Raw genomic sequence first — 56907 nt, forward strand, 5'->3', positions numbered from 1 at the left:
TGTTCTGGCGCAAGGACGGCGAGCCGGTCTGGCAGGACCCGGCGCTGTTCGCCGACGAGCGCGAGCCGTCCTCCTACACCACCGAGGACGCGCAGCGCTTCCTGCGCGCGCTGGCCGGGCGGCTCGGCCTGAGCGACGAGCATATGCGTCCCGGTTTCGAGGACGTCTGGTACTACCTGTGGCGCGAACGCCGGCTGCCGGTCAACGTCGACCCGTTCGACTCGCGCCTGGACGACGAACTGGAGCGCGCGCGGCTGCGCAAGGTGTTCGACCAGAAGCTCGACACGGTGATCGGCTACGTGCTGCCTCTGAAGCCGCTGCCGCAATCGCCCGGGCTGGCCGGCCCGCGCTGGGAAACCGGCCCGTGGTTCTTCCGCGACGAGCGCATGTACCTGATCCCCGGCGATTCGCCGATGGGTTATCGCCTGCCGCTCGATTCGCTGCCCTGGGTCAGCGCCACCGACTTCCCCTACCTGATCGACCAGGATCCGTTCGCGCCGGCCGTGCCGCTGCCGACCGCCGAGGCGCTGCGCGCGCGTTACCTCGGCGCCGCCGACGCGCCGCGCTACCTGGCCGGGCAGGGCGGCTACGGCGCCCAGCGCATGGCCGCCGCGCCGCGCACGGCGCTGCAGTCGCCGCTGGATGCACGGGATCAGGCCGGCCGAGGCGAGTTCGGCGAACCGGCCGGCTCGGCGGCCGGCGAGGGCGCCGCCCGCGCCCCGCACGAGGCCGCCGCGAACCGCTACCCCGATCGCTTCGAATCGGCCGCCTGGATCACGCGCACCGCGCTGTGCGCCGAGGTCCGCCACGGCGTGCTCTACCTGTTCATGCCGCCGCTGGCCGCGCTGGAGGATTATCTCGACCTGCTTTCCGCGGTCGAGCTGACCGCCCGCTCGCTCGGCGTGAAGCTGGTGCTGGAAGGTTATGCCCCGCCGCGCGACGCGCGTCTGGCGGTGCTGCAGGTCACGCCCGACCCGGGCGTGATCGAGGTGAACATCCACCCGGCGCACGATTTCCGGCAACTGGTGCAGCAGACCGAATTCCTCTACGACGCGGCCTGGCGCACGCGCCTGTCGTCGGAGAAGTTCATGATCGACGGCCGCCATGTCGGCACCGGCGGCGGCAACCACTTCGTGCTGGGCGGCGCGACGCCGGCCGACAGCCCGTTCCTGCGCCGGCCCGACCTGCTGGCCAGCCTGATCGCCTACTGGCACAACCATCCCTCGCTGTCCTACCTGTTCTCTGGCCTGTTCATCGGGCCGACCAGCCAGGCGCCGCGGGTGGACGAGGCACGCAACGACCAGGTCTACGAGCTCGACATCGCCTTCAAGGAGATCGAACGCAACAAGCTGCTTTACGGGCAGGACATGCCGCCCTGGCTGGTCGACCGGGTGCTGCGCAACCTCTTGATCGACGTGAGCGGCAACACCCATCGCTCCGAGTTCTGCATCGACAAGCTCTACTCGCCCGATTCCTCCACCGGCCGGCTCGGCCTGCTGGAATTGCGCGCCTTCGAGATGCCGCCGCACGCGCGCATGAGCCTGGTGCAGCAACTGCTGCTGCGCGCGCTGGTGGCGCGTTTCTGGGATCGTCCCTACACGACCTCGCTGACGCGCTGGGGCACCGCGCTGCACGATCGCTTCATGCTGCCGGCCTTCGTGAAGATGGATTTCGACGACGTGATGGCCGAGATGCGCGAGGCCGGTTTCCCGTTCGACGCGGCCTGGTTCGCGCCGCATTTCGAATTCCGCTTCCCGCTGTTCGGCCAGGTGGCGGTGAAGGGCATCGAGCTGAGCCTGCGCGGCGCGCTCGAACCCTGGCACGTGATGGGCGAGGAGGGCGCGGTCGGCGGCACGGTGCGCTATGTCGATTCCTCGCTGGAGCGGCTCGAGGTGCGCGTGAGCGGCCTGAACGACAACCGTCACGTGATCACCGTGAACGGCCGGGCGCTGCCGCTGCAGCCCACCGGCACGGCCGGCGAATACGTGGCGGGGGTGCGCTACAAGGCCTGGGCGCCGCCCTCGGCCCTGCATCCGACGCTCGGCGTGCACGCGCCGCTGACCTTCGACATCGTCGATACCTGGATGAGCCGGTCGCTGGGCGGCTGCCGCTACCACGTCGCGCATCCGGGCGGGCGCAACTACGCGACCTTCCCGGTCAATGCCTACGAGGCGGAGAGCCGGCGCCTGGCGCGCTTCGTCTCGATCGGCCACACGCCGGGACGCATGGAGGTGGCGCCGGCCGCGCCGAGCCGAGAATTCCCGTTCACCCTCGACCTGCGCCGGGATTGAAAACAATGCGCAGGCAAGACCGGAGGAGACAGCCGGCCGCCCAGGTGGTCGGACCCGTCGGTCCGCAATGATAGGATTCGGGCTCGACGGGCGGCGCGCGTCGCGGACGAGGTGTCCGCGACGCTGCTCGCGCCAGGCCCAGGCTGACGAAACGACATCGTGCTTCCCCAATTTATCGACGATCTGAGCGCCGACGACGCCATGCATACGCTCTTCGACACAGGATCGATCCAGGACGCCGCCGAGCTCGGCGCGGCGCTGGCCGCGCCGGCCGTGACCGGCCGCTACGACGAGCTGCGCGGCGGCGCGGCGGCGCTGCAGACGGCCGCGCTGGCGCCGGTCTGGCGCGACTTCTTCACCCAGCTCGGCAGCGTTGGCTTCGCCGACCTCGACCGCCGCGCCGAGGCGCTCGAGCGCCGCATGCGCGAAAACGGGCTGGCCTACCAGTTGCACGACCAGAACGCCGGCGGCAGCGCCGCGCGGCCCTGGTCGCTCGACCTGCTGCCGATGATCGTCGCGCCCGACGACTGGGCCAGCATCGAGCGCGGCGTGCTGCAGCGCATGCGCCTGCTCAACGCCATGACGGCCGACGTCTATGGCGAGCAGACTATCCTCAGGCAGGGCCTGCTGCCGCCGGCCCTGGTGACGGGGCACCCCGGCTACCTGCGGCCGATGCGCGGCGCCACCGTGCCGGGCGGCATGTGGCTGCACCTGGCCGCCTTCGACCTGATGCGCGGCCCCGACGGGCGCTGGCGGCTGGTCGCGCAGCACACGCAAGGGCCCACCGGGCTCGGCTACCTGCTCGAGAACCGCGTGATCGTCTCGCGGCTGTTCCCGCGCGCGTTCCGCGGCCTGCGCGTGCAGCGCCTGGCCGCCAGCTATCGCGCGCTGCTGCACAGCATGCAGGACCTGAGCCCGGCCAAGAAGAACTCGCGCATCGTGCTGCTCACGCCGGGCCGCCACGCGCCGACCTATTTCGAGCACGCCTACCTGGCGCGCTATCTCGGCCTGACCCTGGTGGAAGGCGGCGACCTGACCGCGCGCGACCAGCACGTCTACCTGAAGACGCTGAGCGGGCTGGAGCCGGTGCACGGCATCCTGTGCCGCGTCGACGACGAATGGCTGGACCCGCTCGAGCTTCGCCCCGATTCGATGCTCGGCGTGCCGGGCCTGCTGCAGGCGGTGCGCGCCGGCAACGTGCTGCTGGCCAATGCGCCGGGTTCGGGCTTCCTCGAATCGCCGGGCGTGCTCGGCTTCCTGCCCAAGCTGGCCGAGAGCCTGCTCGGCGAGACGCTGGAGCTGCCGGCGCTGCCCACCTGGTGGTGCGGCGAGGCGGCCGCCTGCGCCGACGCGTTGCCGCTCCTGGCGCGCTCCATCATCAAGCCCGCCTATCCGCCGCTGGCGCAGGCGGGCGGGCGTTTCGACCCGGTCATCGGCGCGCGGCTGAGCCACCAGCAGTTGCTCGAATGGCGCGCGCGGATCCTCGCCAATCCGGCCCACTACGTGGTGCAGTCGGACCTGCCGCCCTCGCAGGCGCCGACCTGGCCGAGCAGCGCGCAGGGCTACGAAGGCGGCGCGCGGATCGTGCCCAAGCCGCTGCTGCTGCGCGTGTTCGCGCTGGCCGACGGCACCGGCTCCTGGCGCGTGCTACCGGGCGGGCTTTCGCGGGTCGGCACGCGTGACGAGCTGTTCAACGCGCCGATGCCGCGCGGCGGCAGCAGCGTCGACACCTGGGTTATCACCGAAGGCGCGATCGACCCGACCACGCTGCTGCAGACGCATCTCGGCCCCGACGACCTGGTGGCGCGGCCGCGCACGATCTCCAGCCGTGCCGCCGAGAACCTGTTCTGGCTGGGCCGCTACACCGAGCGCGCCGCCAACCTGACGCGCCTGGCGCGTGCCGCCTTCGAGCGGCTGCGCGGCGAGGACGACGTCGACAGTCCCGCGCATCTCGAACTGCTCGACGCGCTGTGCCGCGAGAACGGGCTGATCCCGGCCGAGACGCAATCGGCCGCGGTGTCGCCGCGCGAGTTCCAGCAGACGCTGGCGCGCGCGCTGTCGCGGCGCGCCGATCGCGGCTCGGGCATCGCGGCCTGCGTGCTCGGCATGCGCGGCGCGGCCGCGGCGATCCGCGAGCGGCTCTCGCGCGACCAGTGGCGGCTGATCGACGATGCCACCCAGTTGTTCGACGAGCCCACCAACGGCGAGGACGAGCCCGAGGAACAGCTCGGCAATGCCGCGCTGCAGCTGCTCGACCGGCTCAACCTGCTGCTCTCGGCGATCACCGGCGCGCAGACCGACAACATGACGCGCGACGACGGCTGGCGCCTGCTGTCGATCGGCCGCCAGATCGATCGCGTCGATTTCCTCGCCAGCGTGCTGCGCTTCGCCTTCGAGGACGGCGCCGTCACCAAGCAGGACGGTTTCGAGCTGGTGCTGGAGCTGTTCGACAGCACCATCACGTTCCGCTCGCAGTTCCAGCGCGGCTTCGACGTGGCGCCGCTGCTGTCGCTGGTGGTGCTGAACGGAGACAATCCGCGCTCGCTGGCCTGGGTGGTGCAGAAGATGCAGGGGCGCCTGACCAAGGTCGAGCACGGCGAGGGTTATGCGCTCTCGGAGCTGTCGGAGACCATGCCCGAGATCGGCGCCTGGTCGCTGCACGCGCTCTGCGAGACCGACGAGGACGGCCGTCACGCGGTGCTGCTGGAGCGCCTGCAATCGGTCAGCCGGGCCGCCAGGGAGCTGTCGAACCGGATCGGCGAACGTTATTTCAGTCATGTGCGGGAATCAGGCAGGTCGCTATGGGGATGAGCGGAAAACCCACCGATGAGGCGGCGCGCGAGTTGCGCGCGCGTCAAGTGCAGGGACGCGAACCGGGCGAGGCGGCGGCTTCGGCGCCGCGTGCGGCGCAGCCGGCCGCGGCCGGCGAGGCCGCAGCGCTGGCGGGGCGCGAGGCAAGCGGCGTGAACGCGGCGGTTAGGGCAAACGAAGCCGCGGCCTCGACGCCGCGCGAGGCGGCCACCGCGTTGGCCACTGCGGCGACGCAGCCGTGCGCGCCGGCGCCGGCGGGCGCTTGCGCCGCCACGGCAGCACCGGCATCGGTGCCGGCGGCAGCCGCGCCCGCCGCCGCGATATCGCCCATCGAGCCGCGCACGCTGCGTGTCACGCACGACACGCGCTACCGCTACGCCGCGCGGGTGGAATCCGCCCAGCACCAGGCGCGGCTCAAGCCGCTCGACCTGCCGCGCCAGCAACTGCTCGATTTCTCGCTCCACATCGAGCCCCTGCCGGAAGGCGTGGGCGTCGAGATCGACGCCTTCGGCAACCAGCGCACCTCGTTCGCCCTCAACCAGCCGCACGAGGAGTTGTTCGTGCGCAGCCGCAGCGTGGTGCGCGTGAGCCCGCCCGAACGCTCGGCCGGCACGCGCGGCGAGCCGCCGCCCGCGGTCGCGATGCCCGCGCCGGGCACCGCCAGCGCCTGGGAGGTCGTGCGCGACCGGCTCAGCTACCAGGCAGGCCAGCCCTACGACGCCGCCAGCGAGTTCGTGTTTCCGTCGCGGCACGTGGCCAGCCATCCCGAGCTGGCCGCCTACGCGGCCAGGAGCTTCGTGCCGGGGCGGCTGCTGGTGCAGGCGGCCTGGGAATTGATGCGGCGCATTCATGCGGATTTCGCCTACACGCCGAACAGCACCGACGTGAACACCTCGGCGCTCGACGCGCTGGCCTTGCGCAAGGGCGTCTGCCAGGACTTCGCGCACGTGATGATCGGCGCGATGCGCTCGCTGGGCCTGGCCGCGCGTTACGTCAGCGGCTACCTGCTGACCCAGCCGCCGCCGGGGCAGCCGCGCCTGATTGGCGCGGACGCCTCGCATGCCTGGGTCGAGGTCTACGATCCGGCCTGGCCCGAGGACGGCGGCTGGCTACAGCTCGACCCGACCAACGACCGCGCCCCCGGCAACGACTACGTGATGCTGTCGGTGGGCCGCGACTATGCCGACGTCACGCCACTGCGCGGCGTGATCCGCGGCGGCGGCGCCGACCAGGTGCTGACGGTGGGCGTGACGGTCGAGCCGATCGAGGAAACCGCCGGGCGCTGATAGCGGCCCGGGTCCGTCGCCGGCCGGCCATACCGGCGACCCGCGGGGCGCCTCGACTTAGCACCGGTGCCTCGATTGGCGGGCCGCATGCGGCTCGCTGCCCTGGTGGCCGGGCCGCAAGCCGGCTCGTCGGCGCCAGACGAGATTGAGCCGGTCGTCGGGAGAGCGCCTGGCGTTAGAATGGCAGCCTTTTTCTCGGGAGACGCCCATGTCCTGGTTCCTTTACGAAGTGCCGGAGTACCACGAAGATGCGGCACGCATCGAACCCTTCGGCGACCTGCGTAGCCGCGTGCTGAAGGACAGCGGCCAGGCGATGGCCGACGAACTGGAGAGCATCCGCGAGAATGCCGCGCAGACGGCGGACAAGCCGGCGCATCCGCTGCTCGCGCCGGACAATCCGCAGGTGTTTCCGATTCCCTATGCCGATTCGATGATCCTGGTGGGCTTCATCTTCGACCTGAAGCGCGAGGGCCGGCAACTGGTGGTGTCGCCGGTGGAGATGCCCTGGCTGAAGGACGCCTGACGCACCGCCCATGGACGCGAGCGAGCTCGAACGCCTGGTCAGCTTCGTGATGCCCTTCGGCAAGTACAAGGGCAGGGTGATCGCCGACCTGCCCGGGCATTACCTGAACTGGATGGCCCGGGAGGGTTTCCCGCGTGGGGAAGTCGGCCGGCTGCTCGCGCTGATGCACGAGATCGACCATAACGGTTTGAAGGACATGCTCGAGCCCTTGCGCAAGCGGGGGTAGGGCCGAGGCTTCCGGTTCGGATGGCGCGGTTTGCCGAACGGGCTCGGTGCCTCGTTTCAGCGGCGATTCAGGACGGCCGTCTCCACCGGCTCGATCCACTTTCCCTGCTCCGCCCCCGCCAGCACCACGCAGTTCCGGCCTTTCGCCTTGGCGGCATAGAGCGCCGCGTCGGCTCTCGCCATCGCCGAGGCCAGGGTATCGCAGGCGCGGAATTCGTCGACGCCGGCGCTGAGGGTGCAGGCCACGCACGCGGCCGGCCCTTCGGAAACCGAGCTCGCCACGATCGCGCGCAGTCGATCGACCAGGCGCAGCGCGTCCTCCTTGCCGGTGCGCGGCAGCAGCAGCGCGAATTCCTCGCCGCCGACGCGGCCCAGCACATCGGCTTGCCGGATTTCCCGCGAGATCGTCGCGGCGACGTTGGCGAGCGCCTGGTCGCCTGCCGCGTGCCCGTGGCGATCGTTGATGCTCTTGAAGTTGTCGATGTCGAGCAGGGCGATCGACAGCGTCGACTTCGCTCCCCTGGCCGAACCCAGCAGCGCCTCGGCGCGCGCGATGAAGGCGCGCCGCCCGAACACGCCGGTCAGGTCGTCGATGGTGGCCAGGCGTTCCATGCGCTCGGCCAGTCGATCGTGGGCCAGCATCACCATGCCGACCGACAGGCAGGGCAAGGTCAGGGTGGCCATGCCGAGAAACGCCACGTTGACGGGCGTCGCTTCCAGGAAATCGGTTTCGTGCGCCAGCCCCAGCCCATAGACGGCACATCGGATCACATGGACGAAGGCCCCCAGCAGCGCGACACCCGAGACGAAGTAATAGCCGTATCGCGGCCGGCCCGCCGGCCGATGTCGTTGCACCAGCCAGGCGATGACGAAGCGCACATAACCGAGAAAGGCCGAGATGATCATGACCCGGGCATCGATGTCGGGCGAGAGGTAGGTCCAGTAGACCAGCCCGGCCAGGATCGCGCCGACCGCGAGGTATTCGCCGCTCAAGGAGGCGCGCAGGTGAAAGAAGCGCCGGAAACCCTGGAGCGCGGACAGCGAGGCGACCACCAGCAAGGCGCTCGCGCCCAGGATGATGCTCGGCGAGCGCTGGAACAGCAGGAGCAGCGCGGTGACCGCCGCCAGCACGCCGCTGGCCAGGCACCAATGGCGGATTCCCGGTATCTGGGCATGGAACAGCGAGCCGAGAACGGCGACGCTCATCAGGCAGGACAGACTCGCGATGCCGATAAGCGCGGTCGGGATGGACATGGCGACGTAACGAAAGAGGGCGATCCCCGAAGGCACTGGGCGCAACGCAAGGTCGCGCGGCTGGGTCGGATGCCTTCTGGCAAAGCGCGTATCGTACCGGAAGAAGTTTGCATCCCGATGCAATCCGGATTCCCAATTGTTCAGCCGGGTTGGGCTCGCGCGATTAGGCATCAGGGCCTCGATAAGGCCGCGCGGGATTATTCAGCGTGAACTCGGTTTTGGCGGCGGGTTCGCGGTATTCGCGACGTCGTTTTACGGAAATCAGGCGACGGCGGATGTCGGACGGATCCGAAACACGATCGTCGAAGTCCGAAATCGAGGGCCGCGGGCGGGGCGCGTTCGGGCGTGTGATGCCTCAGGCCGCCGTGCAGGCCGGGCGGCAGTCGTCGTAGTCCGGCGCGTCGTCGCCCGCATCCGCGCGCACGAAACGGTGCTCGAGGCGGATCCGCAGCACGCCGTCGAGCGCCAGCAACTGCTCGCGCAGCAGCCGCGCGCGGCGCTCGCCGATGCCGTCGAGCACGATGGTCTGGGTCAGCAGTTCGCGACAGCGCGACACGCGCGGTTCACCAAGCGGCGCGCCTTGCTCCGAAAGGAAGCTGGAAACGCGCGCGACGGCATCCTGGCTGGCGGAGGAAACGATCTGGAACAGATGGATCAGGCGGGAGCCCGGCAGACATGGCGAGGAATCGGCGATCAGGTCGGCAAGGGGGGAAAGGCGAGGATTCTGCTGCATGCAAGCTCCGGTGACTGACTGAATTCGAACCGGTGCCGGCTGGGCCGCTCCCGCTTCGTTGCCGACTATCGGCCGCATCGCCTGGTGGCGTCCACCTTGCCCGGGTAGGCAGGTTGGCGTCGGGGAACCCGACTCTGGATGCAAGCGCACATCATAAGAAAAAACGCAGCCCTTGCCAAGCGGGCCGCATTTTGTCCATTCAAATGACATCAGGCCCGGGACTGACCCACGTCAGCCAGGGGGCGGGCGGCATCGCCGGGTTCGGCGGCGTGCCCGGCGCGCGATTCGGGCGGTGCGACTTCGGCCGCGCCCTCGGCCACGCGCATCCGGCTCAGGAACGCGAAGGCCGCCAGTGCGCAGAGCAGCGTGATCGCCGTGAGCCCGTCGAGCAGGTGCGCGAACGCGGCGTGATACGCGGCACGTAGGCCGGCCGCGCCGACCTCCGGCAGCCGCAAGGCCGCCTGCGCGAGATCGCCGGTGGCCAGCCGGGCGGCCGCGTCGGCCACGGCGGAAGGCGCAGACGGCATCGCGCTCAGCAGGTCACGCTGCGCGAACGCGGCCAGCACGGCGCCCGAGATCGCCAGCGCGATCCCTTCGCCAGCCACGCGCGTGGTGCTGAAGATGCCGGCCGCCATGCCCGCGCGCGATTTCGGCACCACGCTGACCGACAGCCCATCCATCAAGCCCCAGGGTAGCCCCGCGCCGGCGCCGATCACCAGCATCGGCAGCAGCACGGCGCTGTCGGCGACGCCCTCGCGCAGCGCGCCGTTCAGCAGGTGCAGGCCCAGCGCGGCAAGCGCCAGGCCGATCCCCGAGATGGTGCCGGCCGACATCCAGCGCGTCAGCGTCGCGGCGACGAAGGGCACCACTAGCATCGGCGCCGAGATCGCCAGCATCAGCCAGGCCGCGTGGATCTCGTCGTGGCCGTCCACGCCGATGAAGCGCAGCGGCAGCAGCACCAGCAGCACGATGTAGCAGTAGCAGGTGGCGATCGGCAGCAACTGCACGCCGACGAAGCGCGGGTAGCGCAACAGCGTCAGGTCGAGCATGGGCCGCTCGCTGCGCGTTTCGATCAGCACGAACAGCAGCGCGAACCCCACGAAGCCCGCCAGCAGCGAGACCACGGCGGGCGACGTCCAGCCTAGCGAGGGCGCCTCGATCACGCCGCAGGTGAAGGCGCCGAGCGCGGCCGTGAAGCTCAGCGTGCCGCCCAGGTCGAGCCGGCGCGCCTGCGGGTCGCGCGATTCGCGCATGCGCGGCACGCCGAAGCCCAGCGACAGCGCGCCCGCGAGCGCGCCGCTGGCGAAGATCGCCCGCCAGCCGAAGCGCTCGATCAGCGCGCCGGCGATCACCGGCCCGAACGCGAGGCCGATCCCGAAGGTGGTGCCCAGCGCGCTGAAGGCGCGCGTGCGGGCATGGCCGTCGAATTCCTGGGCCAGCGCGGCGGTGCCGCCGGCCAGCGCCGCGGCGGCGGCCACGCCCTGCGCGGCGCGCAGCAGGTCGACGGCCAGGATCGAGGGGGCGAAGCCGAGCGCGGCCGAGCTGAGCGTGAAGCCGGCCACGCCGAAGGCGAACAGCCGGCGGCGGCCGAAGCGGTCGGCCAGCGTGCCGGCCGCCATCAGCAGGCTGCCGAAGCTGAGCATGAAGGCATTGGTGATCCAGGCGATCGCGGCGGGGCTGCCGCCCAGGTCGCGGCCGATCGCCGGCGTGGCGACGGCGCCGCCGGAGAAGGCCAGCGGCAAGGCCAGCGCCGCCATGCAGACGGCGCCGAGCACCACCAGCCGGCGGGTGGAATCGGGAGAGGTCGGGGAAGGCATGTTCGCTCCTGGAAGGGGCGATGCCGGCCGGTCGACATGGCCGGCATCTGGAGCGACCAACGATATTCTGGAATCAATCGACGAAAAACAGGCTGGGATTCCACAGATAAGGGATTTATATTCCGCAATGTGATCAAGCGATCGGGGTCGAAGCGACATGGACAATCTGAACGGCATCGTCGCCTTCGTGCGCACGGCGGAAACCCTGAGCTTCGTGGCGGCCGGCCGCAAGCTTGGCATCTCGGCCTCGGCGGTCGGCAAGACCATCGCCAGGCTGGAGCGTTCGCTCGGCGTGCGCCTGTTCCATCGCACCACGCGCCGCGTCACGCTGACCGAGGAGGGGCGTCATTTCCACGAGCGCTGCCATCGCATCCTGGAGGAGTTGCGCGATGCCGAGGCGACGCTCTCGGCCTCGGCGCAGACGCCGCGCGGCCGCCTGCGCGTGAGCCTGCCGGTGATCGGCTACCGCTTCCTGCTGCCGGTGCTGCCGGCCTTCAGCGCGCGCTATCCCGACATCGAACTCGATCTCGACTTCAACGACCGGCTGGTGGACGTGGTGGAAGGCGGCTTCGACGCGGTGATCCGCAGCGGCCAGCTCAGCGATTCGAGCCTGATGTCGCGCCGGCTCGGCCCGTTTCGCTTCGTGCTGTGCGCCTCGCCCGGCTACCTGGCGCGCGCGGGCGTGCCGCGCGGCCTGGCCGATCTCGCCGCGCACGAGGGCGTGCGCTACCGCTTCCCGACCACCGGCAAGCTGCAGCCCTGGAGCCTGCTGCCCGACGGCGGCGAGCCGCCGAACCTGCGCTGCGCGATGACCTGCAACAACATGGAAGCCTTGCGCGGCGCCGTGATCGCCGGCTTCGGCATCGGCTTCATGCCCGACTTCCTGGCGCGCGACGCGCTGGCCGCCGGCTCGCTCGTCGAGGTGCTCGAGCCGCATTCGATCGCGCCGGGACAGTTCTCGATCCTGTGGCCGTCGAGCCGCCAGCTATCGCCCAAGCTGCGCGTGTTCGTCGACTTCATGTGCGAGCACCTGTTCCCGGCGCCTTGAGGCACGCCCGCGTTCAGGCGTGACGTCTCGCGTTGTCTTGCTTGCCGTCGCGCCTGGCCACCAGGCACTCCACCAGGGTCGAGACGAAGGCATCGAGATCGTCGGGCTTGCGGCTGGTGATCAGGTTGCCGTCGCGCACCACGCGCTCGTCGACCCATTCGCCGCCCGCGTTGCGGATGTCGTCCTGCAGGCTCGGCCAGCTCGTCATCCGGTGACCCTTGACGATGCCCGCCGATACCGGCAGCCAGCCGCCGTGGCAGATCACGGCGATCGGCTTGTCGGCGGCATGCGCCTCGCTGACGAAGCGGCGCGCGGCCGGAATCATCCGGATCGCATCGCCGTTGACCACGCCGCCCGGCAGCACCACGGCGTCGTAGTCGTCGGCGCGCGCCTCGTCGAACAGGCGGTCGACCCTGGTGGGATCGCCCTTGTCGACATGCTTGAAACCCTGGATCTCGCCCGCTTTCTGCGAAATCACCTCGACTTTCGCGCCTTCGGCCTGCAAGGCGCGTTGCGGCTCGGTCAGCTCGACCTGTTCGAAGCCGTCGACGGCGAGAATCGCGATCCTGCAATCGTTCAGTTTGCCTGCCATGACATTCTCCTTGCTGGGTTGCGGCATCGACATGCCGGAACCGGTAAGGAGAGCAAACGGCATGCCGCCGTCGTGCCCGGCGGCGCGGCCGCGCGGGGCGGTGGATTTTTCAAGCGATTGTCGTTTCGCCCGAGCGCGGCGGGCGCCTATCGCCAGATATCGAGCGCCATCTTCGCGGCCAGCGAGCACAGCATCAGCCCCATCACCCAGCGCTGCGCCCGCAGCCAGTTCGGCCGCTTCGCCAGGAAGCCCGCCAGCGAACCCGAGCCGATCGCGACGGCGCCATTGACCGCCGCGAAGGCAACGACCAGCGAGGCGCCGAGCAGCATCGACTGGCGGAACACATCGCCGGCCTGGTAATCGATGAACTGCGGCAGCAGGGACAGGAACAGCATGGCGAGCTTCGGATTGAGCAGGCTGGTGGCCGCGCCCATCGCGAACAGGCGGCGCGGCCGTTCGGCCTGTCGCGCATCCACCTCGAACGGCGAGCGAGCGCCGGGGCGCACCGCCTGCCAGGACAGGTACAGCAGGTAGAGCGCGCCGGCCGCCGCCAGCACCCGCGCCGCGCCGTGAATCGTCAGGAAGATCGCGGTGAGGCCGAAGGCGGCGCCGAACATGTAGGTCAGGTAGCCGAGCATCACGCCGGCCAGCGAGGTCAGGCCCGCGCGCGGGCCCTGCGAGACCGAGCGCGACATCACGTAGACCATGTTCGGCCCCGGCGTGACCGCCAGCATCCCGCCCACCGCGACGAATTCGATCAGGGTTCCCATTTGCGCCTTCCCTGCTGTCTTGCATGGTGTCGATGAGGTCAGTATCGGCCAGTCGTTTCGACGCGTAAAACGGATTAAACTGAAAAAATTACTCAGCTTTTCTGACGAATATGAAACAGCTCGATCTCGATGTACTGGAAATGGTGGTGGCGATCGCCGACACGGGCTCCTTCGTGCGCGCGGCCGAAGCCGTGCATCGCTCGTCCTCGGCGCTCAGCATGCAGATCAGGACGCTGGAGGAGGCGCTCGGCAAGCCGCTGTTCGCGCGCAGCACGCGCAAGCTGTCGATCACGCACGAGGGCAGGACGATCGTCGACTACGGGCGGCGCATGCTGGCGATGCGCGAGGAAGCCTGGGCCTCGGTGGTGCGGCCCGAGGTGCGCGGCCGCGTGACGATCGGCGTGCCCGACGACTATGTCTCCACGCTGCTGCCTTCGGTGCTGCGCAAGTTCGCGATCGCGCATCCACGCGTCGAGATCCGCGTGATCGGCCTGCCCAGCAGCGCGCTGGTGCCGCTGATCAAGGACAACACGGTGGACCTGGCCTGCATGACGCGCACGCGCGGCGTGTCGGCCGAGTTCATCCGCCACGAGCCGGTGGTGTGGGCGGCGCTGCCCGACAACCGCCCGATCTGGGAGGAGCGGCCTTTGCCGATCGCCGTGTTCGGGCATGCCAGCGCGGCGCGGGCGCGAGCGGTCGGCGCGCTGAACCAGGCCGGGATCCGCTACCGCATGTCCTACGAGAGCCCGAGCCTGCTCGGCGTGATCAGCATGGTGGAGGCGGGGCTCGCGATCGCGCCGCTGGCGCGTTGCAGCGTGCCGGCGCAACTGATGCAGCTGGGCGAGGCCGAGGGCCTGCCGCCGCTGGAGGACGTCGAGGTGGTGCTGGCGCGCAGCGCGAAGTCGGCGCGCCCGCCCTGCGATTTCCTGGCCGAGCAGATGCTGAGCGACCTGCGCTGAGCTGCCGGGCCGCCGCCGCGAAGCGGCGCCCGGCTTCGCAAATCGCGACGCGAACGCAGCCCGGAGATGTTTTCGGGCATTCCCTCGTGCCATACTGCGCGCTGATTCTTTTGTCAGCTCAATCGATCCCGAGGTATGCCCGAGCGTCTCACCGCCAGATTCGGCAAGCCGGCGAGCAGCATGAACGCGCCCGAGGCGGCCGTCGACCGGATTCTCGCGGCGCTGAGCGCAGGCGAATTGAAGGCCGGCGACAAGCTGCCCGACGAGGTCGAACTCGCGCAGCACTTCGGCGTGGCGCGCATGGCGCTGCGCACGGCGCTGGGCGTGCTGCGCGACCTCGGGCTGGTCAACACCACGCGCGGGCGTTTCGGCGGCACCTTCGTGTCGACCGAGATCCGCGAGCGCTTGCGCAGCATGGCGCTGGAGCCGCGCTTCAGCGCCGGGGAGCTGCGCAGCCTGTCCGACTGGCGGCGCGCGATCTCGGGCGAGGCCTGCCATCTGGCCGCGCTGCGTGCCACGGATGCGCAACTGGCCCAACTCGCGGCACTCGCGCAGGGCTTCGTCGACGATATCCTCGACACCGACGCGCGGCGCCTGGCCGATGCGCGGCTGCACGTGCTGATCGCCGAAACCACCGGCTCGCGGCATCTGATCGAACAGGAGCGGGCGATCCAGGAGGCCTTCGGCCGGATCTACGACTCGCTGCCGATCGTCCGGCACCCCGTCAATATCGCCTCGATGGACCACGCGCCGCTGTTGCAGGCACTGCGCGCCCGCGACGGCGAACGCGCGCGGGCCGCGATGCTGGCCCACGTCGAATCGACCTATGCCTGGTGTTGTTCGCTGCTGCGCGTGCAGCGGCTGGACTGAGCGCGGCGCGCCCGGCCGCCGGCGCTACATGATGTAGGCGGCGACGCTGATGAACTGGCAGAGGCTGCCGCCGAGCACGAACAGATGCCAGATGCCGTGGCCGTGGCGGATCCGCTCGTCGTTGATGAAGAAGTAGATGCCGGCGCTGTAGAGCACACCGCCGGCCAGCAGCCAGGCCACGCCTTCCGAGGACATTGCCACCACCAGCGGGCGCAGCGCGATCACGCCGAGCCAGCCCATCAGCACGTAGAGCACCATCGAGATGATGCGCGTCCTGCGTCCCAGCGTGAGTTCCTGGACGATGCCGAACAGCGCCAGCCCCCAGATCACGCCGAACAGCGTCCAGCCCCAGGGGCCGCGCAGCGTGATCAGCGTGAAGGGCGTGTAGCTGCCGGCGATCAGCAGGTAGATCGCCGAGTGGTCGCACTTCTGCAGGATCGCCTTGAGGCGCGGCTGGTGCACGCTGTGATAGAGCGTCGAGACGGCGTACAGCACCAGCAGCGCCGCGCCGTACACGGCGGCGCTGACCACGCGGTAAGGGTCGCCCTTGAGCGCGCCCATCGTCACCAGGGTGGCCAGTCCGGCCATCGACATCAGCGCGCCGACTCCATGCGTGATGCTATTGAAACGTTCACCGACCAGCACGGCATGACCTCTTGTTGCTTGAATGCTTGCAGACCAAAAACAGCCGCGGTGCCGACCGGGCCGATATCCGGGATGTCGGCAACGGGCAGGCAAGGCTGAAGGGGGCGCCACGCGCTCGATCCTGACCACATCCTGCGTCGGTCAAAAAAAGCGTGGCGCGTCGTGATGCGCGAAAGCCACGGCGCGGACAACAACCCTGCGATTTTACGCGAGCCGAGGCGCCGGGGGCGGTTCGGCCGCTGCGTCAGCTTCGCGCGAAGCGGTCGGTGGCGGCCAGCAGGGCGCGCAGGATGCCCGGTTCGTCGTAGGCGTGGCCCGCATCTGGCACGATTTCCAGGCTCGCTTCCGGCCAGGCGCGCGACAGGTCCCAGGCGGTGCGGGCCGGGGTCGCGACGTCGTAGCGGCCCTGCACGATCACGCCGGGAATCCCCGCCAGCCGGTGCGCGTCGCGCAGCAACTGGCCTTCCTCGACGAAGCCGTGATTGACGAAGTAATGGTTCTCGATCCGCGCGAAGGCCAGCGCGTAGTGCGGATCGTCGAAGTGGGCGGCCAGGGCGGGGTTCGGCAGCAGGGTGATGGTGCGGCCCTCCCAGACGCTCCAGGCGCGCGCGGCCGCGAGCTTGGCGGCTTCGTCGTCGCCGGTCAGGCGGCGATGGTAGGCGGCCATCAGGTCGCCGCGCTCGGCTTCGGGGATCGGCGCGAGGAAAGCTTCCCACAGATCGGGGAACAGCCAGGAGGCGCCTTCCTGGTAGTACCAGAGCAGTTCCGCGCGCCGCATCGTGAAGATGCCGCGCACCACCAGCTCGCTGACGCGCTCGGGATGGGTTTCGGCATAGGCGAGCGACAGCGCGCTGCCCCAGGAGCCGCCGAACACCAGCCAGCGCTCGACGCCGACCATCTCGCGCAGCCGCTCGATATCGGCCACCAGGTGCTGCGTGGTGTTGTTCTCCAGGCTCGCGTGCGGCGTGGAGCGGCCGCAGCCGCGCTGGTCGAACAGCAGCACGTCGTAGCGCGCCGGGTCGAACAGGCGGCGATGATTCTCGCCGCAGCCGGCGCCGGGACCGCCGTGCAGGAACACGGCCGGCTTCGCTCCCGGCGTGCCGCAGCGCTCCCAGTACAGACGATGGCCGTCGCCGGTGTCGAGGATGCCGTGCGCGTAGGGTTCGATCGGTGGGTACATGCGGCGTGCTCCGAGGCAGGGAGGAAGGGCGATCGCGCGCGCAAGCGGCCGCGCGACCGGTGTGGCGCCATTATGCCGAAGCCCCGCGCGCGTCGCGTTCGCGGCCGCAACAGACTTTACAGATGCTTACCCGAATCCATGCCGATCCGGGTGCGCGGGTTCCCTATACTCATGCCGTTTTCCCGATTGCGGGCCGTCGAGGCCCGTTACGACGATGTCCTCGCTTGTCTCCCGTTTCTCCGGTCTTTCCCGCGCCTCGCGTGTGTTCGCCTTGCATCCCGCTCCACCGCTGATCCGTGCCGCCTGCTGCGTGCCGCTCGCGGCGGCCGCCTTGCTGCCGATGCAATCGGCCCTGGCGGCCGGGCTCGACGGCGGCACGAACGGGTCGTGGCTGCTGGCGCAATCGGCGTATGGGCAGCCTGGTTACGGCAGCGATCCGTCGGCCTATCCGCCGCCGGCTTATCGCCAGGACGATGACAATGAGCCGCCCGTCTATGGCCAGCCGGTGAATCCCGCGCAGCCGGCCTATCCGCAGCGCGGCGCCGACGCGCCGGGTTATCCGCGACCGCCTTACGGCGGCCAGGCGAATCCGTTGTACGCGCAACCGAATGGGCAAAACGGCGGGCAGGCCTATCCGCCGGCCACGCGGCAATCCGATGGCGACCAGGCTTATGGCGGCGCGCAGCAGGCGCCTTATGGGCAGCCGACCGGTTATCCGCCGCCCGATGACGGCGCCTATGACCAGGGGCAGCAAGATGGCCAGCCCGGTTATGGCGGGCAGCCCGCGTATCCGTCGCGGCAACCCGGTTACGGCGGGCAGCAGTCGGGCTATGGTGCCCAGCCTCCCGGTTATGGCGCGCAGCCGCCGGGCGCGGATGGGCAGGGGCAGGCCTATCCGCCGCCGAGCCCGCCGCCCGGTTATGCGCAGCCGCCTTATGGCGCACCTTCGGCACCGGCGTCGGGCGCCCAGCCCGGCTACGGCCCGCCCGCCTATCCGCAAGCCGCCTACGGCACCCAATACGGCACCGTGGCCGCGATCCGGCCGATCGGCGGCTCGACCAGCCCTTCGGGTGTGGCGGGAACGGTGGTCGGCGCGCTGGTGGGGGGCGTCCTCGGCAACCAGATCGGCCATGGCCGCGGCCGCGGCGCGGCGACCGTGATCGGCGCGCTGGGCGGCGCGGCGCTCGGCAACCAGGTCGGCCAGCAGATGAATGCGCCGGGCGGCTACCGGATCGACGTGCGGCTTTCCGACGGCTCGATGCGCGGCTTCGACGTGCCCGGTGCCGGCGACTGGCAGCCCGGCGATCGCGTGCGGATCGACGGCGGGAATCGCCTGTCGCGGTATTGATATCGAGCGGGGCGGGGCGCCGCCGCGGCGATGATGGTTGGCGCTTAACGCGGGCGCTTCGGCCGGGCTTTCCTCGCCTCCGAGGCCGAGGCGTTCAGCCTGGCCGCTTCGCGCAGCAGGGCGATGAAGGCCGCTTCGTCGATGCCGGCGCCTTCATGCAGGTCGATCGCGCGCCGCACCTTGCCGTCCAGGCTGGCGTTGAACAGCCCGGCCGGGTCCGGCAGCGAGGCGCCTTTCGCGAAGGTCAGCTTGACCACGGCCCGGTAGGATTCGCCGGTGCAGACGATGCCGTCGCTGGACCAGACCGGCGTGCCCATCCACTTCCATTCCTCGACCACCTCGGGCAGCGCCTGCCGGATCAGCTCGCGCATGCGCGCCAGGGTTCGGCCGCGCCAGTCGCCGAGTTCGGCGATGCGCGCGTCGATCAGGTCGGAGGCGCCGGCCGGGGCCGCCTCGGCTGGTTTCGCTGCTCGATTCATGGCGTTCCTCCAGGTAACCGGCGCGCCCGCTGGTGGGGTCGACCGTCTCAGATATTCCACTGCATCGACACGTCCTGCAGCCGCTGGCGCATGAGGTCGCACTCGCGCGCGATCTTGTCGTCGATCGAGACGAAGCCGGAAAGCTGGGCCGGCACCTCGGCGCCTTGCGGCACGCTGATCGCCGGCAGCGGATGCAGGCGCGCCAGCGTGCCGAACTTCAGCGCGCGGCTGGGTCCGATCAGCAGCCCGTGGATGCGGCGGTTCAGGCCGCGCAGCGTGGTCTGCACGTAGCGGCGGCCATCCACGTCGCCGTCGGCCGGCTTCACGCTGGCCAGCATCTCGAGCGAGCTGATCACCAGCCGCAGCGAACGCTGGATCGCGTCGAGCTGGGCCATGGTGATGTCGGTCTCCTTCGACACCCAGGGCATCAGCGAGCGCATCTGCACCAGCAACGCGTTCAACGCGGCCATCTCCTTCAGGTGGGCGGTATCGCTGACGGTCTTGTCGGCGACGATCCGCGCATGCACCACGGCGCAGGCGCGCAGGGCGTCGGCGAGCTTGTAGCGCCACGAATAGGTGGCATAGAGCGGCAGCGCGAACGAGAAGGCCAGCGCGATGCCGATCCCGACGATCACGTTCACGGCGCGCCAGAGGCCGTCGACGATCTCGTTGTCGCCGTGGCCGGCCACGATCAGGATCGTGATCGCCGACAGCAGGGCGATATAGCCGGCCTTGCCGATCGCGTAGTAGGCGCAGATCCCGCACAGCACGCTGATCACCAGGTAGGTGAGCAGGGGCCACTGCAGAGTGGATTGCAGAACGATCAGCGCGAGCCCGGCCACCGCGCCGATGGTGGTGCCGAGCGCGCGCTCGGCGGCTTTCTTGCGGATATTGCCGTGATGCTGGAGGCCGCCGATCACGATCAGCACGGTGATCGAGGACCACTCGCCATGCGGGATGTTGAGGCCGGTGGACAGCGCGATCGACACCAGCACGCTGAGGGCCACGCGCGCGGCATGGATCAGCTTGGCGTGGCGGTAGCGGCGATAGGGATCGAGCAGCGGGCGGAACAGCGTGCGCAGCGCGGCGGGCAGACGGAGCGTCGGGGAAGCGGTCATGGGATGCGGCAGGGATACGACTGGGATGCGGGCGCTCGCGCGGATGGCCGTGGCGCCGGCCGCGGCCGGTACCACACGTTTCGTGATTCTAAAGGATGGTGTCGGGGGCGCACCCCCGTGAAAACGCGACGGGGGGCGTCGATGCGAACCGATGCGTGTAGTGACCGGCGTGCCGCAAAACAAAACGGGTGCCGTTCGGCACCCGTTTTATCGTGGCTTGCGCCCGGCGTCGCGCGCCGTTCGGACCTCAGCGCGTGAGCGCGCCGAACCCGTCGAGCAGCCGGTCGACATCGGCCGGCGAGATCGCGCCCATGGTCGAGACGCGGAACAACGAGGCCGACAGGCCGCCTTGGCCGGCGTAGATCACGAAGCCGCGTTCCTTGAGACCGTCGTGCAGCGCCTCGTAAGCCACGCCCGCGGGCAGCTTGTAGGCGCGCAGCACCACCGAGGATTCGCCGTCCGGCAGCACCAGCGGCATGCCGCGCGCGGCCAGGCCGTCTCGGACCTGGTCGGCCAGCGCCTGGTAGCGCGCGTGGCGCGCCTGCCAGCCGCCTTCGTCCTCGAACTCGCGCAGCGCCTCGACCAGCGCGTAATAGGCATGCACCGAAGGCGTGAACGGCGTGTTGCGCTGCGCCTGCAGCTTGGCCAGCCGGCCCAGGTCGAGGTAGTAGGTGCGCGAGGCGGCCCGCGCCAGCGCCGCGCCGCGCACGATCACGAAGGCCGCGCCGGGCACGCCGTGCAGGCACTTGTTGGCGGTGGCGGCCACCGCGTCGGTCACGCCGTCGGCGAAGTCGATCGCCTCGGCGCCGAAGCTGCTGACGCCGTCCACCAGCAGTCGCGCGCCATGCCGGCGGCACAGCTCGGCGATCGGACCCAGCGCGTTGAGGCGCCCGGTGGTGGTTTCGTGATGGATCACCGCGACGTGCGTGATGGCGCGATCGGCGGCCAGCGCGGCCTCGACGCGGCCGAGGTCGGGCGCTTCCATCCACTCGTGCTTCAGCACCTCGTGGGCGATCCGGTATTGCCTGGCGATCTGCGCGATGCGCTCGCCATACACGCCGTTCTCGATCACCAGCAGCTTGCCGTCCTCGGGTACCAGGGCCGCGATCATGCTTTCGACGGCGGCGGTGCCCGAACCCGTCATCAGCACCGCCTGCCATTCGGCGGGATCGAGATCGTAGGCGGCCACCAGGCGGCGGCGCGCCTCGTCCTGCAGGTCGAAGAATTCGCTTTCGCGGTGACAGAGATCGGTCTGCAGCAGGCTTTGGCGCACGCGCTCGGTCAGCGTGACCGGGCCGGGGTTGAGCAGCAGCATCATTGGGCTCCCGCGCCGATGTGGCGCATCAGACGTTCCTTCACTTCGACCGGCGTCACGGTCGGGCGCGGCAGGCCATCGGGCACGCCGGCGCGGATCGACAGGCTGGCGAAGCGCGCGCCGTCGGCCGGCTCGGCGAACAGCGCGTCGATCACGCCCAGGTCGCCGCCTTCGCGCGCCGAGGCGTAGCCGCAGGCCGCCGCCACGCCCGCGAACGAGACGCAGGGCGAAACCGTCGACTGGCCGCCGGTCGATTCGTGCGCGCCGTTGTCGAGCAGCAGGTGGACCAGATTGCCCGGGCCATAGGCGCCGAGCGTGGCGAACGCACCCATGCGCATGAGCGCGGCGCCGTCGCCGTCCACCGCCACCACGGTCAGGTCCGGGCGCGCCAGCGCCAGGCCCAGCGCGAGCGGCGTCACGCAGCCCATCGAGCCGACCATGTAGAGCTGGTTGGCGCGATCGTCGAGCGCATAGAGCTCGCGGCCGCAGAAACCGGTCGAGGCCAGCACCACGGTGGAATCGAGCGGCGTGCGCTCGATCACGGTGGCCAGCGCCTGCTGGCGCGTCGGCCGCTCGGCGGCCGCGGCGAGGGCCGAGACGGGCGTCGCCGCCTGCGCGCGCGGCGCCGGCATCGGCGCATCCTTGAGCGGATACGAGGCCACGCTGCCTTTTTGCATCACCAGCGCGTAGGGCCGGCCGGTCTCGTCCATGTGGCGGATCGCGCGGTCCAGCGCCGGGGCGATCTGGTCGGCCTCGGTCGGGAACAGCTCCCACGGGATGTCCATGGTGTCGAGCATCTGCGGCGTGATCGGCCCCATCAGCGCGTGCTGCGGCTCGTCGTGCTCGCCCGGCTTGCCGCGCCAGGTGACGATCAGCAACTGCGGCAGCTTGAAGGTCCAGGTCAGCGAGGTCAGCGGGCTGACCGCGTTGCCCAGGCCCGAGTTCTGCATCATCGCGATGCCGCGCCGCCCGCCCAGCGTGGCGCCCGCCACCAGGGCGACCGCGTCGCCCTCGTTGGCGGCCGACACGTAGTGCAGCGTCGGATCCTGCAGCACGTAGTTGATGAACGGCGTCAGGTACGAGCAGGGCACGCCCGCGTACCAGTCGAAACCGCGCTCGCGCGCGGCCTCGACGAACTGCGCTGCCTCGATCATTGCGCGTCCCCGGCGGCGGCGCCGTTGGCCAGCGGCGTCTGGCCGTGGGCGAAGTCGCCGGCGCGACGGAATTCGTCGAGGTCGTTCACGCCGCGCCAGTGGCCGTGCACGTATTGCACCGAGATCTGCTCGCCGGCTTCCACCAGCGCATTGAGCAGGGCCGGGATGTCGAGCTGGTCGAAGTCCGGGCGTGCCTGCAGCTTCGCGATGGTCGCCTTGAGGCGCTCCACGCCGGCGCCGCGCACGTTCAGCAGGCCGACCCAGCGGCCGTGCGGCGCGCCGTTGCCGGCGTCGCCCGCCACGCGCTGCAGCGTGATCTTCTGGCCGAACAGGCCGCGGTCGTCGGGCGCCGAGCACAGCGCGAAGTCGCGCACGCTCTGGTTCGGCGAATCGGTCAGCGAGGAATCCACCACCACCGTGAACTCGGCATCGCTCTCGGCCAGGTCGCGCACGATGTAGCTGCGGAACAGCAGGTCGCCGTAGGAGACGATGGTGTCGCCCTTGATGCGCTCGAGCGCGCAGGCCAGCGAGCTCAGTTCGCCGGTTTCGGCGTGGCGCTCGTTGACCACCAGCTTGATGCCGGCGGTGTCGATCGCATCGGCGCGATAGCCGCCCACCACCGTGATGTCGTTGACGCCTTCCTTCTTGAAGCCGTCCACCAGCCAGCGCAGCAGCGGCTTGCCGGCGATCGGCAGCATCACCTTCGGCTTGTCCTCGGTGACGGCCTCCAGGCCCTTGCCGCGGCTGGCGGCCAGCACGATCGCCGAGTTCGACGAACGCGAGGAGGAGGACAGGTAGATGCGCTCGGCCGCCGAGTACTCGTCGGCGTCCTGCAGGCGGAAGATCTCGTTGACGGTGGCGACGCGGTCCTCGACGTTGACCAGGGTCTGGTTCTCGAAGATGTCGCGCGCGGTGGCCTGCATCGAGGCCGCCGCCGAGCGGACCAGGTGGTTCGCCCAGATCACGGTGCTGATGCCGGCCTGGCGGAACACGTCGGTCGGCGTGCTGTAGTACTTGGTCGGCACGATCACGATCGGCGCGCGGTTGTTCCACTGGCGCGCGAATTCGAGGATCTCGTCCGGACGCGACAGCTTGCTGTGCATCAGGATCGCGTCGGCGCCGGCATCGGCGTAGGCATGCGCGCGGCGCAGCGCCTCGTCCATGCCCCAGCCGGCGATCAGCGCCTCGACGCGCGCCACGATCGAGAAGTCCGGATCGGTCTGCGAATCCTTGCCGGCCTTGATCTTGCCCGCGAACTCGTCGATCTCGGCCAGCGGCTGGCGCTCGCCGTCGATGAAGCTGTTGGTCTTGGGGAACTGCTTGTCCTCGATGCACACGCCGGCGATGCCGCGCTGCTCGAGCTTGCGCACCAGGCGGCGCATGTTGTTGAAGTTGCCGTAGCCGGTGTCGCCGTCGAGCAGGATCGGCAGGTCGCTGGCGTCGGCCATGAACTCGAGCACGTCGACCACCTGGGTCCAGCTCGCCTCGTTGTTGTCGCGCACGCCGAGCGCGGCCGAGATCGACAGGCCCGAGCCCCAGATGCCCTTGAAGCCGGCCTCGCGCACGATGCGCGCCGACAGGCCGTTGTGCGCTTCCATCAGGAATTCGAGGTTGCTGCTGGTCAGCATGCGGCGCAGCCGCGCCGCGCGGGATTCGGTGAAATTGGGTTCGCGTGCGTTCATCGTGCGGCTCCTACGGTATTGCGCTGAATCAGCGGCAGAACTTCGTCGCGGGCACGCGCGACGTCGTTGGGGAAGTCGATTTCGATCCACGGGGCGCCGGTCACGTCGGCGACGTCGAAGTCGCGGCCGCCTTCGAGCAGCAGGTCGCGCACGGCTTCCTCGTGGGGCAGGTTGGCGCGGCCGGAATCGACGTAGCCGGCCACGATCTCGGCGAGACGGCGGGCGGTGCCTTCGCTGAAGCGGAAGAAACCGACCGATTCGCCGATGGTGTCGTATTGGAGGTCGACGGCCAGCTGCTTGCGCAGCTCGACCGGCACGCCGTCCTTCACGCAGAGCTTGACCGGCTCGTCGCCGGCCTCGAAGTCGCGGTCGATCAGCAGGCGGTCGACGGCCTGCTCCGGGTTCGCGACCAGCGCCTGCATGATGCTGTCGTCATAGAGCACGTCGGCGTCCATCAGCAGCACGTCGCCGCCGCGCGTGAGCGCCTCGGCCGCGGTATGCACCGTCAGCACGCTGCCGAGGTCGAAACGCGGGTTCAGGACGATCTCGGCCTGGCGGCCGAGGCGGGCCAGCTCGGCCTCGACCTTCTCGTGCTGGAAGCCCAGCGCGAGCACGATCTCGGTCACGCCGAGCGTCTCGAGCAGGCGCAGGTGGCGCTCGAGCAGGCTCACCTCGTCGAAGCGCAGCAGGCACTTCGGATATTGCGCCTCGGGGGGCAGTTGCAGACGCAGGCCGAGGCCCGCGGCGAGAATGATGGCTCGCATTGATTACTCCACGCAATGATTGTCACATGGCCGGAAGCGGGTCCGGCCGAGGGGCCGCCTGACGTCGATATCGGGTCGAACGGCTCCTAATCCGCGAGCTGCGGCGAACGGCGCCGCTGCCAGTTTCTTTCGCTGAAATGCAGGTACAGGATGCCGGGCAGGCCGAACGCGAGCTCGCGCGCGCGCTTGGCGAGCGAGAGCGCGAGCGCGGCATCCGGCGGCAGCCCGACGAGCGGGGCGAGCAGCAGGTAGCCGCCCTCCTGCGCGCCGAGTGAACCGGGAATCATGAAGGCGGCGCCGCGGATCGCCTGGCCGACGCTTTCCAGCAGCAGCGCGTCGACCCAGCTGACCGGGTGGCCCAGGAAATGCAGCGCGAGCCACACCTCGCCGGTGCCGAGCACCCAGCCGGCGAAGCTCAGCCAGAAGGTCGAGATCACGCGATCGCGCTTGCCGTACAGCTCGCCGACCGCCGCGTCGATCGCGTCGGCGCGGGTGGCCAGCGAGGGCCAGTCGCGCGGGCCGAGCGCCTTCGAGACGATGCGCAGGCCCCGGCCGAACAGGCCGCGGCGCTGGGCGAGGTAGAAGCCGAACGCGCAGGCCGCCAGCAGGGCGGTGGCGATCAGGGCCGGGGTGCGCAGGTGCGTGGCGGCCGCGCTCTGGGCGCCGAAGCTGAAGATCGCGATGCCGGCCAGCGCGAACACGATCTGCGCGAGCGCCTGCATGGTGGTGCTGACGGTGACGGCCGCCGCCGCGCGCGGCATCGGCACGCCCTTTTGCGACAGGTAGCGCGCCATCAGCACCGGGCCGCCGATCTGGCCGGCCGGCAGCAGGCTGTTGACCGATTCCAGCACCCAGCGCGCGAACAGCGTGTCGCGCAGCGAGACGCCGGGCGTGCCGCGCGGGAACATCACGGCGATCGCGCGCGCGTCCACCACCAGCGGGATCAGATGGAAAGCGGCCACCAGCAGCAGGCCCCAGCCGGCCGTGGCGAGCGTCGACACGACCGCGCCGAAGCCCTGCCAGGACAGCAGGGCAATGAACAAAGCCGTCCCGATGGACAGCAGGATAAGGCCGGCGCGAGTCATTTCTGCTGGGGCGGACGGCGCGTGGCGAGTTGCTTGAACACCTGGCGGAAGCCGAAATACGCGATCGCGTCCTTCATGTTCGAGATGAAACGCTTCCAGGGCCGCATGCCGGGGTCGGTCACGTATTCGAAGGTCAGCGATACGCGCAGCTCGTTTTCCAGCATAGGCGTGATGCGGTGGCGCAGCTTGTCGCCGTCGAACAGCACGATGCCGCCGTCGGCGATCTGCACCGAACCCGGTTCGTCCTTCACCGCCGGGTTGCGCGTGTGCAGCTCGTAGTCGAGCCGGCACGAGGACTGGTCGATCACGCCGATCAGCAGCGTGTAGCGGCGGCCGTCGTAGTAGGAGGTGTCGTAGTGCCAGCCGATATGGTCGCCCGGCTTGGTGTAGTAGTAGAGCGCGTAGGCGTGCGGGTCGTCGGCCGGCGAGACCTGCAGCGTGTCGCCGGTGAGCTTCTCGAGGAACGAGATCAGCGCCTTCGAGCGGTACAGCTCGGCGATGAAGGGCGCCTTCTCGTCGATCTTGTGACGGCTCACGCTGCCGCCCTGCTTGTGGCCGGGCAGGTAGTTCCGGTTCAGCTCGGGCAGCAGTTCGCGCGCCAGTTCGGCCAGGCGCGCGTGGGCGTCCTTCGGCAGGAACTGGTCGAGGTAGATGAAGGCGCCCTGGCGGTCGAATTCGCCGCGCAGTCGGGCGGTGTCGAGCGGGGCGACCACCGAGGCGACGGCGCGCTCGGCGTCGGGCGCGGGAGTCGCGGCCGGGGCCGCCGCCGGGGCGCGCGGCGCGAGGCCGGCATCGATCTGGGTACTCATGGCTGGGGCTGGGTGGGGTTGGCGGCCGGGGCGCTGCCGCGGCGCACGATGCGCCAATAGTCGATCACGACCCAGGCGGCGAACAGCGGCGCGCCGATCGCGGCGGCCAGCACGAAGCGCTCGACGCCGTCGAGCAGGGTCACGATCGGCAGCAGGTAGAGCACGTCCTCGGTCTCGAAGCCGCCCACCGATGCCTGCTTGGTGCCGGCCTTGCCGGCGAAGGATTCGATCCGCATGCGCAGGAAGAAGATCAGCGCGACGGCCGCGCCCGCCACGGTGCCGAGCAGCACCGGCGAGGCGAACATGTGGCCGCCCTGGGCGACGATGCCCGCGCCCATGCAGACGAACAGCGCCACGGTGATCACCGCGTCGCTGGCCAGGTCGTAGAAATGGCCGATCTTGCTGGTCTTGCCGCTGATGCGTGCCAGCTCACCGTCGGTGTGGTCGACGAAGTTCGACAGCACGATCAGCAAGGCCCCGGCGTTGATCCAGCCGAAACCGCCCTGCGCGAGGCACACGGCGCCCGCCAGGCCGATCAGCAGGCGCAGCGTGGTCAGGTGGTTCGGGGTGACGGGGGTATCGACGAGCGGCGTGACGAGCCGGCGCGCGAGCCGCGCATCCCAGGTGCGGGGCGGCGGTGGCGCGATGAGTTTTCTTTGGTCCATCGGCGGATGTTATACGGATTTGTAACGATTTGCTTTTTCCAAGGCTCAATTTTGACACGGGGATGTCGAAACCGGGTTCGACCAAAATGCCCGGCGCGCCTGGGTAACCGGACGCGCCCGATGGATTTTGAGGCGTTTAGCCGCGTTTCTTGGCGTCCAGGCCGTGTCGAGCGCATCCGCGGATGCAGCCGGCGCCTTCTCGGGATTGGCTCGAGGCGAGATTCTACAGGCTCGTGACGGGAGCTGAATTGCTTGTATTCCTCTGGATACGACCGATTTGTGGGCGCCTCGGAAATGTTGCGCGGATCCCGGTCCTGAATGCCTGGCGGAACGCCGGGTTCGCGTGCCGATGGATTCGGCTCGCCTGGCAGTGCAGGACATCGGGCCGCCGGCCCATCCGTCCCGGAATATTCGATGGCGGCCGCCTGTTCTTTGCTGGCGGAGCGGGCGTGCCGATGGCGCCGTCCAGACGATTCCGATCTCAATCCATTTCAATTCCGGGGTAGATCATGAACATCCTGAAAACGAGCGCATGCGCGCTGCTGCTGGCCAGTTCGTCGGTTTTCGCCGCCCAGCCCGGCTGCATGGACAAGGCCACCACGCAGGCGGCGATGAACGCCTGCGCGGCCGGCGCCTACAAGCAGTCGGACGCGGCGCTGAACAGCACCTACCGCGCCCTGGTCGCCAAGCTCGGCGAACCGGGCAAGACCCGGCTGAAGGAGGCGCAGCGCCGCTGGCTGGCCTGGCGCGACGCCCAATGCGCCTTCGAGGCGAGTAGCGTGGACGGCGGCAGCGCCGCGCCGATGGTCACGAGCCAGTGCCTGGACCAGCTCACCCAGGCCCAGACCAGGCTGCTCGACAGCCATCTCCATTGCCAGGAAGGCGATATTTCCTGCTCCAACTGAGGCCGATCCGGCGCGCCTGCCCGGGCGAATCCGCGTCGCCCGCCGCGCAGAACGCTGCAGATACAGCGCCGCTTTTCGTCTGATCAAAGTAGACTGTCGAACCCCGTGGATCCGTCCCCGATGGACTCGCCCATCGGCCGGATTCGCGGGTGCCGTCGCGCGCTCCGGCAGCGGCTGGCCGATCGGCTCGGGCCGAGCCCGGCGCCGCCGCCCGGCGCGCGACACCGCGTTTCATTCCTATTCCACTGGAGGAGCAAATCCATGAAGCAGAACCACACGATCGACACGCGCAAGAAAATCGTGATCGGCGCCGCCGCGCTGTTTGCCCTGGCGGCCGCCGGCAACGCGATGGCGGACCAGATCGTGAAGATCGGCAGCGTCGAGCCGCTGACGGGCGGCATCTCGCACCTCGGCAAGGACAACGAGAACGGCGCCCGCCTGGCGATCGAGGAGATCAACACGAAGGGCCTGACCGTCGGCGGCCAGAAGATCACGCTGCAACTGGACGGCCAGGACGACGCGGCCGACCCGCGCACCGCCACCCAGGTCGCGCAGAAGCTGGTCGACGACAAGGTGGTCGCCGTGGTCGGCCACCTGAACTCGGGCACCTCGATCCCGGCCTCGAAGATCTACAGCGACGCCGGCATCCTGCAGATCTCGCCCTCGGCCACCAATCCGGCCTATACGCAGCAGGGCTTCAAGACCACCTACCGGGTGGTCGCGACCGACGCGCAGCAGGGCCCGGCGCTGGCCGCCTACGCGCAGAAGGCCGGCGTCAAGACGGTGGCGGTGATCGACGATTCGACCGCCTACGGCCAGGGCCTGGCCAACGAGTTCGAGAAGAAGGCGAAGGCGCTGGGCCTGAAGGTGGTCTCGCATGACGCGACCAACGACAAGGCCGTCGACTTCCGCGCGATCCTGACCAAGATCAAGGGCGAAAACCCGGACGCGATCATGTACGGCGGCATGGATGCCACCGGCGGCCCGCTGGCCAAGCAGGCCAAGCAGCTCGGCCTGCGTGCCAAGCTGTTCGCGGGCGACGGCGTGTGCACCGAGCAGCTTTCCGACCTGGCCGGCGCCGCCGCCGACAACGTGGTCTGCTCGCAGCCGGGCGCGGCCCTCGAGAAGATGCCGGGCGGCGCCGAATTCCAGGCCAAGTACCAGAAGCGTTTCGGCCAGATCATCAAGTTCGACGCGCCGTTCGCCTATGACTCGGTGTACATCATCGTCGACGCGATGAAGCGCGCCAACTCGGTCGATCCGGCCAAGATCCTGGCGCAGATGCCCACCACCGACTACAAGGGCGTGATCGGCGAGACCGTGTTCGATTCGAAGGGCGACCTGAAGCACGGCGTGATCTCGCTGTATGGCTACAAGTCGGGCAAGAAGTCCTTCGTGGATGAAGTGAAGATGTAAGGACGATGCCCGCCCTGGCTTTGATGCCGGGGCGGGCATTGTTCACTCCGGGTATGCGTTCCGCTGCCCGGATTCCGATGTTTCGAGGACGAACGGGCCGACGCCGCCGCTTCCGTCCCGGTTGCCGCGCAGGGCCCGCTGACCACGATCGCCATCGAGGCACGCCGCGCGCTTGCCGATACGCATGCCGGTCGAAACCGACGGCGATTGCATGGCGGCGCCTGGCGCGGCAGCTTCCCATCCAGATGCGCGCGCGAGGGCGGCCCCCGCCCCGACAATGCCGAGGAACTGCTGGCGGCGATCCGCTGAACGCGCCTCAGCGTGCCCCGCGCCGCGCCGACACCAGCATCATCATCGGCCGCTCGTGTTCCTCGGCCAGCGCCGGCTGCGCCTCGACCTGGGCCGGCGACGGCCCCCATTCGTCCAGGTGCGCGAGCGCGAAGCCCGATTCGATCAGCAGGTTGAGCAGGGTGCCGATGGTGCGATGCTGCTTGACCACGCCCTTGGCGAGCCAGTCGGTCACGCGCGGGCCTTCGTTCTGGTAACCGTCCAGCGGCCAATGGCGCCAGCCCTCGGCATCGGTGCGAAAGCCCTGCCGGCTCGGCGCGGTCAGGATCGGGTGCTCGATCGAGAACACCAGCCGTCCCCCCGGCACCAGCGCGCGATGGATGGCCGTGAACAGTCCCGGCAGGTTCTCGATGTAGTGGAAAGCCAGCGAGCTGTAGACCAGGTCGAAGGCGGCGGCCGGCAGGTCGAGCCGTTCGAGGTCGGCGCGCCGGTAGGCGATGCGCGGGTTGGCGGTGTCGGCCCGGGCGCGCTCGAGCATCCGCTCCGAAACGTCGAGGCCCAGCACGCTGGCCGCCTCGTGCTCGGCGGCCCAGCGGCAGAACCAGCCATAGCCGCAGCCGAGATCGGCGATGCGCAAGCCGCGCGGCTCGGGCAGCAGCGCGCGCAGGGCCGGCCATTCCGGCGCGCCGTCGAGGCCCTCCACCGAGCGCCTGAGCTTCGCGTAGTTGTCGAAGAAAGTCGGATCGTCGTAGATGTTCTGGGTCATCGATGCGCTCTCTCAGTGCCGTGGTCGACGGCCGGCGGCGCGAGGCCCGGGCACGCCGCGCCCTCGCGCCGCGAGGCGGCAGGCCGGCGTCATGCGGGGCCCGGCGCGCGCGGCATGCGCGACGGCGGTTGTCATGAACGAATTCGACGATCCTAGCGCGTAACGGGCTTGCCGCGCGAGCCCCCGATGCGTCGAAGCGGCCGCTTGGCGCCGCCCCTTGCGCGCCTGTCCCTCAATTCCCGGACAACAGGCCGCCCGCGGCGCGCAAGGCATCGGTGACGATCGCGGCGGCCGGCGTGGGCAGCCGATCCGAGCGCGTGATGAGCCCGTAGTCGTCCATCTGGCATTGCATCGCCAGCGGCAGGATCTCGACCACGCGATGCGCCGCGTAATACTGCGCGACGTCGGCGGCCAGCACCGCGATCATGTCGCTCTCTTCCAGCAGCCGCGTGATGAACAGCAGGGCGGCGGTCTCCACGATGCGCGCCGGCGGCGCCAGGCTGGCGCGCTGGAACATGCGCTCGAAGCGGTGGCGCAGCACGCTGCCGGCAGGCGGCACCACCCAGTTGGCCTCGCGCACCTCGGCCAGCGTCAGCGCGGGCACGCCCAGCAGCGGATGGCCCTGGCGTACCACCGCGTGGACGAATTCGTCGGCCAGCGTCTCGTAGCGCAGCGGCAGCTTGTCGTGCTCGGCGGACAGCCGCCCGACCACGATATCGAGCTTGTCCTGCGCGAGCCGTTCCAGCAGCACGTTGCTGGTCTCGATCTCGACCGAGATCCGCATCGCCGGATGCTGTTTCTTGACCGCGGCGATCGCGGCCGGCAGCAGGCGCACGCCGGGCGAGGTGATGGTGCCGATCGCGACATGGCCGAGATGGCCGGCCTTGAGCGCGTCGAGCTCCTCCTGCGCCTGCTCGAGGCTGCCGAGCACGGCGCGCGCGTGGCGGATCAGCGCGTCGCCGTAGAGCGTGGGTTTCACGCCGCGCGGCATGCGCTCGAACAGCACCGTGCCGAGCATGTCCTCCAGCTCGCGCAGCAGCTTGGAGGCGGCCGGCTGGGTCATGTTCAGCACCGCCGCGGCGCGATGAATATTGCCTTCCTCCGCGAGCGCGACGACCAGCAGCAACTGCCTGGTTTTCAGTCGCGTGCGCACGTACCAGGGGTTCGCGTCGAGCATTCGTTCAGTGTTTACGAGGATATGGAAACGTGTATCGGAGACATCCGATTTTTCATTAGTAGGTTATCAACGATCTGACTAGACTGCTCGCAAATCCTGCTACCTATAAACGAGCATGTCGGACTCCAAACCCAAGCTGCGCTCCCAACACTGGTTCGGTCCCGCGGACAAGAACGGCTTCATGTACCGAAGCTGGATGAAGAACCAGGGTATTCCCGATCACGAGTTCGACGGCCGGCCGATCATCGGCATCTGCAATACCTGGTCCGAGCTGACGCCCTGCAACGCGCACTTCCGCAAGCTCGCCGAGCACGTCAAGCGCGGCATCTACGAGGCGGGCGGCTTTCCGGTGGAATTCCCGGTGTTCTCGAACGGCGAGTCGAACCTGCGGCCCACCGCGATGCTCACGCGCAACCTCGCCAGCATGGACGTGGAGGAGGCGATCCGCGGCAACCCGATCGACGCGGTGGTGCTGCTGGCCGGTTGCGACAAGACCACGCCGGCGTTGCTGATGGGCGCGGCCAGTTGCGACGTGCCGGCCATCGTGGTGAGCGGCGGGCCGATGCTCAACGGCAAGCTGGAGGGCAAGGACATCGGCTCGGGCACGGCGGTCTGGCGGCTGCACGAGGCGCTCAAGGCCGGCGAGATCGACCTGCACCGTTTCCTCTCGGCCGAGGCCGGCATGTCGCGCTCGGCCGGCACCTGCAACACCATGGGCACCGCCTCGACGATGGCCTGCATGGCCGAGGCGCTCGGCGTGGCGCTGCCGCACAACGCGGCGATTCCCGCGGTCGACGCGCGTCGTTACGTGCTGGCCCACATGTCGGGCATCCGCATCGTGCAGATGGCGCTGGAGGACCTGAAGCTGTCGAAGGTACTCACGCGTGAGGCCTTCGAGAACGCGATCCGCACCAATGCCGCGATCGGCGGCTCGACCAACGCGGTGATCCACCTGAAGGCGATCGCCGGCCGCATCGGCGTGCCGCTCGAGCTCGAGGACTGGATGCGGATCGGCCGCGATACGCCGACCCTGGTCGACCTGCAGCCCTCGGGGCGCTTCCTGATGGAGGAGTTCTATTACGCGGGCGGGCTGCCGGCGGTGCTGCGCCGGCTCGGCGAGGCCGGGCTGCTGCCGCATCCGGATGCGCTGACCGTCAACGGCCGTTCGCTGTGGGACAACGTGCGCGAGGCGCCGAACCACGACGAGGAAGTGATCCGCCCGCTCGACAGGCCGCTGATCGCCGACGGCGGGATCTGCATCCTGCGCGGCAATCTCGCGCCGCGCGGCGCGGTGCTGAAGCCCTCGGCGGCCACCCCCGAGCTGCTGCGCCATCGCGGCCGCGCGGTGGTGTTCGAGAACTTCGATCACTACAAGGCCGCCATCAACGACGAGGCGCTGGAGGTCGACAAGGACTCGGTGCTGGTGATGAAGAACTGCGGGCCGCGCGGTTACCCGGGCATGGCCGAGGTCGGCAACATGGGCCTGCCGCCCAAGCTGCTGCGCCAGGGCGTGAAGGACATGGTGCGGATCTCCGACGCGCGCATGAGCGGCACCGCCTACGGCACGGTGGTGCTGCACGTGGCGCCCGAGGCCGCCGCGGGCGGGCCGCTGGCGGCCGTGCGCAACGGCGACTGGATCGAGCTCGATTGCGAGGCCGGCCGCCTGCATCTCGACATCAGCGACGAGGAACTGCAGCGGCGCCTGTCCGATGTCGATCCGACCGCCGCGCCGGGCGTGGCCGAGCAGCAGGGGCGCGGCGGGTATGCGCGGCTCTATGTCGACCACGTGCTGCAGGCCGACGAGGGTTGCGACCTGGACTTCCTGGTCGGCATGCGAGGCGCCGAGGTGCCGCGCCATTCGCACTGAAGTCGCGAGGCCGGCCCCCGGGCCGGCACGTCGCATGACCGGGCCGCGTCCACGAGGCAGCCCGGCGGCCGACAGGGATGAGGGGGCCGTGAGGGCGCGAGGCGATCGGCAGGCCGGCCAGGGCCACCGGGCCCGCTTCGCGAATACGTTCGGCGGCAGCGGACGGGGCGTCGTCGAGCGGCGCCCGACGAGATCCGCGCGAGCGCCGGGCGCCGCTGCACGACGCGGGCAGACGACATGGTGGAAGGAGACGCAATGACGAAATCGCAGGCAGCGCGTTCCGGCGAGACCGGTGCACGCGCAACCGATCCGGCGGCCGACGGCGAGGAGAAACGCGTGGTCGGCCTGGTCGCGCGCCGGCTCCTGCCGTTCCTCGCGCTGATCTACGTGGTGGCCTATATCGATCGCACCGTGGTCGGCTTCGCGAAGCTGCACATGAACGCCGCGATCGGCCTGAGCGACGCCGCCTATGGCCTGGGCGCGGGCCTGTTCTTCATCGGCTACTTCCTCTGCGAGGTGCCGAGCAACCTGGCGCTGTCGCGCTTCGGCGCGCGCGTCTGGTTCGCGCGGATCCTGTTCACCTGGGGTGCCATCACCATGGCGACCGCCTTCGTCACGGGGCCGAACGGCTTCTACACGCTGCGCTTCCTGCTCGGCGCGGCCGAGGCCGGGCTCTATCCCGGCATCCTTTACTTCCTCACCCACTGGTTCCCGATGCGCCACCGCGCGCGCGTGATCGGCCTGCTGGTGCTGGCCCAGCCGATCGCCGGCATCATCACCGGGCCGATCTCGGGCCTGGTGCTGGAGATGCACGGCGTGGCCGGGCTCGCGAACTGGCAGATGCTGTTCATTCTCAGCGGGCTGCCGGCCGTGCTGCTGTGCTGGCCGACCCTGCGCGTGCTGCCCGACACGCCTGCCCAGGCGCGCTGGCTGGCCGAACCCGACCGGCGCTGGATCGAGCAGGCGCTGGCCGCCGATCGCGGTCGCTACGCGCTCGACCCGCACCTGAGTCCGTTCGCGGCGCTCAAGGACCGCCGCGTGCTGCTGATGGCGCTGCTCTACCTGCCGTTCCCGATCAGCATCTACGGCCTGTCGCTGTGGCTGCCCACCATCATCAAGGCCTTCGGCGTGAGCGATTCGACGGCGGGCCTGATCTCGGCCGTGCCGTACATCTGCGCCGTGATCGGGCTGCTGATCGTGCCGCGTCATTCCGATCGGCATCGCGAGCGCCACTGGCACATCGTGGCGGTGACCGCCTTCGGCGCGCTGGCGATGGCGGCCAGCGCCTGGTTCCGCGCCCCCGCGCTGCAATTGCTGTTCATCAGCCTGACGGCCTTCGCGGTCTATTCGATCCAGGCCGTGGTCTGGGCGCTGCCGGGGCAGTTCCTGAGCGGGCCGAGCGCGGCGGTGGGGATCGCGACCATCAACTCGATCGCGAACCTCGGCGGCTACTTCGGCCCCTACAGCGTCGGCCTGATCAAGGACGCCACCGGCAGCCTGGCCGCCGGCCTGTACTTCCTCGCGGCCACCCTGCTGGTGGCCGTGCTGATGGCCTTCGCGGTGCGTGCCGCCTTGCGCGCGAGCACACCGGCCGGGGCGCTGGCGGCAGACGCGCTCGCCCATCAAGAATCCTGATGTGCCCGCGCGGCGCGTGCCGCGCGACTCAACCGACAACCGAAGCAGGACCGATGCCATGACTTCAAGCCGTCCCCCTCGCTACCGCGGTGTGTTCCCCGTGGTGCCGACCACCTTCAGCGATACCGGCGAACTCGACCTGGCCAGCCAGAAGCGCGCCGTCGACTTCATGATCGACGCGGGCTCGGACGGCCTGTGCATCCTCGCCAACTTCTCGGAGCAGTTCTCGCTGTCCGACGAGGAGCGCGAGATCCTCACGCGCACCGTGCTCGAGCACGTGGCCGGCCGCGTGCCGGTGATCGTCACCACCACGCATTACGGCACGCGGCTGTGCGCGGCGCGCAGCCGGCGCGCGCAGGAGCTGGGCGCGGCGATGGTGATGATCATGCCGCCGTATCACGGCGCCACCTTCCGCGTGCCCGAGACGCAGATCCACGAGTTCTACGCGCGCGTGTCCGACGCGATCGAGATCCCCATCATGATCCAGGACGCGCCGGCCAGCGGCACCGTGCTGTCGGCGCCGTTCCTGGCACGCATGGCGCGCGAGATCGAGCAGGTGTCCTATTTCAAGATCGAGACGCCGGGCGCCGCCAACAAGCTGCGCGAGCTGATCCGCCTGGCCGGCGACGCGGCGGAAGGCCCGTGGGACGGCGAGGAGGGCATCACCCTGCTGGCCGACCTGAACGCCGGCGCGACCGGCTCGATGACGGGCGGCGGTTTCCCCGACGGCATCCGCACCATCGTCGACGCGCATCGCGAGGGGCGCCTCGACGAGGCCTTCGCCGCCTACCAGCGCTGGCTGCCGCTGATCAACCACGAGAACCGCCAGGCGGGCCTGCTGGCCTGCAAGGCGCTGATGAAGGAAGGCGGCGTGATCGACTGCGAGCTGCCGCGCCATCCGCTGCCCGCCATGCATCCCGAGACCCGCGCCGAGCTGGTCGCGATCGCGCGCCGGCTCGATCCGCTGGTGCTGCGCTGGGGCCGTTGAGCCGCGAGGAGATCGAGCAAGCATGAACGCTATCTATACCCTCGGCATCGTCGGCGTCGGCAAGATCGCGCGCGACCAGCACCTGCCCGCCATCGCCGGCAACGACGGTTTCGCGCTGGTCGCCAGCGCCAGCCGCAACGCCCGGGTCGAGCAGGTCCGCAACTACCCCGATATCGACGCGCTGCTGGCCGCCGAGCCCGAGCTCGACGCCGTCTCGCTCTGCGCGCCGCCGCAGGTGCGCTACGCGCAGGCGCGCGCGGCGCTGCTGGCCGGCAAGCACGTGATGCTGGAAAAGCCGCCCGGCGCGAGCATCAGCGAGGTGGAGGCGCTGCACGCGCTGGCGAAGCGCCAGGGCCGCACGTTGTTCGCCACCTGGCATTCGCGCTGCGCGGCCGCCGTGGAGCCGGCGCGCGACTGGCTCGCCACGCGCGTGGTGCGCGCCGTGCAGGTGCGCTGGAAGGAGGACGTGCGGCACTGGCATCCGGGGCAGCAATGGATCTGGGAGCCGGGCGGGCTCGGCGTGTTCGATCCCGGCATCAACGCGCTGTCGATCGTCACGCGGATCCTGCCGCACGAGCTGCTGCTGCGCGCGGCCACGCTGCACGTGCCCGCCGATTGCGCCACCCCGATCGCGGCCGAGCTCGACTGCATCGACGCGGCCGGCGCTCCGGTGCGCGCCGAGTTCGACTGGCGGCACGGCCCGGTCGAGCAATGGGAGATCGCGGTCGAGACCGACGACGGCCTGCTGCAGATCGCCGAGGGCGGCAAGCGCCTGACCATCGCCGGCCGGCCCGTGACGCTCGCGCCCGAACGCGAATACGCGACGCTCTACGAGCGCTTCCACTGGCTGATCGCGCACGGCACCGACGAGGTCGACCTGAGCCCGCTGCGGCTGGTCGCCGACGCCTTCCTGCTCGGCCGCCATGTCGAGGTCGAGCCCTTCGGCCACTGAGATGAACGAGATCCATACCGGCAAGCGCCATCAAGAGGCCATCGCCAATATCAGAGGAGACAGCAAGATGACCGGATTCACCCGACGTACCACCCTGCGCGCCGTCCTGGCCGGCCTGTGCCTGGCCTCGTTCGGCGCCGCGCTGCCGGCCGGCGCCGACACGCCCGTCAAGATCGGCTTCCTGGTGAAGATGCCCGAGCAGGCCTGGTTCATCAACGAGCAGAAGGCCGCCACGGCGCTGGGCCAGAAGGAGAACTTCTCGGTGGTCAACATCGGCACGCCCGACGGCGAGAAGGTGCTGGCCGCGATCGACAACCTCGGCGCGCAGGGCGCGCAGGGCTTCGTGATCTGCGCGCCCGACGTGCGCCTGGGGCCGGCGATCCAGCAGCGCGCCAAGCACTACAACATGAAGTTCGTGACCGTCGACGACCAGTTGGTGGATTCCTCCGGCAAGCCGCTGGCGGGCGTGCCGCACCTGGGCATGTCGGCCTTCAAGATCGGCAACCAGGTCGGCCAGGCGATCACCGACGAGATGAAGAAGCGCGGCTGGAAGCCCGAGGAAGTCGGCGCGCTGCGCATCACCGATTACGAGCTGCCGACCGCCAAGCTGCGCACCGACGGCGCCACGCAGTCGCTGCTGGCCGGCGGCTTCAAGAAGGAGAACATCTTCGACGCGCCGCAGAAGACCACCGACGACGAAGGCGGCTTCAACGCGGCCTCGCCGGTGCTGGCCCAGCATCCCAACATCAAGAAGTGGGTGATATTCGCGCTGAACGAGGAAAGCGTGCTGGGCGCGGTGCGTGCCACCGAGCAACTGCACCTGCCGTCGGCGGACGTGATCGGGGTAGGCATCAACGGCGCGGGCGAGGCCTTCGCCGAATTCCAGAAGAAGCAGCCGACCGGCTTCTACGGCACCATCGCGGTCAGCTCGACCAACCACGGCAAGGACAGCGCGCAGAACCTGGTCGACTGGATTCGCACCGGCAAGCAGCCGCCCGCCGACACGCAGACCACCGGCAAGCTGATGACGCGCGAGAACTGGAAGGCCGTGCGTGCCGAGCTGGGTATCTGAGGCGGGCATGAGCGAGCGGGAGACGGAACCGATGAGCGATACCCTGGGCACCCTCGAGCGCCCGCCCGAACCGGGCGGCGCGCCTGCCGCCTGGCTCGAGCTGGATGGCATCGGCATGAGCTTTCCGGGCGTGCGCGCGCTCGACGGCGTGTCGCTGTCGGTGCGCGCCGGCGAGGTGCACGGCCTGATGGGCGAGAACGGCGCGGGCAAGTCGACCCTGCTGAAGGTGCTCTCGGGCGTGAACCAGCCGCAGCAGGGCCGGCTGCGGCTGGGCGGCGTCGAGCAGCGCTTCGCCGGCACGCGCGCGGCGATCGACGCGGGCGTGGCGATCATCTACCAGGAGCTGCACTTGGTGCCCGAGCTGACGGTGGCCGACAACCTGATGCTCGGCCAGTTGCCGAACCGCTTCGGCGTGCTCGACGAGCGCGGCCTGGTGCGGCGCGCCACCGAGGCGCTGCAGCGCCTGGGCGAGCGCATCGATCCGCGCACGCCGGTCAAGGCGCTGTCGATCGGCCAGCGCCAGATGATCGAGATCGGCAAGGCGCTGATGCGCGACGCGCGCGTGATCGCCTTCGACGAGCCCACCAGCTCGCTGTCCGCGCGCGAGACCGAGAACCTGTTCCGCATCATCGACGCGCTGCGCGCCGACGGCCGCGCGATCATCTACGTCACGCACCGGATGGACGAGGTCTACACGCTGTGCGATCGCGTCACCGTGTTTCGCGACGGCCGGCATATCGAGACCTTCGAGTCGGTGGCCGATCTCGACCGCAACCGCCTGATCGCGGCGATGGTCGGCCGCTCGATCGCCGACGTCTACGGCTACCGGCCGCGCGAGGCCGGCGAGGTGCTGCTCGAGGCCAAGCAACTGCTGGGGCCGGGGCTGGCCGAGCCGATCTCGTTCGCCGCGCGGCGTGGCGAGATCCTGGGCTTCTTCGGCCTGGTGGGCGCGGGCCGCTCCGAGCTGATGAAGCTGATCTACGGCGCCACCCGCGCCAGCGCCGGCCACGTCGAGCTGGCCGGCCGGCGCGTGGCCTTCGCCAGCCCGCGCGACGCGGTGCGGGCCGGCGTCGCGCTGTGCCCCGAGGACCGCAAGCAGGAAGGCATCGTGGCGATCGCCTCGGTGGCCGACAACCTCAACATCAGCGCGCGTCGCCACTTCAGCCCGGCGCGCTTCCTGCTCGACGAGAAGCGCGAGCGCACGCTGGCGCGCGACTACATCGAGAAGCTGGCGATCAAGACGCGCGACGGCGATACCGCGATCGGCACGCTGTCGGGCGGCAACCAGCAGAAGGTGATCCTGTCGCGCTGGCTGGCCGAGCGCATCGAGGTATTCCTGATGGACGAGCCCACCCGCGGCATCGACGTGGGCGCGCGCGCCGAGATCTACGCGCTGCTGTACGGCCTGGCCGAGGCGGGGCGCACCGTGCTGATGGTGTCGAGCGACCTGGCCGAGGTGATCGGCGTGGCCGACCGCATCGTGGTGATGCGCGAGGGGCGCATCGCCGGCATCGTGCCCAAGGCCGAGGCCACCCCCGATCAACTGATCAAGCTGGCGCTGCCGCGCTGAACCGACTCACCGCGGCCGGCGAGCGCCGACGCGCCCGCCGCCGCACCGAACCGATGGACCCGAGATGAATCAAGCCATGCCGAAGGGAACGCCCGCCAGCAACGACACCGCGCCGATCACGCCATCGCGTGCGCGCATGTGGGACATGATCAACAAGTCGGGCATCGTGGTGGTGTTCGTGGTGCTGTTCGCGGTGTTGTCCGCGACGGTGCCGGACTTCCTCACGGTCCGCAATATCCAGGGCCTGCTGTTGTCGGTCACGCTGATCGGCTCGATCGCGGTGACCATGATGTTCGTGCTCGCGCTCGGCGAGGTCGACCTGTCGGTGGCCTCGATCGTCGCCTTCTCGGGCGTGGTGGCCTCCACCGTGATCACCGCCTCGCACAGCGTGCTGCTCGGCGTGGCGGCCGGCATCCTGGCCGGCGGCGCGGTGGGCCTGGTCAACGGCGTGCTGATCGCGCGCTTCCGGATCAATTCGCTGATCGCCACGCTGGCCATGATGGAGGCGGTGCGGGGCCTGGCCTTCCTGACCTCGAACGGCGATGCCGTGATGATCTCCGAGGAGCGTTTCTTCGAGCTCGGCAGCGGCGCCTTCCTCGGCATCTCGTTCCCGATCTGGAGCAACATCGTCGGCTTCGTGGTGTTCGGCTTCCTGCTCAAGAAGACCGTGTTCGGCAAGAACGTGCTGGCGGTGGGCGGCAACAGCGAGGCCGCGCTGCTGGCCGGCCTGCCGGTCACCCGCATCAAGGTCGCGGTGTTCGTGCTGCAGGGCCTGGTGACCGGCTTCGCCGGCGTGATGCTGGCCTCGCGCATGAGCCTGGGCGACCCCAAGACCTCGGTCGGGCTCGAACTCGGCGTGATCTCGGCCTGCGTGCTCGGCGGCGTGTCGCTGACGGGCGGCGTGGCCACCATCGCCGGCGTGCTGGTGGGCGTGCTGATCATGGGCGCGGTGCAGGACGCGATGAGCCTGATGAACGTGCCGACCTTCTACCAGTACCTGATCCGCGGCGGCATCCTGCTGCTGGCGGTGCTGTTCGACCAGTTCCGCCGCAGCAAGCGGGCGGTCTGAGCGGCGCGGGATCGGACGCGCCGCGCGTGCCTAGCGCGCGTCGCGGATCAGTTGCACGAGGCGCCGGCAATCCCTGGCCAGCCGCGTCTCGTCGAGGTTGGTCACGCTCAGCAGCAGGCCCTGCGGCCGCGGCGCCCGGCCGTACCAGGGCGACAGCGGCGTGGGTGCCAGGCCGAAGGGCAGCGCCTGCAGCGCCAGCTCGGTATCGACCACGGAATCGGGCAGTCGCGTGACCACCGCCGTGCCGGCCACCGCCAGCACCGACATCAGGTCCGCCGGCACGTCTCGCAACTGGCGCAGCAAGGCCTCGCGCTGCGCGGCATAGAGGCGCTTCATGCGGCGCAGATGGCGCAGATAGTGGCCGTCGCGCAGGAATTCGGCCACCGCGTGCTGGATCGAGGCGGCCGGGGCCGGCGCCAGGCAGGCCGCGATCTCGCCGAAACGGGCCGCCAGCTCGAGCGGCACCACCAGGAAGCCCAGGCGCAAGGCCGGGCTGATGGTCTTGCTGAAGCTGCCGATATGCAGCACGCGGCCGTGCTCGTCGAGCGAGGCCAGGGCGGGGGCGGCGCGCCCCGTGAGCTGCAGCTCGCTCAGGTAGTCGTCCTCGACGATCCAGCCGCCGCTGCGCCGGGCCCAGGCGAGCAGGGCCAGCCGCCGCGGCAGCGAGAGCGTCATGCCGAGCGGCGCCTGCTGGCCCGGCGTGACCACCGCCAGGGCGGCGCGCGGCGCGAGCGCGATGCCGGCTTGCACGTCGATGCCCTCGGCATCCACCGGCACCGGCTGCGTCTGCATCCCCGCCAGGTCCAGCGCGATGCGCGTGAGCGAAAAGCCGGGATCCTCGATCCAGGCCGGCCGGCCCTCGATGCCGAGCGCGCGGATCGCCAGCCCGAGCGCGCCGGAAAAGCCGGTGGTGACCAGCACCTGGGAGGGCTGGCAGCGCAGCCCGCGCGCCACCCCTAGGTAGGCCGCGATCTCCTTGCGCAGCGCCGGGTCGCCGCGCGGATCCGGGTAGCTGACGGGCGCCGCCGCGGCCTGGCGCGCGCCGCGCCTCAGCACGCGCGACCACAGCTTGAACGGGAACTCGGCCTGCGAGGGCACGCCCATCTGGAACGCCAGCGGCGCCGCGCCGAAGTCGCGGAACAGGCCCGCCAGCGGCAGCGCGTCGGGCGATCGCGCCGGCGCCTGGGCCAGCGGCGGGCGTTCGGCCACGCGCGTGCCGGCCGGGCCGAGCACCACCGCGAACTGCTCGTCGACCAGCCGCTCGTAGGCCACCCGCACCGTGCCGCGCGCCACGCCGAGCTGGGCCGCCAGGTCGAGCCAGGACGGCAGGCGCGCGCCGGCGGCGAGCTGGCCGGTCTCGATGGCGTGGCGGATCTCGCGGTAGATCTGGGTGGACAGGGAGGCGCCGGCGGCGCGGTCGAGTCCGATGCGGAGCTGGGTCATGGGCGCCATGGTACAGCCGGAATCCGCATTCTCGGGTCTGTTTTCTGGTCCGGGCCGGACGTAATCTGGCACGCCGGCGCCAATGCCCGCGCGAGCAGGCGCGCGCGGCGGGCGGCACCATCACCCGACAGGATCCGACCATGACAAGCCATGCCGCCTTCGGCATCGACCTTCCCGACAGCCAACTGGCGCGCGAGGCCACGCAGTTGATCCGCGATACCGAGAGCGAGCTGCTGTTCCGGCATTCGACGCGCGTGTATTGCTGGGCCGCGCTGCTTGGCGCCCAGCGCGGCCTGGTGTTCGACCGCGAACTGCTCTACGTGGCCGCCATGTTCCACGACATCGGCCTGTGCGAGCACTACCACCACAGCCCGCTGCGTTTCGAGGTGGACGGCGCGAACGCGGCGCGCGATTTCCTGCGCGGCCACGGCATCGACGCGCACGATATCGACAAGGTCTGGGCCGCCGTCGCGCTGCACACCACGCCCGGCATCCCCGAGCACATGCACCCGGAGATCGCGCTGATCCAGGCCGGCGCCGGCATGGACGTGGCGGGGCGCGGCTTCGATCAGTTCAGCGACGCGCAGCGCGAGGCCGTGGTGGCCGCCTACCCGCGCGAGAGCGGTTTCGCCGAGCGGATGATCGAGGTGTTCTACCAGGGCCTCAGGCACCGCCCGGCCACCACCTTCGGCACCTTCAACGACGATTTCCTGGCGCACAAGGATCCCGGCTTCGCGCGCGTGAACCTGTGCAGCGTGATGCTGAATTCGCGCTGGGAGCGCTGAGCGCGCCCCCGTGGCGACGCCTTTCTACACCGCTTCGAGCGCTTGCGCGAGATCGGCCAGCAGGTCGTCGAGATGCTCGATGCCGATCGACAGCCGCACGGTTTCCTCGCGCACGCCGGCCTTGGCCAGTTCCTCGGGCGAGAGCTGGCGGTGGGTGGTCGAGGCGGGGTGGGTGGCGAGCGACTTCGCGTCGCCGATATTGACCAGCCGCGTGAACAGCTTCAGCGCGTCCTGGAAGCGGGCGCCGCCGGCGCGGCCGCCGCGCACGCCGAAGGTCAGGATGCCGGGGCCGCGCCCCGACAGGTAGCGCTGCGCCAAAGCATGGTCGCGATGCTCGGGCAGTCCCGAGTAGTCGACCCATTCCACCTTGCCGTGGCCTTGCAGGAAGCGCGCCACGCCCAGCGCGTTGGCGCTGATCCGGTCGATGCGCAGGCCGAGCGTCTCGATGCCCTGCAGGATCAGGAAGGCGTTGAAGGGCGAGATCGCCGCGCCGGTATTGCGCAGCGGCACCACGCGCGCGCGGCCGATATAGGCGGCCTCGCCGAAGGCTTCCGTGTAGACCACGCCGTGATAGCTGACGTCGGGCTCGTTGAGGCGGCGAAAGCGCTCGGCGTGCTCGGCCCAGCGAAAGCGCCCCGAATCGACGATCGCGCCGCCGATCGCGGTGCCGTGCCCGCCCAGGTACTTGGTCAGCGAGTGCACCACGATGTCGGCGCCGTGCTCGAAGGGCCGCAGCAGGTAGGGCGAGGGCACCGTGTTGTCGACGATCAGCGGCACGCCGTGGCGATGCGCGATCTCGGCCAGCGCGGCGATGTCGGTGATGTTGCCGAGCGGGTTGCCCACCGATTCGACGAAGATCGCCTTGGTGCGGGCGTCGATCAGGGCGGCGAAGCTGTCCGGCTCGCGCGGATCGGCGAAGCGGGTGCCGATGCCGTATTGCGGCAGCGTGTGGGCCAGCAGGTTGTAGGTGCCGCCGTAGAGCGTGCTCGACGAGACCAGGTTGTCGCCGGCCTCGGCGATGGTCAGGATCGCGTAGGTCACGGCGGCCTGGCCCGAGGCCAGCGCCAGCGCGCCGACGCCGCCCTCGAGCAGGGCGAGGCGCTGCTCCAGCACGTCCTGGGTCGGGTTCATGATGCGCGTGTAGATGTTGCCGGGCACCTTCAGGTCGAACAGGTCGGCGCCGTGCTGCGTGTCGTCGAAGGCGAACGCCGCCGTCTGGTAGATCGGCACGGCCGCGGCGCGCGTGGTCGGGTCGGGGCGGTAGCCGCCGTGCACGGCGATGGTGTCGAGATGCCAGTCGGCGGGTTCGCGGGCGGTGGTCATGCGGGCTCCTCCTGGTGGTTCGTCGGTTCGGGATCCCGACGATTATAGGAAGCGCCGTCGCGCCGGCTTAGCGCGATTTCTTCGATCGATATGCCTGCCGCGCAGCCGCTGCGGCCCCTCGCGAGCTTGCCTGCGAAGGGCCGCGACGGATCATTGCGCGTAGCCGGGATTCTGGCGGTCGAGCTTGCGCAGCAGCGACGGCCAGACCAGGGTGCCCGGGCCCTGGTTGGTGGTGACGGCGGCCATCTGGCGGGTGATGCCGTCGAGGATCGGTTGGCCGATCGTGCGCAGCTTGCCGCCGCCGGCCTGCGCGCGCACCTGCATCATGCAGGCGGCCTCGAAGAAGTACATCGCGACGAAGGCCTCGGCCGGCGAGGCGCCCACCGTCAGCAGGCCGTGGTTGCGCAGCATCAGGTGCGTGTGGCGGCCGAGGTCGGCCACCAGGCGCGGTTTCTCCTCGTCCTCCAGCGCGATGCCCTCGTAGTCGTGGTAGCCGAGCGAGCGCAGCACGATCAGCGAATGCTGGGTCAGCGGCAGCAGCCCGTCCTCCTGGGCCGACACCGCCGTGCCGTTGATCGAATGCACGTGCATCACGCAGTGCGCGTCCTCGCGCGCGGCATGCACGGCGCTGTGGATCACGAAGCCGGCCGGGTTGATCTCGTAGGGCGAATCCGACACCTTGCGCCCGTCCAGGTCGACCTTCACCAGCGAGGAGGCCGTCATTTCCTCGAAACCCATGCCGTAGGGGTTGATCAGGAAGTGATGCTCGGGGCCCGGCACGCGCGCCGAGATGTGGGTGAAGATCAGGTCGTCCCAGCCGAACAGCGCCGTCAGGCGGTAGCAGGCCGCGAGGTTGACGCGCATCTCCCATTCCTCGGGGCTGATGTCGGAACGGCGGGCGGATATGATGGCGTTCATCCGTGTCTCCTGGGGTTCGTCGTCTCGTGAGGGGCCGGCGCGGCAGGGCGCGCGCGGCGGCCATGCCGCGATCATCGGCAATCGCGCCCGGCCTGGCTGTCGGCTCGCCGACACGGCAGCCGGTTTGCGCATTCTGCCGCGAAACGCGAGCAAGCGAGACGGAGCGGTCTGCTCACCGCCTCCGGCTCCCGCCCGGCCGCCGGCGCGCCCCGGAGCGACCTGCTACACTGAGCCGCCCCGATTTCCCCCTCAAGCGCCATGACCCTCGCGCCAGCCGGCATCCTCGCCGGCGCCACGCCGCTCAATCCGCAATGGCTGCGAACCTTCGAGATGCTGGTCGAGACCGGCAACTTCACGCGCGCGGCCGAGCGGCTCGGGCTCACCCAGGCGGCGGTCAGCCAGCACCTGCGACACCTGGAGGACCAGCTCGGCCTGCTGGTGATCCGGCGCCCGCGCGGCATCGACATCACGCCGACCGGCCGCGTGGTGCTCGACTACTGCGCGGAGCTGGCGCGCGCCGACCAGCGCCTGCGCAGCCGCCTCGCCGAGGCCGACGCCGATTGCGGCGAGATCAGCCTGATCACGCCGGGCAGCATCGGCCTGGTGATGGCGCCCTGGCTGCTCGACATGCAGCTCGCCACGCCGGGCCTGGTGGTGCGCCATCGCTTTGCGCCCGATCGCGAGGTGCTCGACGCGGTGCTCTCGAATCTCTACGAGGTCGGGCTGGTCACGCTCAAGCCCGACGACGAGCGGCTGGCCGTGAGCCGCTTCGCCGAGGAGCCGCTCGAGCTGGTGGTGCCGGCCGACGACTACGTGAGCCACTGGGCGGACCTGGAACGGCTCGGCTTCGTCGATCATCCCGATGGCCTGGCGATGGCCAGCCGCCTGCTGAGCCGGCGCTTTCCCGACAATCCCGGCGTGCGCGGCCTGCCGCGCCGGGCCTTCACCAACCAGGTGGGGCTGATCCTGGAGCCGGTGGCGCGCGGCCTGGGCTTCACCGTGATCCCGCGTTACGCGCGCCAGGCCTTCGCGCGCCAGGAGGCGATCCGCGTGATCGAGTGCGGCGCCTCGGTGGTCGATACGCTGTGGCTGATCCACCGCTCGGAATGGACGCTTTCGGGGCGCATGCTGCGCGCGGTCGAGGCGTTGCGGCATCGGCTGCACACCACCTGCCCCTGACCCGAGCCGGGCAGGACGTCTGCGCGCCTGGCCGGGGAAAAAGGTTCCGATCGCGCCGCGACGCTAGAATGAGCGATCCCGAGCGAGGCGCGTCCGGCGCCTCGGGCATCACCGGAACAGGAGAGTCCATGCAGCGATCCCCGCAGCGCGCCGCCCGGCGCCACGACGTCCGCGATTTCTTTCGCCGCCCCGAGCGCACCGGCTTCCAGCTTTCGCCGGACGGCCGTCATCTGTCCTTCCTGGCGCGTCATGAGGGCCGGCTCAACGTGTTCGTGCAGGCCATCGACGAGCGCGGCCGCCCGCTCGGCCAGGCGCGCGCGCTGACCCATGAATCGCAGCGCGACATCGGCGGCTACGCGTGGAAGAACAACGATCGCGTGCTGTTCGTGAAGGACTTCGGCGGCGACGAGAACTACCACGTGCTGTCGGTGCCGATCGACGGCGGCGAGATCCTCGACCTGACGCCGTTCGAGCGCGTGCGCGCCGGCATCATCGATGCGCTGATCGAGGACGAGCGGCACGTGCTGATCTCGCACAACCAGCGCGACGCCAGCGTGTTCGACGTGTTCCGCGTCGACGTGGCGAGCGGCGAGGCCACGCTGATCGCCGAGAACCCCGGCAACATCCTCGGCTGGATGACCGACCACGACAGCAAGCTGCGCGTGGCGGTGGCCGGCGACGGCGTGAACCAGACCCTGCTGTATCGCGAGCGCGAGGACGAGCCGTTCCGCCCGGTCGTCACCACCAACTTCCGCGAGACGCTCTCGCCGCTGATGTTCAGCTTCGACAACCGCAAGCTCTACGTGCTGTCGAATCGCGGCCGCGACCGCGTCGCGATCTACGAGTTCGATCCGGTCACGGGCGAGGAGGGCACGTTGCTGTTCGAGCACGACAAGGTCGACGTGAAGGGCATGGGTTATTCGTACCAGCGCCGCGTGCTGACCACCATCTGGTACGAGGAAGCCAAGATCGGCAGGCATCACCTGGATTCGTTCACCGAGCAACTGCATGCCGATCTCGACGCGCGCGTGCCGAGCGGCGAGGCCAGCATCGTCAGCTACACGCGCGACGAATCGCGCATGCTGGTGCGCAACGCCTCGGACGTATCGACGGGTTCGATCTGGCTCTACGACGTCGCCTCGCGCGAGCTGACCGAGCTGGCAACCCTGACGCCGTGGCTCGACGCGGCCGACATGGCGCCGATGCGGCCGATCGAATACCGCTCGCGCGACGGGCTGACGATCCACGGCTACCTGACGCTGCCGGTCGGCTACGAGCTCGACGGCGGGGCGCTCGCCGACGCTGACAAGCTGCCGCTGATCGTCAATCCGCACGGCGGCCCCTGGGCGCGCGACCACTGGGGCTTCAACCCCGAGGTGCAGATGCTGGCCAACCACGGCTACGCGGTGCTGCAGATGAATTTCCGCGGCTCGATCGGTTATGGCCGCGCGTTCTGGGAGGCGAGCTTCGGCCAGTGGGGCCGCACCATGCAGAACGATATCGACGACGGCGTGGACTGGCTGGTCGGGCAGGGCATCGTCGACCCGAAGCGGATCGGCATCTACGGCGCCAGCTACGGCGGTTACGCCACGCTGGCCGGCGTGACCTTCACGCCCGAGCGCTACGCGGCGGCCATCGACTACGTGGGCGTGTCGAACCTGTTCACCCTGCTCGAGTCGATGCCGCCTTACTGGAAGCCGCTGCTGGAGATGATGTACGAGCAGATCGGCGACCCCACCACCGAGGCCGGGCGCCAGCAACTGCACGACGCCTCGCCGCTGTTCTTCGCCGATCGCATCGTCACGCCGTTGTTCGTCGCGCAGGGCGCCAACGATCCGCGCGTCAAGCAGGCCGAGAGCGACCAGATCGTCGAGGCGCTGCGCTCGCGCGGCATCGACGTGCAGTACATGCTCAAGGAGAACGAGGGGCACGGCTTCGCCAACGAGGAGAACCAGTACGAGTTCTACGAGGCGATGATCGCCTTCCTCGATACGCACCTGGGCGGCAAGCGGGGCGCCTGAGGCACTCCGCGTTCCCGACGAGCCTGCCCCCCGCGCTCTAGGCCCCGGCCGCGGCGCGCCTGGATGCGCCGCGAGCCGGTTTGGCCGGCGCGGCCGATGCGCCCGTGTCGCCCGACGCCACGCCGCCTTTCTGGCTCTCCCCGCCGGCCTTCGCGCCGGCTTTTTTTTCACCCGCGTGCGCCGCGCCCAGGCATTCCTGGAACAGCAGCGCGGCCCGCGACGGCTGCGGCGAGCGGCGGAACAGGCTGACGAAGCGGCAGCGATAGTGGAAGCGCCGCGGCGCGATCGCCTGCATGCGCCCGGCGCGCTCGAAGCTCTCGGCGTAATGGTCGGGCAGGAAGCCGAGGAACTTGCCCGACAGGACCAGGGTGGCCACCGATTCCTGGTCCGAGGCGGTCGCGCTGCGCGTGAGCCTGGCGCGATGCGTGAGCTTCAGGTTGGGCGAATGGAAGCCGAGCCCGGCGAAGGCGTGTTCGCGGATGCCGTCCCAGTTCAGCTTGTCGTGCGCGGCGCCGAACAGCGGATGGCCGGCGCCGCAGTAGAGCAGCATGCGTTCCTCGAACAGCTCGGTATAGACCAGGCTGCCCGAGCTGCGATGCTCGGGGATGATGCCGATCTGGTAGCTGCCGTCGATCACGCCGCGCTCGATCTCCTGGATCGAGGCCACGTGCAGGTTCAGCACCACCTCGGGCGCGGCCTCGGTGAAACGGCGGATCGCCTCGGCCACGCGCGCCGCCGGGTTGGTGGCGGTCTTGTCGAACATGGCCACCTGCAGCTCGCCGCCCATGCGGTCGTGGATGCCGTCCACGCGGGCGCGGAACGCCTCCAGCGAGACCAGCAGGCGCAGGGTTTCCTCGTAGACGGTCTGCCCCTCTGGCGTCAGGGTGAAGCCGGCGCGGCCGCGCCGGCACAGCACCAGGCCGAGCCGCGTTTCCAGGTCCTTGACGTGGCGGCTGATGGTGGAGATGCCGATATTGAGTTCCAGTTCGGCGGCGGCCATCCCGCCGCATTGCACCACCACCTTGAAGACGCGCAGCAGGCGCAGGTCCATGTCGCTGAGCTGGCCGAGCAGGGCGCGATGCTTGGGGTTTCTTACTTGCATGAATGCTCAAGTGAACATTGATATTGCGATATTCACAAGACTATCTGGCGACCCAACAATGCGCAACACACTGAACCCACCGAGGAGCGCCGCGCGCCTGCCGACATGACCGACACCGTGACCACCCCGCAAGCGGACGCGATCCGCACCGACGCCGCCTGGCTCGAGGCCCACTGGATGCCGTTTACCGGCAACCGCCAGTTCAAGCGCGACCCGCGCCTGATCGTGGAGGGCAAGGGCGCCTATTACACCGACGCCGAAGGCCGCAAGATCTTCGACGGCCTGTCCGGCCTCTGGTGCTGCGGGCTGGGCCATGGCCGCAGCGAGATCACCGAGGCGGTCAGCCGCCAGATCGCCAAGCTCGATTATTCGCCTGCCTTCCAGTTCGGCCATCCGCAATCCTTCGAACTGGCCAACAAGATCAAGGACCTGACGCCCGCCGGCCTCGACTACGTGTTCTTCACCGGCTCGGGCTCGGAAGCCGCCGATACCTCGCTGAAGATGGCGCGCGCCTACTGGCGCGCCAAGGGCAAGGGCAGCAAGACGCGCCTGATCGGCCGCGAGAAGGGCTACCACGGCGTGAACTTCGGCGGCATCTCGGTGGGCGGGATCGGGCCGAACCGCAAGCTGTTCGGCCAGGGCATCGAGGCCGATTTCCTGCCGCACACGCAACTGGCCCAGAACAAGTTCTCGCGCGGCCTGCCCGAGCAGGGCGCCGAGCTGGCCGATCGCCTGCTGGAGCTGATCGCGCTGCACGACGCCTCCAACATCGCCGCGGTGATCGTCGAGCCGTTCTCGGGCTCGGCCGGCGTGGTGGTGCCGCCCAAGGGCTACCTGAAGCGCCTGCGCGAGATCTGCACCGCGCACGACATCCTGCTGATCTTCGACGAGGTGATCACGGGCTTCGGCCGCGCCGGCGCGATGACGGGCGCGGACGCCTTCGGCGTGTCGCCCGACATCCTGAACTTCGCCAAGCAGGTCAGCAACGGCACCCAGCCGCTGGGCGGCGTGGTGGCGACCAAGGAGATCTACGACACCTTCATGGCCGCGGGCGGCCCCGACTACATGCTGGAGTTCCCGCACGGCTACACCTATTCGGCGCACCCGGTGGCCTGCGCGGCCGGCAACGCGGCGCTGGACCTGCTGGTCAAGGAAGACGGCGTGGGCCGCGTGCGCGCGCTGGCGCCGCATTTCGAGAACGCCGTGCATGGCCTGCAGGGCGTGCGCCACGTGGCCGACATCCGCAACTTCGGCCTGGCGGCCGGCATTACCATCGAGGGCGCGCCTGGCGAGCCGGGCCGCCGCCCGTTCGAGGTGGCGATGCGCTGCTGGGAGAAGGGTTTCTACGTGCGCTACGGCGGCGACACGATCCAGCTCGCGCCGCCGTTCATTTCGGAGCCGCGCGAGATCGACAACCTGGTCGGTGCGCTGGCCGAGGCGCTGAACGCGACGGCCTGAACCGGCGTCGAGAGGATTCGAGGCACGAGGAGACACCGGCCGGCGCCGCCCATGCGGCGCTCGCCCGGGCAGAAACGAAGCGGCACCGGTCATGCATGGCCGGTGCCGCTTTTTTCATGGCGGCGGCCTATCCGCCGGCGGCGATAAGCAATTGCCGCCGGCGCCGATAAGGTTTGCCGGAATCGATATTGGTCGCGATCCAGGCCATTCGATAGATTCGACGGATTGTCGTCCGACCGCGCGGCGGCTCTGCCCGGCGCGGTCTTTCCGAGCGGAGATATCGAATCATGAGCAAACCCATCCGGTTCAACGCCTTCGAGATGAACTGCGTCGGGCACCAGTCGCCGGGGCTGTGGGCCCATCCGCGTGACCGCTCCTGGCAGTACAAGGACCTCGAATACTGGACCGACCTGGCCAGGACGCTGGAGAAGGGCATCTTCGACGGCATCTTCATCGCCGACGTGATCGGCTATTACGACGTCTACCAGGGCAGCAACCATCACGCGCTGCACCAGGGCGTGCAGATCCCCGTCAACGATCCGATCCAGCTCGCCGCGCCGATCGCGCTGGCCACCGAGCACCTCGGCATCGGCATCACCGCCTCGACCTCGTTCGAGCATCCCTATACCTTCGCGCGCCGGCTCTCGACGGCCGACCATCACAGCAAGGGGCGGGTGGGCTGGAACATCGTCACCTCCTACCTGGAAAGCGGCGCGCGCAACCTGGGCCAGACCGGCCTGGAAGGGCACAACGACCGCTACGAGATCGCGGCCGAATACCTGGAGGTGCTCTACAAGCTGTTCGAGGGAAGCTGGGAGGACGGCGCGGTGCTGCGCGACCGCGAGCGGCGCATCTTCGCCGACCCCGCCAGGATCCACCCGATCCGCCACCGGGGCAAGCATTTCGACGTGCCCGGCTACCACCTCTGCGAGCCCTCGCCGCAGCGCACGCCGGTGCTCTACCAGGCCGGCGCCTCGGGCTCGGGCAAGGCCTTCGCGGCGCAACACGCCGAATGCGTGTTCGTGGCCGCGCCCACCCGCGCGACCCTGCGCGACTACGTGGCCGACATCCGGCGGCGCGCGATCGAGGCGGGCCGCGATCCGGCCAGGCTGCTGATCTACACGCTGGTGACGATCGTGGTCGACGAGACCGACGCCAAGGCGCAGGCGAAGTTCGAGGACTACCAGCGCTATGTGTCCTACGACGGCTCGCTGGTGCTGATGTCGGGCTGGACCGGCATCGACTTCGGCCAGTACGCGCCGACCGATCTGGTCAAGCGGGTCGAGACCAATGCCATCGTCTCGGCCGTCGAGCATCTGGCGGGCGGCGACAAGAGCTGGACCATCGACGAACTGGCGCGCTTCGGCGGCATCGGCGGGCTGGGGCCGGTGTTCGTCGGCTCGCCCGCGACGGTGGCCGACATCCTGCAGGAATGGGTCGAGGAGACCGGCGTGGACGGCTTCAACCTTGCCTATGCGCTGGCCCACGAGAGTTTCGAGGACGTGGTTGGTTATCTGGTGCCGGAACTGCAGCGGCGCGGCGTGTACCCGAACGCCTACCGGCCCGGCACGCTGCGCGAGAAGCTGTTCGGCGAGGGGCCGCGGCTTGGCGAGGCGCATCCCGGCGCGGCGTATCGCGACTTGTCGCGGTTCGCGCCGCCCGAGGCGGGCGGGGAGGCCAAGGAGGATGAGGCCGCCGGCGCCGAGGCGCTCGCGAGATAGTTAATTGGAATCCATTCAATGGAATGGCAGTGACTTTCCTTCAGTCCCGGGGGGAGGTCGGGAGCGGATATGCCGGGAGCGTTGGTCGATGTGAGGACTTGCCGCGTTCCAACGCCGCATAAAAAAAGCGGACGCCACGCGTCCGCCAAGAGGTTTGAGCAAAACGAACTACGGTTGCCGGCGGCAGGGCACCGCCGGCAAGCGCATGATACCGAATTCGATACGTTATATCATCGCCGATTCCTCAAGAATCAGCAGTGATTGATCGACATCGGGCAGGACGAAAAAGACAAAGCCCCGCGCCAGGCAGAGCCTGGCGCGGGGCTTGCGGACCGCTTCGGGGCAGCTTGGCGGCGATTCAGGCGCGGCGATCGTTGCGCACGGTGGCGCGAACCGGGCCGCGCGCGTAGCTGGTGGCGGCTTTCAGCTGGAGTTGCGACTGGAGTTCGAACAGGGCCCATGCGTCGCGCAGCATCGCGCCGACCTGGGACAGGAACGAAGGCTTACGGGTTTGGGATTGCTTGGCGTTCGACATGATGATCGTATGTGCAAGAGTGACTAGGGTTACTGCTTAGGTGTTAACCCTGACGATAGACTTGGGGCGCGCCGAAGTCAACGGTCACGATGCGAGGCTTGACTCGAATTGACGAAGCGTTGCGAAAACGCCTCGATGGGAAATGTCGTGCCGGATCACCGGCACGGGAGGGGAAAGGAAGACGGGACGGGGAAGGCGGGGGTCGCACCGCAGCCGGGTTGGCGCGCCGGCCACGGCGCTGAGCGTGGCTTACAGGTAGCCGTAACAGGCCTTGAGCCTGGCGTAGTCGTAGAAATGGCTGCCGGCCGAGAGCTTGGCGCCGTCGCAGGCGGCCTGGAAATCGGTCTCGCGCTCGTTGTAGAGCATGCGCACCGCCAGGCTGGTGCCGTTGCGGTACACGTCCCATTGCACGTTGGCCGCCATCGGCGAGACCTGGTCGCCGCGCCAGGGGTTGTTGTCGTAGCGGTAGGTCTGCGCGGCCGGCACCGGCACGAACACGTTCTTCAGGTTCATCGCCGAGGCGAACGGGATGATCTCCTCGGCGTGCGTGAAGCGCAGCTTGGCGGCGTTGCCCAGGTCGCCGCGCGCCACGGCGTCCACCTGGGCGAAGAAATCGTCGCGCAGGATGGTCGCCATCCGGTAGGTGACCGGGTTGGCCTCCTGCACGCCCGGCCCTTTCTGGTAGAAGTCGGCCGCGTCCTGCAGATAGGCGAGATAACGCGCCTGCGGCGCCGCGATGTATTTCTCCATGCTCACGCCGCCGGTTTCGGTCTTCATCGCCGGCGCCACCTGCAGCAGGTTGTAGAGCACGTTGGCGGCGTCGACGGCCGACTTGATGGTGGTCTTGCCGTCGCCCTTGAGCGTGTTGCTGAACAGCGCGTCGGCGGACGCGAAGCTGTAGCTGCCGGTGTTCGCGAAGGTATAGCCGCTGGTGCCGAGCCTGGCGAGGAAGGCCGGCGTGACGAGCGCCGACATCACCGTCTGCGCGACCTCGCCGGCCTGCGGCGAGGCATTGATCTCGGCGAGCTTGGCGGCGACGGTCGCGTCGCTCGAATAGGCCTGGTAGGCGAGGCTGTCGCGGTAGGTGGCGTAGTTCGCGTCGCTGGTGGTGCTGACCAGGTCGGTGGCCGCCTTCAGCGAGTGGAAATAGAGCAGGAAGCGGTTGGTGCCCGCCGGCTGCGCGACGGGCGCGCCTTCCGGATAGGGCGCCGGCGCGGCCGGCAGCGTGATGCTGGCCGCCAGCACCGGTCGCGCGGCCACCAGCGCGCCGGAGAAATAGGTGGAGCTGTCGACCGCGCGATCCTGGCCGGAATTGACCACCACCACCTTGCGCGAGCCGTCGAACAGCGGCGACATCCGCTGCAGCAGGCGCGCGGCGAGCTGCTGGTGCTCGCGGATGCCGGCTTGCGTGAGGTTGCCGTAGCCGGGCGTCGAGATACCGGCCACGCCGTAACCGAGCAGCGCATTGGCTTTCATCATCGCGAAGGTATCGGCCTTCAGTTGCTTGCCGAGCTCGGTCAGCGCGCCATCGGCCTCGGCCTTCTGCAGCATCGCGTAGATCGCGCCGTCGTACTTGAAACCCGACAGGCCGCGCGAGCCGTGCCGCGCCACCAGTTCCACGTAGATCGGCGCATAACCTGCCGGCGGCGCCTCGTAGGTCGAGGCGTCCTGCTGCGGTTGGTAGGGCGTCTTGGTCTGGTAGAAGGTCTCGGCGGCCGCCGCGGGCGGCGTGGCCGGCGGGGTGGCGGGCGATGATGGCTGCTGCGCGGCCGGGCTGGCCGGCGTGTCGGTCGAATCGGAGCCGCAGGCGGCAAGGAAACAGGCGGCGGCGATCAGGGTCGCGCGGCAGGTCAGGGCAATCATGTTCGCGGGCGGGCTCGCTGCTGGCCGTCCCGCGCGGCGGCGCGGGACGGCGGTGGAAAAATCGAGCCGCGAGTGTCGCAGAGGATTTTGACAGCAGAAAGTCGGCGAATGGAAAGCTTGGCTTCGATGGCGCGCCGCGAGCTGGCCGCGCCGGCTGCCGGCGGGCGATGCTCAGCTGCCGAAATAGATGTTGCAGAAGCTGGCCGGGCCGACGCAATCGGGCTGAGTCCGCGCGGGTACCTGCCGCGTGTGGCGGGCTTGATGGGCCTGCGCCTGCGAGGCCGGCGCGGCGCCGTTGTCGTTCGGGGCGGCGGGAGCCTGGGCCTGCGCGGCACAGGCGGCGGACAGGGCGAGCGAGGCGAGGGCGAATTGCAGCGACTTCATGATGTGTTCTCCTGAACAGATGCCGTTGTTGCGGCGGTGAAGTCACTATAAAAGCGGGCCCTGGCGCGATTAAGCCGTCCGCCTGGAGAGCATCTTTCCATTTCGTGGAGAGATCGATGCGCGATCAGCGCCGCGGTTCGCGGAAGCGCCGCCGCGCACGCACGAACGGCGCGTCGCGGTCGAGCAGGGCGGTGCGGATGAAGTGCAGCCCGACCAGCAGCCTGCGCATGCGCCGTCGTTCGCCGTCGGCGGCGTCCCAGGCAGGTCGGGCGCGCAGGATCGCGCGGATCGCCAGCTCCACCGATCGTTGCGCCTGCAACAGCCGCCGCGCGTCGGGTGCCTCGAACAGCTCGGGCAGCAGGCGCAACGCGCGACGCACCGGCGCGAGCCAGCGCAGCGCGCCGGCCGCGCGCGCCGTCGCGAACGGCGCCAGTTCGCCGCGCAGGTCGATCACGGCATGGCCGATCTCGAGCGTGACGAACAGCCAGCGCAGCGCCTGGCGATGCCGCGCCGAGCGCTTCATCAGCAGTTGCCGCAGATGCGAGGCCAGCTCGTGCGCGCCGCTCTGGAAGCGCGCGTGCAGGCCGTCGAGCGGCGCCTCGCAGGCCAGCCTGACGCGGCCGCGCAGGTCGTGCTGGATGCGCGCGATCAGCCAGGGCATCTCGGTCGGGAAGATCACCGCGAACACCAGCGCGGCCGTGAGCATCGCCGCGACCACCGCGATGCCGTTGTTGAGCAGCAGCTCGGGCTGGTAGACGATGAGGTTGTCGGGGCCGGCGAGCAGGCAGAAGAACACGATGAAGCCGACGCCGACGCCCGACAGGGCGGGCCGCGTCGTCAGGTAGACGCTGGCGGCGAGGATCGGCGCGAGCGTCGCGCAGAGCAGCGCGAAGCCGTCGATGTTCGGATAGAGATGGCAGGTGACGAGATAACCGGCCAGCGTCGCCAGCGCGGCGCCGGCCGCCATCTGCGCGACGAAGCGCGGCGCGCGCGGCGAGGTGGAGCTCAGCGCGCAGGCGATCGCCGCGGCGATGGTGGCGAGGCCGC

Annotated in this window: 49 protein-coding genes, 1 pseudogene and 1 riboswitch (2 of these 51 running past the window's edge); of the genes and pseudogenes, 23 read left to right on the forward strand and 27 right to left on the reverse strand. The window is 69.7% G+C overall.

What is annotated here, in order from left to right; all coding sequences use genetic code 11:
• The 5 genes from FB600_RS09810 to FB600_RS09835 form a co-directional block, all read left to right on the forward strand.
• On the forward strand, positions 1-2291 hold the 3' portion of the coding sequence (locus FB600_RS09810) for a DUF2126 domain-containing protein (RefSeq protein ID WP_145756679.1). It extends 1195 nt beyond the left edge of the window; the window shows 2291 of its 3486 coding nt (coding positions 1196-3486); its start codon lies off the left edge, out of view; its stop codon occupies positions 2289-2291.
• 201 nt (positions 2292-2492) lie between these two features.
• Positions 2493-5102: a circularly permuted type 2 ATP-grasp protein gene (locus FB600_RS09815; RefSeq protein ID WP_145756750.1), complete on the forward strand. Its 2610-nt coding sequence runs from the start codon at positions 2493-2495 to the stop codon at positions 5100-5102.
• Between the two features lie 290 nt (positions 5103-5392).
• On the forward strand, positions 5393-6388 hold the full coding sequence (locus tag FB600_RS09825; RefSeq protein WP_098152157.1) for a transglutaminase N-terminal domain-containing protein: 996 nt from the start codon (positions 5393-5395) through the stop codon (positions 6386-6388).
• A 208-nt stretch (positions 6389-6596) separates the two neighbouring features.
• Positions 6597-6911, forward strand: coding sequence for a hypothetical protein (locus FB600_RS09830; protein WP_013690093.1), 315 nt, complete (start codon positions 6597-6599; stop codon positions 6909-6911).
• Between the two features lie 10 nt (positions 6912-6921).
• Positions 6922-7137 carry a DUF3820 family protein gene (locus FB600_RS09835; protein WP_013690094.1) on the forward strand — a complete coding sequence of 72 codons (216 nt, stop codon included), beginning with the start codon at positions 6922-6924 and terminating at the stop codon, positions 7135-7137.
• Positions 7138-7193: 56 nt separating this feature from the next.
• On the opposite strand, the gene FB600_RS09840 is transcribed toward FB600_RS09835, so the two are convergent.
• The 3 genes from FB600_RS09840 to FB600_RS09850 form a co-directional block, all read right to left on the reverse strand.
• Positions 7194-8390, reverse strand: a complete 1197-nt coding sequence (locus FB600_RS09840; RefSeq protein WP_105820117.1) for a GGDEF domain-containing protein — start codon at positions 8388-8390, stop codon at positions 7194-7196.
• Positions 8391-8745: 355 nt separating this feature from the next.
• Entirely contained in the window at positions 8746-9123 is a 378-nt protein-coding gene (locus tag FB600_RS09845; protein WP_025098323.1) for a hypothetical protein, read from the reverse strand.
• Positions 9124-9167: 44 nt separating this feature from the next.
• A riboswitch (SAM-I-IV-variant riboswitch) is annotated at positions 9168-9270 on the reverse strand.
• A gap of 62 nt (positions 9271-9332) precedes the next feature.
• Positions 9333-10940 carry an MFS transporter gene (locus FB600_RS09850; protein ID WP_145756680.1) on the reverse strand — a complete coding sequence of 536 codons (1608 nt, stop codon included), beginning with the start codon at positions 10938-10940 and terminating at the stop codon, positions 9333-9335.
• 157 nt (positions 10941-11097) lie between these two features.
• On the opposite strand from FB600_RS09850, the gene FB600_RS09855 reads away from it, so the two are divergent.
• Positions 11098-11988 (forward strand): LysR family transcriptional regulator, encoded by an 891-nt coding sequence (locus tag FB600_RS09855; protein WP_098182841.1) that lies wholly within the window; start codon positions 11098-11100, stop codon positions 11986-11988.
• 13 nt (positions 11989-12001) lie between these two features.
• On the opposite strand, the gene FB600_RS09860 is transcribed toward FB600_RS09855, so the two are convergent.
• Positions 12002-12580 carry a type 1 glutamine amidotransferase domain-containing protein gene (locus tag FB600_RS09860; RefSeq protein WP_098152164.1) on the reverse strand — a complete coding sequence of 193 codons (579 nt, stop codon included), beginning with the start codon at positions 12578-12580 and terminating at the stop codon, positions 12002-12004.
• A gap of 146 nt (positions 12581-12726) precedes the next feature.
• Positions 12727-13350: a LysE family translocator gene (locus FB600_RS09865; protein ID WP_145756682.1), complete on the reverse strand. Its 624-nt coding sequence runs from the start codon at positions 13348-13350 to the stop codon at positions 12727-12729.
• A 110-nt stretch (positions 13351-13460) separates the two neighbouring features.
• On the opposite strand from FB600_RS09865, the gene FB600_RS09870 reads away from it, so the two are divergent.
• Both FB600_RS09870 and FB600_RS09875 read left to right on the forward strand, forming a co-directional pair.
• Positions 13461-14309 (forward strand): LysR substrate-binding domain-containing protein, encoded by an 849-nt coding sequence (locus FB600_RS09870; protein WP_013690100.1) that lies wholly within the window; start codon positions 13461-13463, stop codon positions 14307-14309.
• 135 nt (positions 14310-14444) lie between these two features.
• Positions 14445-15179: a FadR/GntR family transcriptional regulator gene (locus FB600_RS09875; protein WP_145756684.1), complete on the forward strand. Its 735-nt coding sequence runs from the start codon at positions 14445-14447 to the stop codon at positions 15177-15179.
• A 24-nt stretch (positions 15180-15203) separates the two neighbouring features.
• On the opposite strand, the gene trhA is transcribed toward FB600_RS09875, so the two are convergent.
• On the reverse strand, positions 15204-15824 hold the full coding sequence (gene trhA, locus FB600_RS09880) for a PAQR family membrane homeostasis protein TrhA (protein WP_025098316.1): 621 nt from the start codon (positions 15822-15824) through the stop codon (positions 15204-15206).
• A 244-nt stretch (positions 15825-16068) separates the two neighbouring features.
• Positions 16069-17004, reverse strand: a complete 936-nt coding sequence (gene pip / locus FB600_RS09885; RefSeq protein ID WP_047839075.1) for a prolyl aminopeptidase — start codon at positions 17002-17004, stop codon at positions 16069-16071.
• A gap of 829 nt (positions 17005-17833) precedes the next feature.
• Here pip and FB600_RS38150 point away from each other — a divergent pair.
• Positions 17834-18352: pseudogene (locus FB600_RS38150) on the forward strand (glycine zipper 2TM domain-containing protein); the annotation flags it as partial.
• A 44-nt stretch (positions 18353-18396) separates the two neighbouring features.
• Here FB600_RS38150 and FB600_RS09895 read toward each other — a convergent pair.
• From FB600_RS09895 to FB600_RS09935, 9 genes are all read right to left on the reverse strand, one after another.
• Positions 18397-18831, reverse strand: a complete 435-nt coding sequence (locus FB600_RS09895; protein ID WP_145756686.1) for a DUF1801 domain-containing protein — start codon at positions 18829-18831, stop codon at positions 18397-18399.
• A 47-nt stretch (positions 18832-18878) separates the two neighbouring features.
• Positions 18879-19949, reverse strand: a complete 1071-nt coding sequence (locus tag FB600_RS09900; RefSeq protein ID WP_047839143.1) for an FUSC family protein — start codon at positions 19947-19949, stop codon at positions 18879-18881.
• 247 nt (positions 19950-20196) lie between these two features.
• Positions 20197-21264 (reverse strand): 2-aminoethylphosphonate aminotransferase, encoded by a 1068-nt coding sequence (locus FB600_RS09905; RefSeq protein WP_036032029.1) that lies wholly within the window; start codon positions 21262-21264, stop codon positions 20197-20199.
• On the reverse strand, positions 21264-22418 hold the full coding sequence (aepY, locus tag FB600_RS09910; protein ID WP_145756688.1) for a phosphonopyruvate decarboxylase: 1155 nt from the start codon (positions 22416-22418) through the stop codon (positions 21264-21266). Before aepY ends, FB600_RS09905 begins: the two co-directional genes overlap by 1 nt.
• Complete coding sequence (gene aepX / locus FB600_RS09915; protein WP_047839078.1) at positions 22415-24100, reverse strand: phosphoenolpyruvate mutase; 1686 nt, start codon at positions 24098-24100, stop codon at positions 22415-22417. The genes aepY and aepX overlap by 4 nt, the downstream gene beginning before the upstream one ends.
• Positions 24097-24864, reverse strand: a complete 768-nt coding sequence (locus tag FB600_RS09920) for an NTP transferase domain-containing protein (protein ID WP_013690110.1) — start codon at positions 24862-24864, stop codon at positions 24097-24099. The genes aepX and FB600_RS09920 overlap by 4 nt, the downstream gene beginning before the upstream one ends.
• A gap of 86 nt (positions 24865-24950) precedes the next feature.
• Entirely contained in the window at positions 24951-25949 is a 999-nt protein-coding gene (locus FB600_RS09925; protein ID WP_013690111.1) for an HpnL family protein, read from the reverse strand.
• A complete protein-coding gene (locus FB600_RS09930) occupies positions 25946-26758 on the reverse strand; it encodes a 2OG-Fe(II) oxygenase (protein ID WP_096751006.1) in 813 nt (270 codons plus the stop codon). The genes FB600_RS09925 and FB600_RS09930 overlap by 4 nt, the downstream gene beginning before the upstream one ends.
• The gene (locus FB600_RS09935; protein ID WP_013690113.1) at positions 26755-27423 is read right to left on the reverse strand and encodes a CDP-alcohol phosphatidyltransferase family protein; all 669 of its coding nucleotides are present in this window, start codon (positions 27421-27423) and stop codon (positions 26755-26757) included. The genes FB600_RS09930 and FB600_RS09935 overlap by 4 nt, the downstream gene beginning before the upstream one ends.
• A 509-nt stretch (positions 27424-27932) precedes the next feature.
• Here FB600_RS09935 and FB600_RS09940 point away from each other — a divergent pair.
• Positions 27933-28328 (forward strand): lysozyme inhibitor LprI family protein, encoded by a 396-nt coding sequence (locus tag FB600_RS09940; protein WP_096751007.1) that lies wholly within the window; start codon positions 27933-27935, stop codon positions 28326-28328.
• A gap of 261 nt (positions 28329-28589) precedes the next feature.
• Entirely contained in the window at positions 28590-29744 is a 1155-nt protein-coding gene (locus FB600_RS09945) for a branched-chain amino acid ABC transporter substrate-binding protein (RefSeq protein WP_261383360.1), read from the forward strand.
• 42 nt (positions 29745-29786) lie between these two features.
• Here FB600_RS09945 and FB600_RS37150 read toward each other — a convergent pair whose 3' ends face one another.
• The 3 genes from FB600_RS37150 to FB600_RS09955 form a co-directional block, all read right to left on the reverse strand.
• Positions 29787-29957, reverse strand: a complete 171-nt coding sequence (locus FB600_RS37150; protein WP_186467853.1) for a hypothetical protein — start codon at positions 29955-29957, stop codon at positions 29787-29789.
• A gap of 103 nt (positions 29958-30060) precedes the next feature.
• Positions 30061-30798 (reverse strand): class I SAM-dependent methyltransferase, encoded by a 738-nt coding sequence (locus FB600_RS09950; protein ID WP_145756690.1) that lies wholly within the window; start codon positions 30796-30798, stop codon positions 30061-30063.
• Between the two features lie 232 nt (positions 30799-31030).
• Positions 31031-31975, reverse strand: coding sequence for a LysR substrate-binding domain-containing protein (locus FB600_RS09955; protein ID WP_098152183.1), 945 nt, complete (start codon positions 31973-31975; stop codon positions 31031-31033).
• A 115-nt stretch (positions 31976-32090) separates the two neighbouring features.
• Between FB600_RS09955 and FB600_RS09960 the strand changes: the two genes are divergently transcribed.
• The 7 genes from FB600_RS09960 to araH all read left to right on the forward strand — a co-directional run bounded on the left by FB600_RS09960 (position 32091) and on the right by araH (position 41128).
• Entirely contained in the window at positions 32091-33842 is a 1752-nt protein-coding gene (locus FB600_RS09960) for an IlvD/Edd family dehydratase (protein ID WP_046574554.1), read from the forward strand.
• 255 nt (positions 33843-34097) lie between these two features.
• Complete coding sequence (locus tag FB600_RS09965; protein WP_013690119.1) at positions 34098-35477, forward strand: MFS transporter; 1380 nt, start codon at positions 34098-34100, stop codon at positions 35475-35477.
• A gap of 58 nt (positions 35478-35535) precedes the next feature.
• The gene (locus FB600_RS09970; RefSeq protein ID WP_145756691.1) at positions 35536-36465 is read left to right on the forward strand and encodes a dihydrodipicolinate synthase family protein; all 930 of its coding nucleotides are present in this window, start codon (positions 35536-35538) and stop codon (positions 36463-36465) included.
• Between the two features lie 22 nt (positions 36466-36487).
• Complete coding sequence (locus FB600_RS09975) at positions 36488-37417, forward strand: Gfo/Idh/MocA family protein (protein WP_145756693.1); 930 nt, start codon at positions 36488-36490, stop codon at positions 37415-37417.
• Positions 37418-37484: 67 nt separating this feature from the next.
• On the forward strand, positions 37485-38489 hold the full coding sequence (locus tag FB600_RS09980; RefSeq protein ID WP_096752847.1) for an arabinose ABC transporter substrate-binding protein: 1005 nt from the start codon (positions 37485-37487) through the stop codon (positions 38487-38489).
• A 31-nt stretch (positions 38490-38520) separates the two neighbouring features.
• Complete coding sequence (araG, locus tag FB600_RS09985; protein ID WP_096752848.1) at positions 38521-40059, forward strand: L-arabinose ABC transporter ATP-binding protein AraG; 1539 nt, start codon at positions 38521-38523, stop codon at positions 40057-40059.
• A 64-nt stretch (positions 40060-40123) separates the two neighbouring features.
• Positions 40124-41128: an L-arabinose ABC transporter permease AraH gene (araH, locus tag FB600_RS09990; protein ID WP_025098294.1), complete on the forward strand. Its 1005-nt coding sequence runs from the start codon at positions 40124-40126 to the stop codon at positions 41126-41128.
• A 30-nt stretch (positions 41129-41158) separates the two neighbouring features.
• Here the strand turns inward: araH and FB600_RS09995 are convergent, their stop codons facing one another.
• Positions 41159-42571, reverse strand: a complete 1413-nt coding sequence (locus FB600_RS09995; protein WP_098153192.1) for a PLP-dependent aminotransferase family protein — start codon at positions 42569-42571, stop codon at positions 41159-41161.
• Positions 42572-42711: 140 nt separating this feature from the next.
• Here FB600_RS09995 and FB600_RS10000 point away from each other — a divergent pair, with 140 nt between their 5' ends.
• Positions 42712-43356: an HD domain-containing protein gene (locus tag FB600_RS10000; protein ID WP_145756694.1), complete on the forward strand. Its 645-nt coding sequence runs from the start codon at positions 42712-42714 to the stop codon at positions 43354-43356.
• Between the two features lie 24 nt (positions 43357-43380).
• On the opposite strand, the gene FB600_RS10005 is transcribed toward FB600_RS10000, so the two are convergent.
• Positions 43381-44679: an O-acetylhomoserine aminocarboxypropyltransferase/cysteine synthase family protein gene (locus FB600_RS10005; protein ID WP_098152189.1), complete on the reverse strand. Its 1299-nt coding sequence runs from the start codon at positions 44677-44679 to the stop codon at positions 43381-43383.
• Between the two features lie 150 nt (positions 44680-44829).
• Positions 44830-45597, reverse strand: a complete 768-nt coding sequence (locus FB600_RS10010; RefSeq protein WP_145756696.1) for a class II aldolase/adducin family protein — start codon at positions 45595-45597, stop codon at positions 44830-44832.
• Positions 45598-45855: 258 nt separating this feature from the next.
• Between FB600_RS10010 and FB600_RS10015 the strand changes: the two genes are divergently transcribed.
• Together FB600_RS10015 and FB600_RS10020 are read left to right on the forward strand one after the other, a co-directional pair.
• Positions 45856-46776 carry a LysR family transcriptional regulator gene (locus FB600_RS10015; RefSeq protein ID WP_105820108.1) on the forward strand — a complete coding sequence of 307 codons (921 nt, stop codon included), beginning with the start codon at positions 45856-45858 and terminating at the stop codon, positions 46774-46776.
• 128 nt (positions 46777-46904) lie between these two features.
• Positions 46905-48797 (forward strand): alpha/beta hydrolase family protein, encoded by a 1893-nt coding sequence (locus FB600_RS10020; RefSeq protein WP_145756697.1) that lies wholly within the window; start codon positions 46905-46907, stop codon positions 48795-48797.
• Positions 48798-48834: 37 nt separating this feature from the next.
• On the opposite strand, the gene FB600_RS10025 is transcribed toward FB600_RS10020, so the two are convergent.
• Positions 48835-49899 carry a LysR family transcriptional regulator gene (locus tag FB600_RS10025; RefSeq protein WP_096751017.1) on the reverse strand — a complete coding sequence of 355 codons (1065 nt, stop codon included), beginning with the start codon at positions 49897-49899 and terminating at the stop codon, positions 48835-48837.
• Positions 49900-50004: 105 nt separating this feature from the next.
• On the opposite strand from FB600_RS10025, the gene FB600_RS10030 reads away from it, so the two are divergent.
• Positions 50005-51357, forward strand: a complete 1353-nt coding sequence (locus FB600_RS10030; RefSeq protein WP_098182850.1) for an aspartate aminotransferase family protein — start codon at positions 50005-50007, stop codon at positions 51355-51357.
• A gap of 287 nt (positions 51358-51644) precedes the next feature.
• Positions 51645-53078 (forward strand): LLM class flavin-dependent oxidoreductase, encoded by a 1434-nt coding sequence (locus FB600_RS10035; protein ID WP_145756699.1) that lies wholly within the window; start codon positions 51645-51647, stop codon positions 53076-53078.
• A gap of 358 nt (positions 53079-53436) precedes the next feature.
• Here the strand turns inward: FB600_RS10035 and FB600_RS37155 are convergent, their stop codons facing one another.
• From FB600_RS37155 to FB600_RS10050, 4 genes are all read right to left on the reverse strand, one after another.
• Positions 53437-53613, reverse strand: a complete 177-nt coding sequence (locus FB600_RS37155) for a hypothetical protein (RefSeq protein ID WP_164467669.1) — start codon at positions 53611-53613, stop codon at positions 53437-53439.
• Positions 53614-53862: 249 nt separating this feature from the next.
• The gene (locus FB600_RS10040; protein WP_098182852.1) at positions 53863-55476 is read right to left on the reverse strand and encodes a histidine-type phosphatase; all 1614 of its coding nucleotides are present in this window, start codon (positions 55474-55476) and stop codon (positions 53863-53865) included.
• Positions 55477-55647: 171 nt separating this feature from the next.
• Positions 55648-55860: a hypothetical protein gene (locus FB600_RS10045; RefSeq protein ID WP_046574579.1), complete on the reverse strand. Its 213-nt coding sequence runs from the start codon at positions 55858-55860 to the stop codon at positions 55648-55650.
• A gap of 124 nt (positions 55861-55984) precedes the next feature.
• Positions 55985-56907: the end of an FUSC family protein gene (locus tag FB600_RS10050; protein WP_145756700.1), read on the reverse strand. It continues 1300 nt past the right edge of the window; 923 of the gene's 2223 nt are visible here — the last part of the coding sequence; its start codon lies off the right edge, out of view; it ends in the stop codon at positions 55985-55987.

The organism is Burkholderia sp. SJZ089 (assembly GCF_007828315.1).
GTDB lineage: Bacteria > Pseudomonadota > Gammaproteobacteria > Burkholderiales > Burkholderiaceae > Burkholderia > Burkholderia gladioli.

Bases quoted from the DNA above. Each gene is read 5' to 3' on its own strand.
- FB600_RS09855 (WP_098182841.1), top strand. From the start codon at position 11,098: ATGGACAATCTGAACGGCATCGTCGCCTTCGTGCGCACGGCGGAAACC.
- FB600_RS09950 (WP_145756690.1), bottom strand. From the start codon at position 30,798: ATGACCCAGAACATCTACGACGATCCGACTTTCTTCGACAACTACGCG.
- FB600_RS10040 (WP_098182852.1), bottom strand. From the start codon at position 55,476: ATGATTGCCCTGACCTGCCGCGCGACCCTGATCGCCGCCGCCTGTTTC.
- aepX (WP_047839078.1), bottom strand. From the start codon at position 24,100: ATGAACGCACGCGAACCCAATTTCACCGAATCCCGCGCGGCGCGGCTG.
- FB600_RS10015 (WP_105820108.1), top strand. From the start codon at position 45,856: ATGACCCTCGCGCCAGCCGGCATCCTCGCCGGCGCCACGCCGCTCAAT.
- FB600_RS10005 (WP_098152189.1), bottom strand. From the start codon at position 44,679: ATGACCACCGCCCGCGAACCCGCCGACTGGCATCTCGACACCATCGCC.
- FB600_RS09875 (WP_145756684.1), top strand. From the start codon at position 14,445: ATGCCCGAGCGTCTCACCGCCAGATTCGGCAAGCCGGCGAGCAGCATG.
- FB600_RS09830 (WP_013690093.1), top strand. From the start codon at position 6,597: ATGTCCTGGTTCCTTTACGAAGTGCCGGAGTACCACGAAGATGCGGCA.
- pip (WP_047839075.1), bottom strand. From the start codon at position 17,004: ATGTACCCACCGATCGAACCCTACGCGCACGGCATCCTCGACACCGGC.
- FB600_RS09835 (WP_013690094.1), top strand. From the start codon at position 6,922: ATGGACGCGAGCGAGCTCGAACGCCTGGTCAGCTTCGTGATGCCCTTC.
- FB600_RS37150 (WP_186467853.1), bottom strand. From the start codon at position 29,957: ATGCAATCGCCGTCGGTTTCGACCGGCATGCGTATCGGCAAGCGCGCG.
- FB600_RS09930 (WP_096751006.1), bottom strand. From the start codon at position 26,758: ATGAGTACCCAGATCGATGCCGGCCTCGCGCCGCGCGCCCCGGCGGCG.
- FB600_RS09995 (WP_098153192.1), bottom strand. From the start codon at position 42,571: ATGACCCAGCTCCGCATCGGACTCGACCGCGCCGCCGGCGCCTCCCTG.
- FB600_RS09905 (WP_036032029.1), bottom strand. From the start codon at position 21,264: ATGCTGCTGCTCAACCCCGGCCCGGTCACGCTGACCGAGCGCGTGCGC.
- FB600_RS09940 (WP_096751007.1), top strand. From the start codon at position 27,933: ATGAACATCCTGAAAACGAGCGCATGCGCGCTGCTGCTGGCCAGTTCG.
- FB600_RS10010 (WP_145756696.1), bottom strand. From the start codon at position 45,597: ATGAACGCCATCATATCCGCCCGCCGTTCCGACATCAGCCCCGAGGAA.
- FB600_RS10020 (WP_145756697.1), top strand. From the start codon at position 46,905: ATGCAGCGATCCCCGCAGCGCGCCGCCCGGCGCCACGACGTCCGCGAT.
- FB600_RS09920 (WP_013690110.1), bottom strand. From the start codon at position 24,864: ATGCGAGCCATCATTCTCGCCGCGGGCCTCGGCCTGCGTCTGCAACTG.
- FB600_RS09975 (WP_145756693.1), top strand. From the start codon at position 36,488: ATGAACGCTATCTATACCCTCGGCATCGTCGGCGTCGGCAAGATCGCG.
- FB600_RS09840 (WP_105820117.1), bottom strand. From the start codon at position 8,390: ATGTCCATCCCGACCGCGCTTATCGGCATCGCGAGTCTGTCCTGCCTG.
- FB600_RS09870 (WP_013690100.1), top strand. From the start codon at position 13,461: ATGAAACAGCTCGATCTCGATGTACTGGAAATGGTGGTGGCGATCGCC.
- aepY (WP_145756688.1), bottom strand. From the start codon at position 22,418: ATGATCGAGGCAGCGCAGTTCGTCGAGGCCGCGCGCGAGCGCGGTTTC.
- FB600_RS09960 (WP_046574554.1), top strand. From the start codon at position 32,091: ATGTCGGACTCCAAACCCAAGCTGCGCTCCCAACACTGGTTCGGTCCC.
- FB600_RS09895 (WP_145756686.1), bottom strand. From the start codon at position 18,831: ATGAATCGAGCAGCGAAACCAGCCGAGGCGGCCCCGGCCGGCGCCTCC.
- FB600_RS09925 (WP_013690111.1), bottom strand. From the start codon at position 25,949: ATGACTCGCGCCGGCCTTATCCTGCTGTCCATCGGGACGGCTTTGTTC.
- FB600_RS10035 (WP_145756699.1), top strand. From the start codon at position 51,645: ATGAGCAAACCCATCCGGTTCAACGCCTTCGAGATGAACTGCGTCGGG.
- FB600_RS09965 (WP_013690119.1), top strand. From the start codon at position 34,098: ATGACGAAATCGCAGGCAGCGCGTTCCGGCGAGACCGGTGCACGCGCA.
- FB600_RS09860 (WP_098152164.1), bottom strand. From the start codon at position 12,580: ATGGCAGGCAAACTGAACGATTGCAGGATCGCGATTCTCGCCGTCGAC.
- FB600_RS09935 (WP_013690113.1), bottom strand. From the start codon at position 27,423: ATGGACCAAAGAAAACTCATCGCGCCACCGCCGCCCCGCACCTGGGAT.
- FB600_RS09850 (WP_145756680.1), bottom strand. From the start codon at position 10,940: ATGCCTTCCCCGACCTCTCCCGATTCCACCCGCCGGCTGGTGGTGCTC.
- FB600_RS37155 (WP_164467669.1), bottom strand. From the start codon at position 53,613: ATGTCGAACGCCAAGCAATCCCAAACCCGTAAGCCTTCGTTCCTGTCC.
- FB600_RS09955 (WP_098152183.1), bottom strand. From the start codon at position 31,975: ATGCTCGACGCGAACCCCTGGTACGTGCGCACGCGACTGAAAACCAGG.
- FB600_RS09900 (WP_047839143.1), bottom strand. From the start codon at position 19,949: ATGACCGCTTCCCCGACGCTCCGTCTGCCCGCCGCGCTGCGCACGCTG.
- araG (WP_096752848.1), top strand. From the start codon at position 38,521: ATGAGCGATACCCTGGGCACCCTCGAGCGCCCGCCCGAACCGGGCGGC.
- araH (WP_025098294.1), top strand. From the start codon at position 40,124: ATGAATCAAGCCATGCCGAAGGGAACGCCCGCCAGCAACGACACCGCG.
- FB600_RS09865 (WP_145756682.1), bottom strand. From the start codon at position 13,350: ATGGGAACCCTGATCGAATTCGTCGCGGTGGGCGGGATGCTGGCGGTC.
- FB600_RS09980 (WP_096752847.1), top strand. From the start codon at position 37,485: ATGACCGGATTCACCCGACGTACCACCCTGCGCGCCGTCCTGGCCGGC.
- FB600_RS10000 (WP_145756694.1), top strand. From the start codon at position 42,712: ATGACAAGCCATGCCGCCTTCGGCATCGACCTTCCCGACAGCCAACTG.
- FB600_RS10025 (WP_096751017.1), bottom strand. From the start codon at position 49,899: ATGCAAGTAAGAAACCCCAAGCATCGCGCCCTGCTCGGCCAGCTCAGC.
- FB600_RS10030 (WP_098182850.1), top strand. From the start codon at position 50,005: ATGACCGACACCGTGACCACCCCGCAAGCGGACGCGATCCGCACCGAC.
- FB600_RS09970 (WP_145756691.1), top strand. From the start codon at position 35,536: ATGACTTCAAGCCGTCCCCCTCGCTACCGCGGTGTGTTCCCCGTGGTG.
- FB600_RS09815 (WP_145756750.1), top strand. From the start codon at position 2,493: ATGCATACGCTCTTCGACACAGGATCGATCCAGGACGCCGCCGAGCTC.
- FB600_RS09945 (WP_261383360.1), top strand. From the start codon at position 28,590: ATGAAGCAGAACCACACGATCGACACGCGCAAGAAAATCGTGATCGGC.
- FB600_RS10045 (WP_046574579.1), bottom strand. From the start codon at position 55,860: ATGAAGTCGCTGCAATTCGCCCTCGCCTCGCTCGCCCTGTCCGCCGCC.
- FB600_RS09845 (WP_025098323.1), bottom strand. From the start codon at position 9,123: ATGCAGCAGAATCCTCGCCTTTCCCCCCTTGCCGACCTGATCGCCGAT.